The sequence below is a fragment of the Chlorogloeopsis sp. ULAP01 genome, assembly GCF_030381805.1.
In the GTDB taxonomy this organism is placed as follows: Bacteria; Cyanobacteriota; Cyanobacteriia; order Cyanobacteriales; family Nostocaceae; genus Chlorogloeopsis.
This window is the reverse complement of record NZ_JAUDRH010000001.1, coordinates 1-57,671: the sequence shown is the minus strand read 5'-3', so window position 1 is coordinate 57,671 and position 57,671 is coordinate 1. Positions and strand designations below refer to the sequence as shown.

The 57,671-nt window shown below is 40.8% G+C and carries 53 protein-coding genes and 4 pseudogenes (1 of these 57 running past the window's edge); 36 read left to right on the top strand and 21 right to left on the bottom strand.

Annotated elements, in window-relative coordinates; translation table 11 throughout:
* Window positions 1–2: a 2-nt sliver of a cation:proton antiporter gene (locus tag QUB80_RS00285; protein WP_289787505.1), read on the top strand. 1,426 nt of this gene lie to the left of the window's left edge; a 2-nt sliver of its 1,428-nt coding sequence is all that appears in the window; the start codon falls outside the window, past its left edge; the stop codon is cut by the window's left edge — 2 of its three bases fall inside, at window positions 1–2.
* A 236-nt stretch (window positions 3–238) separates the two neighbouring features.
* Here QUB80_RS00285 and typA read toward each other — a convergent pair whose 3' ends face one another.
* Complete coding sequence (gene typA, locus QUB80_RS00280; RefSeq protein ID WP_289787504.1) at window positions 239–2,029, bottom strand: translational GTPase TypA; 1,791 nt, start codon at window positions 2,027–2,029, stop codon at window positions 239–241.
* A 436-nt stretch (window positions 2,030–2,465) separates the two neighbouring features.
* Here typA and QUB80_RS00275 point away from each other — a divergent pair, with 436 nt between their 5' ends.
* From QUB80_RS00275 to QUB80_RS00250, 6 genes and pseudogenes are all read left to right on the top strand, one after another.
* On the top strand, window positions 2,466–3,611 hold the full coding sequence (locus tag QUB80_RS00275) for a serine/threonine protein kinase (protein ID WP_289787503.1): 1,146 nt from the start codon (window positions 2,466–2,468) through the stop codon (window positions 3,609–3,611).
* Between the two features lie 184 nt (window positions 3,612–3,795).
* Window positions 3,796–4,050, top strand: coding sequence for a hypothetical protein (locus tag QUB80_RS00270; RefSeq protein WP_289787502.1), 255 nt, complete (start codon window positions 3,796–3,798; stop codon window positions 4,048–4,050).
* 10 nt (window positions 4,051–4,060) lie between these two features.
* A complete protein-coding gene (locus QUB80_RS00265) occupies window positions 4,061–4,213 on the top strand; it encodes a PIN domain-containing protein (protein WP_289787501.1) in 153 nt (50 codons plus the stop codon).
* 217 nt (window positions 4,214–4,430) lie between these two features.
* Window positions 4,431–4,758: pseudogene (locus QUB80_RS00260) on the top strand (type II toxin-antitoxin system RelE/ParE family toxin).
* 4 nt (window positions 4,759–4,762) lie between these two features.
* Entirely contained in the window at window positions 4,763–5,083 is a 321-nt protein-coding gene (locus QUB80_RS00255; RefSeq protein ID WP_289787500.1) for a helix-turn-helix domain-containing transcriptional regulator, read from the top strand.
* 211 nt (window positions 5,084–5,294) lie between these two features.
* Window positions 5,295–5,867 (top strand): HD domain-containing protein, encoded by a 573-nt coding sequence (locus QUB80_RS00250; RefSeq protein ID WP_289787499.1) that lies wholly within the window; start codon window positions 5,295–5,297, stop codon window positions 5,865–5,867.
* A 106-nt stretch (window positions 5,868–5,973) separates the two neighbouring features.
* On the opposite strand, the gene QUB80_RS00245 is transcribed toward QUB80_RS00250, so the two are convergent.
* Entirely contained in the window at window positions 5,974–6,987 is a 1,014-nt protein-coding gene (locus QUB80_RS00245) for a ribose-phosphate pyrophosphokinase (protein ID WP_289787498.1), read from the bottom strand.
* Window positions 6,988–7,857: 870 nt separating this feature from the next.
* On the opposite strand from QUB80_RS00245, the gene QUB80_RS00240 reads away from it, so the two are divergent.
* From QUB80_RS00240 to QUB80_RS00225, 4 genes are all read left to right on the top strand, one after another.
* Window positions 7,858–9,633 (top strand): protein kinase domain-containing protein, encoded by a 1,776-nt coding sequence (locus QUB80_RS00240; protein WP_289787497.1) that lies wholly within the window; start codon window positions 7,858–7,860, stop codon window positions 9,631–9,633.
* Window positions 9,630–9,767, top strand: coding sequence for a hypothetical protein (locus QUB80_RS00235; RefSeq protein WP_289787496.1), 138 nt, complete (start codon window positions 9,630–9,632; stop codon window positions 9,765–9,767). Before QUB80_RS00240 ends, QUB80_RS00235 begins: the two co-directional genes overlap by 4 nt.
* 356 nt (window positions 9,768–10,123) lie before the next feature.
* Window positions 10,124–10,813: a dethiobiotin synthase gene (gene bioD, locus QUB80_RS00230; protein WP_289787495.1), complete on the top strand. Its 690-nt coding sequence runs from the start codon at window positions 10,124–10,126 to the stop codon at window positions 10,811–10,813.
* Between the two features lie 46 nt (window positions 10,814–10,859).
* Window positions 10,860–12,077 (top strand): M20 family metallopeptidase, encoded by a 1,218-nt coding sequence (locus QUB80_RS00225; RefSeq protein ID WP_289787494.1) that lies wholly within the window; start codon window positions 10,860–10,862, stop codon window positions 12,075–12,077.
* A 158-nt stretch (window positions 12,078–12,235) separates the two neighbouring features.
* Here the strand turns inward: QUB80_RS00225 and QUB80_RS00220 are convergent, their stop codons facing one another.
* Together QUB80_RS00220 and QUB80_RS00215 are read right to left on the bottom strand one after the other, a co-directional pair.
* Entirely contained in the window at window positions 12,236–12,700 is a 465-nt protein-coding gene (locus QUB80_RS00220; RefSeq protein ID WP_289787493.1) for a hypothetical protein, read from the bottom strand.
* Between the two features lie 151 nt (window positions 12,701–12,851).
* Window positions 12,852–13,673, bottom strand: coding sequence for a TIGR04222 domain-containing membrane protein (locus QUB80_RS00215; protein ID WP_289787492.1), 822 nt, complete (start codon window positions 13,671–13,673; stop codon window positions 12,852–12,854).
* Between the two features lie 869 nt (window positions 13,674–14,542).
* Between QUB80_RS00215 and QUB80_RS00210 the strand changes: the two genes are divergently transcribed.
* The 3 genes from QUB80_RS00210 (at window position 14,543) to QUB80_RS00200 (ending at window position 15,603) form a co-directional block, all read left to right on the top strand.
* Complete coding sequence (locus QUB80_RS00210) at window positions 14,543–14,800, top strand: 2TM domain-containing protein (protein ID WP_289787491.1); 258 nt, start codon at window positions 14,543–14,545, stop codon at window positions 14,798–14,800.
* 115 nt (window positions 14,801–14,915) lie between these two features.
* On the top strand, window positions 14,916–15,227 hold the full coding sequence (locus QUB80_RS00205; RefSeq protein WP_289787490.1) for a DUF3181 family protein: 312 nt from the start codon (window positions 14,916–14,918) through the stop codon (window positions 15,225–15,227).
* A 157-nt stretch (window positions 15,228–15,384) separates the two neighbouring features.
* A complete protein-coding gene (locus QUB80_RS00200; RefSeq protein ID WP_289787489.1) occupies window positions 15,385–15,603 on the top strand; it encodes an acetyltransferase in 219 nt (72 codons plus the stop codon).
* Window positions 15,604–15,654: 51 nt separating this feature from the next.
* On the opposite strand, the gene ppk1 is transcribed toward QUB80_RS00200, so the two are convergent.
* The 4 genes from ppk1 to QUB80_RS00180 all read right to left on the bottom strand — a co-directional run bounded on the left by ppk1 (window position 15,655) and on the right by QUB80_RS00180 (window position 20,413).
* Window positions 15,655–17,796, bottom strand: coding sequence for a polyphosphate kinase 1 (gene ppk1, locus QUB80_RS00195; protein ID WP_289787488.1), 2,142 nt, complete (start codon window positions 17,794–17,796; stop codon window positions 15,655–15,657).
* Between the two features lie 427 nt (window positions 17,797–18,223).
* A complete protein-coding gene (gene gifA, locus QUB80_RS00190) occupies window positions 18,224–18,424 on the bottom strand; it encodes a glutamine synthetase inactivation factor IF7A (RefSeq protein ID WP_289787487.1) in 201 nt (66 codons plus the stop codon).
* Window positions 18,425–18,663: 239 nt separating this feature from the next.
* Complete coding sequence (locus QUB80_RS00185) at window positions 18,664–19,293, bottom strand: response regulator (RefSeq protein WP_289787486.1); 630 nt, start codon at window positions 19,291–19,293, stop codon at window positions 18,664–18,666.
* Between the two features lie 7 nt (window positions 19,294–19,300).
* Window positions 19,301–20,413 (bottom strand): ATP-binding response regulator, encoded by a 1,113-nt coding sequence (locus QUB80_RS00180; protein ID WP_289787485.1) that lies wholly within the window; start codon window positions 20,411–20,413, stop codon window positions 19,301–19,303.
* A 929-nt stretch (window positions 20,414–21,342) separates the two neighbouring features.
* On the opposite strand from QUB80_RS00180, the gene QUB80_RS00175 reads away from it, so the two are divergent.
* From QUB80_RS00175 to QUB80_RS00140, 8 genes are all read left to right on the top strand, one after another.
* Complete coding sequence (locus QUB80_RS00175; protein ID WP_289787484.1) at window positions 21,343–21,837, top strand: hypothetical protein; 495 nt, start codon at window positions 21,343–21,345, stop codon at window positions 21,835–21,837.
* A 210-nt stretch (window positions 21,838–22,047) separates the two neighbouring features.
* Window positions 22,048–22,407 carry a glycine zipper family protein gene (locus QUB80_RS00170; protein WP_289787483.1) on the top strand — a complete coding sequence of 120 codons (360 nt, stop codon included), beginning with the start codon at window positions 22,048–22,050 and terminating at the stop codon, window positions 22,405–22,407.
* A gap of 43 nt (window positions 22,408–22,450) precedes the next feature.
* Entirely contained in the window at window positions 22,451–22,861 is a 411-nt protein-coding gene (locus QUB80_RS00165) for an acyl-CoA synthetase (protein WP_289787482.1), read from the top strand.
* Window positions 22,862–22,905: 44 nt separating this feature from the next.
* On the top strand, window positions 22,906–26,559 hold the full coding sequence (locus tag QUB80_RS00160) for a Yip1 family protein (RefSeq protein ID WP_289787481.1): 3,654 nt from the start codon (window positions 22,906–22,908) through the stop codon (window positions 26,557–26,559).
* A gap of 448 nt (window positions 26,560–27,007) precedes the next feature.
* Window positions 27,008–27,373, top strand: a complete 366-nt coding sequence (locus tag QUB80_RS00155; protein ID WP_289787480.1) for a phage holin family protein — start codon at window positions 27,008–27,010, stop codon at window positions 27,371–27,373.
* 750 nt (window positions 27,374–28,123) lie between these two features.
* Entirely contained in the window at window positions 28,124–28,660 is a 537-nt protein-coding gene (locus QUB80_RS00150) for a hypothetical protein (RefSeq protein WP_289787479.1), read from the top strand.
* A gap of 232 nt (window positions 28,661–28,892) precedes the next feature.
* Window positions 28,893–31,610: an MGH1-like glycoside hydrolase domain-containing protein gene (locus QUB80_RS00145; protein WP_289787478.1), complete on the top strand. Its 2,718-nt coding sequence runs from the start codon at window positions 28,893–28,895 to the stop codon at window positions 31,608–31,610.
* 296 nt (window positions 31,611–31,906) lie between these two features.
* Window positions 31,907–33,253: an ABC transporter ATP-binding protein gene (locus QUB80_RS00140; protein WP_289787477.1), complete on the top strand. Its 1,347-nt coding sequence runs from the start codon at window positions 31,907–31,909 to the stop codon at window positions 33,251–33,253.
* 132 nt (window positions 33,254–33,385) lie between these two features.
* Here QUB80_RS00140 and QUB80_RS00135 read toward each other — a convergent pair whose 3' ends face one another.
* Window positions 33,386–33,574 carry a hypothetical protein gene (locus tag QUB80_RS00135; protein ID WP_289787476.1) on the bottom strand — a complete coding sequence of 63 codons (189 nt, stop codon included), beginning with the start codon at window positions 33,572–33,574 and terminating at the stop codon, window positions 33,386–33,388.
* Here QUB80_RS00135 and QUB80_RS00130 point away from each other — a divergent pair.
* The 4 genes from QUB80_RS00130 (at window position 33,566) to QUB80_RS00115 (ending at window position 35,960) form a co-directional block, all read left to right on the top strand.
* Complete coding sequence (locus QUB80_RS00130) at window positions 33,566–34,747, top strand: n-acyl-d-glucosamine 2-epimerase (protein WP_289787475.1); 1,182 nt, start codon at window positions 33,566–33,568, stop codon at window positions 34,745–34,747. The two genes, QUB80_RS00135 and QUB80_RS00130, sit on opposite strands and share 9 nt — an antisense overlap.
* A gap of 31 nt (window positions 34,748–34,778) precedes the next feature.
* On the top strand, window positions 34,779–35,360 hold the full coding sequence (locus QUB80_RS00125; protein WP_289787474.1) for a Uma2 family endonuclease: 582 nt from the start codon (window positions 34,779–34,781) through the stop codon (window positions 35,358–35,360).
* A 122-nt stretch (window positions 35,361–35,482) separates the two neighbouring features.
* A complete protein-coding gene (locus QUB80_RS00120) occupies window positions 35,483–35,755 on the top strand; it encodes a BrnT family toxin (protein ID WP_289787473.1) in 273 nt (90 codons plus the stop codon).
* Window positions 35,742–35,960, top strand: coding sequence for a hypothetical protein (locus QUB80_RS00115; protein ID WP_289787472.1), 219 nt, complete (start codon window positions 35,742–35,744; stop codon window positions 35,958–35,960). Before QUB80_RS00120 ends, QUB80_RS00115 begins: the two co-directional genes overlap by 14 nt.
* Before the next feature lie 142 nt (window positions 35,961–36,102).
* Here the strand turns inward: QUB80_RS00115 and QUB80_RS00110 are convergent, their stop codons facing one another.
* Window positions 36,103–37,665, bottom strand: coding sequence for a phytoene desaturase family protein (locus QUB80_RS00110; RefSeq protein ID WP_289787471.1), 1,563 nt, complete (start codon window positions 37,663–37,665; stop codon window positions 36,103–36,105).
* A gap of 187 nt (window positions 37,666–37,852) precedes the next feature.
* On the opposite strand from QUB80_RS00110, the gene QUB80_RS00105 reads away from it, so the two are divergent.
* From QUB80_RS00105 to QUB80_RS00095, 3 genes are all read left to right on the top strand, one after another.
* Window positions 37,853–38,875, top strand: coding sequence for an NAD-dependent epimerase/dehydratase family protein (locus QUB80_RS00105; RefSeq protein ID WP_289787470.1), 1,023 nt, complete (start codon window positions 37,853–37,855; stop codon window positions 38,873–38,875).
* On the top strand, window positions 38,872–39,696 hold the full coding sequence (locus QUB80_RS00100; protein ID WP_289787469.1) for an ATP-grasp domain-containing protein: 825 nt from the start codon (window positions 38,872–38,874) through the stop codon (window positions 39,694–39,696). The genes QUB80_RS00105 and QUB80_RS00100 overlap by 4 nt, the downstream gene beginning before the upstream one ends.
* A gap of 147 nt (window positions 39,697–39,843) precedes the next feature.
* The gene (locus tag QUB80_RS00095) at window positions 39,844–41,163 is read left to right on the top strand and encodes an ABC transporter substrate-binding protein (protein WP_289787468.1); all 1,320 of its coding nucleotides are present in this window, start codon (window positions 39,844–39,846) and stop codon (window positions 41,161–41,163) included.
* Between the two features lie 44 nt (window positions 41,164–41,207).
* Here QUB80_RS00095 and QUB80_RS00090 read toward each other — a convergent pair whose 3' ends face one another.
* From QUB80_RS00090 to psbQ, 8 genes and pseudogenes are all read right to left on the bottom strand, one after another.
* Window positions 41,208–43,361, bottom strand: a complete 2,154-nt coding sequence (locus tag QUB80_RS00090; RefSeq protein WP_289787467.1) for a PAS domain S-box protein — start codon at window positions 43,359–43,361, stop codon at window positions 41,208–41,210.
* 417 nt (window positions 43,362–43,778) lie between these two features.
* Complete coding sequence (locus tag QUB80_RS00085; protein WP_289787466.1) at window positions 43,779–44,261, bottom strand: hypothetical protein; 483 nt, start codon at window positions 44,259–44,261, stop codon at window positions 43,779–43,781.
* A 69-nt stretch (window positions 44,262–44,330) separates the two neighbouring features.
* A complete protein-coding gene (gene hemJ, locus QUB80_RS00080; protein WP_289787465.1) occupies window positions 44,331–44,915 on the bottom strand; it encodes a protoporphyrinogen oxidase HemJ in 585 nt (194 codons plus the stop codon).
* A 317-nt stretch (window positions 44,916–45,232) separates the two neighbouring features.
* Window positions 45,233–45,592, bottom strand: a pseudogene (locus QUB80_RS00075) (type II toxin-antitoxin system PemK/MazF family toxin).
* The gene (gene mazE / locus QUB80_RS00070; RefSeq protein ID WP_289787464.1) at window positions 45,579–45,809 is read right to left on the bottom strand and encodes a type II toxin-antitoxin system MazE family antitoxin; all 231 of its coding nucleotides are present in this window, start codon (window positions 45,807–45,809) and stop codon (window positions 45,579–45,581) included. Before mazE ends, QUB80_RS00075 begins: the two are co-directional and overlap by 14 nt.
* 194 nt (window positions 45,810–46,003) lie before the next feature.
* A complete protein-coding gene (locus tag QUB80_RS00065; RefSeq protein WP_289787463.1) occupies window positions 46,004–46,855 on the bottom strand; it encodes an alpha/beta fold hydrolase in 852 nt (283 codons plus the stop codon).
* Between the two features lie 115 nt (window positions 46,856–46,970).
* Window positions 46,971–48,128, bottom strand: coding sequence for an NAD(P)/FAD-dependent oxidoreductase (locus QUB80_RS00060; protein WP_289787462.1), 1,158 nt, complete (start codon window positions 48,126–48,128; stop codon window positions 46,971–46,973).
* 177 nt (window positions 48,129–48,305) lie between these two features.
* On the bottom strand, window positions 48,306–48,773 hold the full coding sequence (gene psbQ / locus QUB80_RS00055; RefSeq protein ID WP_289787461.1) for a photosystem II protein PsbQ: 468 nt from the start codon (window positions 48,771–48,773) through the stop codon (window positions 48,306–48,308).
* Window positions 48,774–49,123: 350 nt separating this feature from the next.
* Between psbQ and QUB80_RS00050 the strand changes: the two genes are divergently transcribed.
* Window positions 49,124–49,552, top strand: a complete 429-nt coding sequence (locus tag QUB80_RS00050; protein WP_289787460.1) for a Tery_1686 family protein — start codon at window positions 49,124–49,126, stop codon at window positions 49,550–49,552.
* Window positions 49,553–49,680: 128 nt separating this feature from the next.
* On the opposite strand, the gene QUB80_RS00045 is transcribed toward QUB80_RS00050, so the two are convergent.
* Window positions 49,681–50,085: a thiol-disulfide oxidoreductase DCC family protein gene (locus QUB80_RS00045; protein WP_289788104.1), complete on the bottom strand. Its 405-nt coding sequence runs from the start codon at window positions 50,083–50,085 to the stop codon at window positions 49,681–49,683.
* A 149-nt stretch (window positions 50,086–50,234) separates the two neighbouring features.
* Between QUB80_RS00045 and QUB80_RS00040 the strand changes: the two genes are divergently transcribed.
* Window positions 50,235–51,140: a helix-turn-helix domain-containing protein gene (locus tag QUB80_RS00040; protein WP_289787459.1), complete on the top strand. Its 906-nt coding sequence runs from the start codon at window positions 50,235–50,237 to the stop codon at window positions 51,138–51,140.
* A gap of 124 nt (window positions 51,141–51,264) precedes the next feature.
* On the opposite strand, the gene QUB80_RS00035 is transcribed toward QUB80_RS00040, so the two are convergent.
* Window positions 51,265–52,206 (bottom strand): HEAT repeat domain-containing protein, encoded by a 942-nt coding sequence (locus QUB80_RS00035; protein WP_289787458.1) that lies wholly within the window; start codon window positions 52,204–52,206, stop codon window positions 51,265–51,267.
* A 365-nt stretch (window positions 52,207–52,571) separates the two neighbouring features.
* Here QUB80_RS00035 and QUB80_RS00030 point away from each other — a divergent pair, with 365 nt between their 5' ends.
* On the top strand, window positions 52,572–53,324 hold the full coding sequence (locus tag QUB80_RS00030) for an AraC family transcriptional regulator (protein WP_289787457.1): 753 nt from the start codon (window positions 52,572–52,574) through the stop codon (window positions 53,322–53,324).
* A 15-nt stretch (window positions 53,325–53,339) separates the two neighbouring features.
* Window positions 53,340–53,564: pseudogene (locus QUB80_RS00025) on the top strand (helix-turn-helix transcriptional regulator); the annotation flags it as partial.
* A 5-nt stretch (window positions 53,565–53,569) separates the two neighbouring features.
* On the opposite strand, the gene QUB80_RS00020 reads toward QUB80_RS00025, so the two are convergent.
* Window positions 53,570–54,547: a DUF4351 domain-containing protein gene (locus QUB80_RS00020; protein WP_289788103.1), complete on the bottom strand. Its 978-nt coding sequence runs from the start codon at window positions 54,545–54,547 to the stop codon at window positions 53,570–53,572.
* Between the two features lie 241 nt (window positions 54,548–54,788).
* Between QUB80_RS00020 and QUB80_RS00015 the strand changes: the two genes are divergently transcribed.
* The 3 genes and pseudogenes from QUB80_RS00015 to QUB80_RS00005 form a co-directional block, all read left to right on the top strand.
* Window positions 54,789–55,019 carry a hypothetical protein gene (locus QUB80_RS00015; RefSeq protein WP_289787456.1) on the top strand — a complete coding sequence of 77 codons (231 nt, stop codon included), beginning with the start codon at window positions 54,789–54,791 and terminating at the stop codon, window positions 55,017–55,019.
* A complete protein-coding gene (locus tag QUB80_RS00010) occupies window positions 55,016–57,388 on the top strand; it encodes a TonB-dependent siderophore receptor (protein ID WP_289787455.1) in 2,373 nt (790 codons plus the stop codon). The genes QUB80_RS00015 and QUB80_RS00010 overlap by 4 nt, the downstream gene beginning before the upstream one ends.
* Before the next feature lie 17 nt (window positions 57,389–57,405).
* A pseudogene (locus tag QUB80_RS00005) lies at window positions 57,406–57,671 on the top strand (iron-siderophore ABC transporter substrate-binding protein); the annotation flags it as partial.

Here is a 57,671-nt window from a genome sequence, read left to right as displayed (position 1 = left end):
GATTGTGTTCTAAATCTGCCACGGAATAATGCGATCAGCTATATGGCGTGGAACTAGCGAAGACACTATCAGCAAATTCGTAAAATATCGAATTTACTCGCAAGAATTCTAGCCTGCCTTCGCAGGCTTTGTTCTTTTAGCCACAAGCTTCCAGCCTGTGGGGTTTTGATGTAACTCAAAAATCAAAAAGCCCACATTTGCGAGCTTTCTGAGTCAATTATTTGCTATTTCGCCTTACTTACCGTTTTGCTAACTTCTTCGCCATCTTCCGCAGACGAATAGACTGGGGAGTTACTTCCACCAATTCATCAGGGCCGATGTATTCCAAAGCACGCTCTAAGCTCATTTCTACTGGTGCTTGTAACTGTACTAATTCGTCACCACTAGCTGCACGGTGATTGGTAAGCTGCTTGGTTTTGCAGACATTTAATTCCAAGTCTTGGGGGCGATTGTGTTCGCCGACAATCATGCCTTTGTAGACCTTAGTACCTGGAGTGATAAAGAATACACCTCTATCTTCGGCATTCTTCATGGCGTAGAAGGTGGAAACACCCTCTTCAAAGGCGATTAAAACGCCTTTATTACGAGCCTCAATGTCACCTGTGATTGGACGGTAATCTAGGAAGCTGTGGTTCATGATACCTTCGCCACGTGTCATCCGCATGAATTCACCTCGGAAACCAATTAATCCACGGGCGGGGATAACAAATTCTAACTGGGTACGTCCGTTACCACCGACTTGCATATCTTGCATTTCGCCGCGACGTTGTCCCAAGCGTTCGATACAACTGCCAACGGCTTCTTCGGGTATGTCTAACACTAGAAGTTCATAAGGTTCGCAGGGTTGTCCGTTAACTTCTCGGTAAATCACTTGAGGCTGGGATACTTGGAATTCGTAGCCCTCCCGGCGCATAGTTTCGATTAAAATACCTAAGTGTAGTTCGCCACGACCGGAAACTAGGAATTTGTCTGGGGAGTCGGTTTCTTCTACACGCAAAGCTACGTTGGTTTCTAGCTCGCGCAAGAGGCGATCGCGCACTTGTCTGGATGTTACCAATTTACCTTCTTGACCGGCAAAGGGCGAATCATTCACCCAAAAGGTCATTTGCAATGTTGGTTCATCCACTTTAATTAGTGGTAAAGCTTGAGGTTCATTTGGATCGGTAATTGTTTCACCAATATTTGCATCAGCGAAACCAGCTACAGCTACAATATAACCGGCAGAAGCTTCTTCCATATCCACGCGCTTCAAGCCTTCAAAGCCCATTAACTTGGTAATTTTGGCTTTGACAATGTCACCTTTTTCTGTCACTAAAGCCGCTTGTTGTCCCATGCGGATGATGCCATTGTGAATTCTGCCAATCACAATCCGCCCCAGATATTCAGAATAGTCTAGGGTTGTAACTTGCAATTGCAGTGGTTTATTAGGATCGCCCACTGGTGGCGGTACATGACGCAAAATCGCATCAAATAATGGCTGCATATCCTTGGGTTCATCATCCAAGTCTACTTTGGCATAGCCTGACAACCCGGAGGCGAACAAATAGGGGAAATCACATTGATCTTCATCAGCGCCGAGTTCGAGGAATAAGTCTAATACTTTGTCTATTGCACCGTAGGGATCTGCTTGCGGGCGATCGATTTTGTTGACTACAACAATAGGGCGCAATCCTTTTTCCAGTGCCTTTTTTAACACGAACCGAGTTTGGGGCATAGGACCTTCATTGGCATCAACAATGAGGATGCAACCATCTACCATGCCAAGTACCCGTTCTACTTCGCCGCCAAAGTCAGCGTGTCCAGGAGTATCGACTATATTGATCAGCGTCTCTTTATATTTAACTGCTGTATTTTTAGAAAGAATAGTAATTCCCCGCTCCCGTTCAAGGGCGTTGGAGTCCATAACGCAATCCGGAACGTCTTCCCCTTCACGGAAAATGCCGGATTGTTTGAGGAGAGCATCAACGAGGGTTGTTTTGCCGTGATCTACGTGGGCGATAATAGCGACGTTACGGATTGGGAGCGTCATAATAAGCGCGTTCCAGTACTCTAGTGGGGATTTTATATATAGTGGTGAACTGCTCTAACAGAATTTGGGGGGAACTGCAAATTCTGTAAATAAGCCTTAACAATTCTATCTTAATGTAAATTGACTTAGGAAAACTTCAAAACGCCGGAAATATCCACGCAGGGGCTTCCATTCAAGTAAACGTCAAGAGTTTAGTAAGTCCGGAATGAATGTTGGGCTGAGAGAGATTCATTCCGCAATAACTCTAGCATTTTTTGGTAAAGAGTCAATTTAATTACATTTATATAGATTTAGATAAAAACAGTTTGTCAGAACATAACTCTTGATTGTGAATGGGCTTTTGTCTATGTCCGCTATTATTGCATCAGTACATACCCTAGTTTTAATTTATATATCTTGTGCCAAAATTAACGCAAAAAATATTGATTAATGAGCAATGACTTGGGCAGCTGGACATAAGTTACAGGATAGCAAGTACATAATTGAAAAAGAACTAGGCGAAGGTGGCTTTGGTATTACCTATCGCGCTAGAGATAATAATGGACGCTATGTTGTTATTAAAACTCTAAATGACAATTTGCAATGTCGTCCTGACTTTGCTAAATTTCAGCAAGATTTTTTGAATGAAGCGATAAAATTAGCTAAATGCACTCACCCTCATATTGTCCAAATTCATGAACTAATTCAAGAGAGGGAACTATGGTGCATGGTAATGGAATATATCGATGGAGAAGATTTATACAATCTGGTTGAAAATCAAGGCGTTTTATCTGAAGCAAAAGCATTAAATTATATTCAACAAATTGGAGAAGCACTAACTATAGTTCACAATAACGGCTTACTGCATAGGGATATTAAGCCACACAATATTATGGTGCGTTCTGGTAAGTTGGAAGCTGTATTAATTGATTTTGGCATTGCACGTGAGTTCAGCCAAAATTTAACTCAGACGCATACACAAATTTTAACTGATGGTTATGCACCCATTGAGCAGTATGACAGAAGGGGAAGAAGGGGTGCTTATACTGATATTTATGCTTTAGCAGCAACGCTGTACTTTCTATTAACTAGAGAATTACCAATAACGGCTCCACTCAGAGCAATTGCTACACCAATGATACAAGCAAAGGATATTAATTCTAATATTACTGAGCGAGTTAATCAAGCAATTCTTAAAGGGATGGAAATAAAGCCAGAAAATCGCCCCCAGTCCATAAAGGAGTGGTTGAGATTACTTCAATATAATCATGATTTTTGTTCTTGTATCCCACAAATAGTGGGAACTTGGCATGGTGAGTTTGGTAGTGGCAAAGCTACTCTCTCTATCACTCACCAGTCTGAGAATTCGTTTGATGGAATTTTAATCCATGAACATTGGTGGAATGGTACAGCAAAAGTTGCTATTAACGGCACTATTAACTACAAAAACAATGCAGTAAAAATACAAGAAATTAGGATAATTTCTGGTTACTGGCGGTTGGGAGAAAATCAAGGGAAATTATCATCGGATTGTAGGCAATTATATGGAACAGGAAAAGATAAAAAAGGCTCTTACTCCTGGTCTCTTAAAAGAGTAGATTAGAACAGAGTAGTATTCTGACAGAATATAAAATCCTATCAACTCATATACAAATACTCAGTTCTAAAGAGAAAGTGTGAGCAATGGCTATCAATCAATGAGAATTATACATCTATAATCAAGTCATGCAGGCACAAACAAGAGTAATTAAAAGTTACGTTAAAATGACATAAAAAGGTGAGATAGCGTGCGAAAAATAGAAGTTCAACTTGACACCCAAACCCTTGAGCTTGCTGAACAGTTGGCAAAGTCTCGCCGATGTACATTACCAGAACTTATTACAGAAGTAATCAAACTTTTAGCAGCGACAAAAATGACACAAGATCCTTGGGTAGGACTATTTGCAGATGAGCCTGAGTTAGTAGATGAGATCATTGAAGAAGCTATAAAAAATCGGGCTTCCTACTCATTCAATCAAAAAATTGAACAAGGCATTACTTGACACAGACATTTTGTCTAAAATTTTCAAAGGTATAAATCAACAAGTTATAGTTAAAGCTACTGCTTATCGCGCAGTTTTTGGCTGCTATACAACTTCGGTAATCACAGTTATGGAAGTTGTCCAAGGTTGGCACAAGCGTCAACGAGAAGATAAAGTTCAATGATTGCTGCTATAGCTTTACAACGTAATTTAACCTTGGTAGCTGGTAATTTGGCTTACTATAGTCGTATACAAGCATTGGGTTACCCTTTAAGACTGGATAACTGGCGAACCTAAATGACTGGACAATATTGTTTGAGGCTACCATAGCCAAGACAAAACTATTGTTGAGCTAGCGATCGCACTCATCCCCAAATGCGATCGCTTTTACAAGCAAAATCATGGAAGCACAACCAAGAGAAATTCAACGCTACATCACATCTGATTGGCAAAGTTCCTTTCGCGGAATGGTTTGATTCACTTCGGGATTCTAAAGCTCAAGCTAAGATTGAGGCAAGACTGGAGAGAGTTAAACTAGGCAATCTTGGAGATTATCGCTCAGTGGGAGAAGGAGTCTGTGAATTAAGAATCAAATATGGTTCTGGTTACCGGGTGTATTTTGGACAAATAGGTTCAACTATTGTGCTTCTATTATGTGGTGGAGATAAAAGTACTCAAAATCAAGATATTCGTACAGCTATACAATACTGGCAAGATTATAGGAGTTAAGAAAATGGCAACAAGTGATAGCTACCATCCCTACTTAATTTCACATCTCAAAGATCCCAGTCATGCTGCTTTATATATTGAGGCTATTTTAGAAGAAGAAGATCCTGAGCCGGAATTACTCCAAATGGCACTAAATAATGTAGCTGAGGCTCTCACTGAAGGCAGGATGACACCAGAGCAGGCTAAATATCATCAAGAAAAACTCAAAGAAATTTTATCTCAGCGCGGGAGTGAAGCAATTTATTATCTGGGAACCTGGCTCAATGCTTTGGGATTGAAACTGACTGTTATTATCTGGGAACCTGGCTCAATGCTTTGGGATTGAAACTGACTGTGGCTGTTGCAGAAAAAGTAAATGAAAGCAGTATAGATCTTGCCGATGAATCAGAAATTACTGTTTAGTAATGACGAATCGCTGGTAAAATTTTTTTGTCAACAAAGAAAAAAATAAAGGAGCACATTGGAAAAGGGAGCTTCCAAGGCTGCAATCAAAATACCCAATCACCAGCGTGTACAGTCATAACTTAATCTCAAAAATGCTCTCACAACGCTTTACCGAAGCCCTTACCTACGCCACGCAACTCCACGCGAACCAAGTTCGCAAAGGTTCGGGAGTTCCCTACATCGCTCACTTGTTAGGTGTTGCCAGTATCGCTCTAGAATACGGAGCGAATGAAGATGAAGCCATAGCAGCACTTTTGCATGATGCCATAGAAGATCAGGGCGGCGCTACCACACGGGAAGAAATTCGCCGTCGCTTTGGAGATAATGTCACTGCAATTGTAGATGGCTGTACTGATGCTGATTCTATGCCCAAACCGCCTTGGCGAGAGCGCAAAGAAAAATATATTGCCCACCTTGCTAGCGCTTCACCTTCGGTACTAATCGTGAGTGCAGCAGATAAACTCTATAATGCCCAATCTATTCTTCGAGATTACCGCGTTTTAGGCGAATCGGTTTGGCAGCGCTTTCAAGGAGGCAAAGAAGGTACACTTTGGTATTATCGAGCTTTAGTAATTGCCTTCCAAAAAATAGGATCTAATCCGCTTTTTGACGAATTAGAACAGGTAGTAGCAGAACTAGAAGTGTTGACTTCTTTGTATTCTTAAATTTGGTTAGACAGGTGCATCTGCAAATAAATAATTTGGTTGCGCAGGCAAAAATAGCCTGCGACATTGTGCATAAAAGTAGTGGTGATGACAGTATTTTTTGGGTTTAGCGGAACATACTACTTACAGAGCTATCTTCATGAATCCGCCAGATTGTTTCCCCTAAAAGGTTAGCCACCGAAAGCACCTGTAATTGCGGGAAGCGATCGCTTTCTTTGAGCGGAATTGTATTAGTGACAATTACTTCCTCAAATAAGCCGCTTGATAACCGCTCCACGGCAGGAGGAGAGAATACTGCATGGGTAGCGCAGGCATATACCTGACGCGCTCCTTCTTCACGCAACAATCTTGCTCCTTCAGAAATTGTGCCTCCAGTGTCAATCATGTCATCTACTAGCACCGCAGTTTTACCTTTGACATCACCGATGACATTCAAGACTTCAGCGACGTTGTGAGCCTGACGGCGTTTATCAATAATCGCTAAGGGAGCATCATTAAGTTTTTTCGCAAATGCTCTGGCTCGTGCTACACCGCCAACATCTGGCGAGACAACCACAATGTCAGACAATTGCTTACTTACTAAATAATCTAGTATTACTGGCGAACCATATACATGATCTAGGGGTATATCGAAATATCCTTGTATTTGCGCTGAATGCAAATCCATTGCCAGAATTCTGTTGGCACCTGCTTGGGTAATGAGGTTAGCAACTAGTTTGGCAGTTATTGATTCCCTTCCTGCCGTTTTGCGATCAGCACGAGCATAACCATAATAAGGAATTACTGCTGTTACCTGTCGGGCTGACGCTCGACGACAGGCATCAATCATAATTAGTAACTCCATTAAATGATCGTTCACGGGTTGACAGCAAGGCTGGATTAAATAGACATCACAACCTCGAATGGATTCCTGGATTTGAATATAAAGTTCCCCATCCGCAAATCGCTTGCGGATCATTGGCCCCAAGTCCATGCCCAGGTAACGAGCTACTTCTTGAGACAGCGATAAATTGGCAGAGCCGGAGAAAAGCCGCAAGCGGTTATTTTCAGTTACTCCTGTTGCAGCTGGCAGTTTGAAAGTTGCAGTACTGAGCACAGCAGTTCCTCGATGTGCATTCATGGCAATCTTATCATCAGATATTTAGATATTTAAGAGAAATGGCCCTAAATAAGCTTTGTGAGTTTTGTTGAAGCTTTCATAAAAACTTTAAACATACCTCCATGAAACTACAACTTCCTTATTTTCTTGTTTCTGTAGCAAATACACTCGTAATAGTTTAACTGGGATTGAAATCGTTAACTACACTTATAGTTGATATTTTTGCGTTCAGACAAAATACCTATACTGAGTGGGTTGCTTGATTACTTGCCTATGGGCAAGTAATTTATAACAGGAAACAGACAATTTTGATTTTTCAGTGATATTCAAGTTGACAACTCGTGAAAGTAAAAACCAATGAAGCAATTAATCAGCAGTAGCTGAATATTTGATAATACTAGTGACAGAATAATACTTTAGCAGACTTGCTTTCTATTTTTCCATCAGACAAGAAGGCAGAGGGCAGAAGGTAAAAGATTGGTTTCGCCTGCTGTCTAGAAGATGACACTTTACATTTAATTATGTCCACCTACTTAATCAGCTTTGCTTGAGGTGAGAGTACGAAACGGTAGCGATCTATTTCCTTGGCTAGCAAAGAAGCAGATTTTTGTTGGAACCTGGATATATAAGTTGCCGTCAAAAAGCTGATGCTACTTTGAGTCTGGTATGTCTATGGTAATTAGTTGAGAATGTGTATAATTCTCAAACAAGTTGATATTTCATGTTTTTTTACTTCTCGGTACCGAGGAAAGAGTGTGAAAATAGAATGGTCTAAGTCTGTAAAGACTGCTCTTACTATCCACTAGTATGGCAATTGACCATATGCTGCTAGAAGTATTGTTTGTGGGTGAATTCCTCCGAGTAATGCTATTACACTCAATTAATTAAAAGATGCAACCACCAATTTCAGTTGGCACTGTTCTGCAAAATCGTTATCGGCTAATTCAAATTCTCGGTCAAGGGGGGTTTGGTAGAACTTATCTGGCAGAAGATCAAAGGCGTTTTAATGAACTTTGTGCCATCAAAGAATTGATTCCTAACACTACAGATCCTGTGGCTTGGCAGAAGGCACAAGAACTTTTCCTACGAGAGGCGACAACTTTATATCAAATACAACATCCACAAGTACCGCAATTCCGAGAAAGGTTTGAACAAGAGCAGCGCTTATTTTTAGTGCAAGACTATGTTGCCGGGAAAACTTATCGCGATTTGTTAGAAGAACGCAAAATCTCCACAGGTGCATTCACAGAACAAGAAGTCTGGCAATTGTTGTGCTCGCTATTACCAGTATTAGATTATATTCACCATCAAGGCATTATTCACCGAGATATCTCACCAGATAATATTATTTTGCGAGAGCTTGACAATAAGCCTGTTTTGATTGACTTTGGGGTAGTTAAAGAACTAGCAACGCGATTCCAATCTCCTAATTCGTCGTCGGCAACTTATGTAGGAAAATTAGGTTACTCTCCCAGCGAACAAATGCAAACGGGGCAAGCATATCCCAGTAGTGATTTGTATGCACTGGCAGTTACAGCGATAGTTTTGCTGACTGGTAAGGAACCCCAGGAATTATTTGATGAAAATCAACTGACTTGGAATTGGCAACAATGGGTGAGAGTAAATCCGCGATTTACCCAAATTTTAAATCGGATGTTGAGTTACAGGCCGGGCGATCGCTTTCAAAGTGCAACAGAAGTATTACAAGCTTTAGAATCCCCAGAGCAAGCAACACTACCAGTCCAACTTCCACTATTATCTAACGTCCAAACAGTTCCTATCAGTCGCCGTCCCGATCTAGTATCATCACCAACACCCAATAAATCTGCTCGCGTAATTCCAGAGCCTAATACTAGATCGGTTTTAGATAATCCGTTAGCGATCGCAGCAATTGGCATCGCTGTAATTATTCTGGCAGGTTTCGGCTCTTGGGCATTAGTACGTTCTCTGCGTAGTCAATCACCAGCACCAGAGGCACCACCACAAACTTTCCCTTCACCAGTTGTGACTGGTGGCGCAACAGAATCACCCACACCCACAGAAACACCCACAGAAACACCCACAGAACTTCCTACTACTGCACCACCTGCAACACCTATCATCAAAATCAAACGCCTCAACTTTGATGCATCTAACACATTCAAGGTTGACGATACAATTAAAGCTAATGAGATTGTCCGATATACTTTTAGGGGTCAAAAGGATCAGCTACTAACTGTCCTGTTAGCACAAGAAAGCGGTGTTTTGCTTACAGTCTCAAGTTCAAATGGGGAGCCACTTGACAACAGTGCTAAAGCAGTCACTTTTTATCAAGGAAGATTACCACTTACTGATACTTACACTATTGAATTAAATTTAAGCGAAGGAATTGCCGAGAGCGATTATAGCCTCAATGCCAAATTAGAAAACCCAATCGAACCAACACCTATACAAACTCCCACAGAAGTTCCTACCCAAATTCCTTCTCCAATTCCCACAGAAACTCCTACACAAGTTCCGACAGAAGTTCCTACACAAAACCCTATAGAAACTCCAATTCAAATCCCCACAGATCTTCCCACAACGACGCCAATATTTCCTGAGCCAAATCAAAACAACCCTTCTGATAATGACACAAGCTCCACGGGCAACCTAAACCCTGCTAACTTCGGACACAATCAAGTATGAAAAAGGGCGTTGGATGTCAGTCATCAATTCTTTGGATAAGGCAGATGGCAGAGGAGCGTAAGCGCCCTAGCGGGTTAAGCGCGTCGAGTGCGACTGGCGTGGCAGAAGGGAAAGCAAAAGTTTTTATCAGTTGACAGTTTCCCTTATCTGTTCACTGTCACCTGTCACCTGTCCCCTATTTTCAGGTGATTTGTGTGCAAACGATGTATTACATTGGTTAGTAGTTAATTGCTAATTGTTAATTATTCATTGCTATTAGCCATCAACCTAATAACTACTGTAAGGGCGGGTTTAGAAGATAAATTATCTGTTTCAACCCAAAGATAATCAGCAAAACCCGCACGGCAGTCGCTACAACCGGGGGAACCCGACGCCAGGTGCTACAACGCGCTTAACCCGCTAGGGCGCACTGGCTCCGCAAGGGCGCACTGGCTCCGCAACGCGCTGCCTCTCCTACTAACCACTAACCATTAACCATTAACTACTACTATTGAACGCATTACTAATTACCGGAACAGATACAGAAGCTGGCAAAACTGTTTTGACAACAGCATTAGCAGCTTACTGGCAAAAATATTGCTCTGCCCGCAGCTTAGGAATCATGAAACCACTGCAATCGGGAATTGGCGATCGCGAATGGTACCAAAAGCTTTTTTCTCTGGAACAATCTCCGGAAGAAATTACGCCTTTATACTTTCAAGCACCCTTAGCACCTCCCATTGCCGCAGCCAAAGAGAATCGTCAAATAGATTTAGCCGTTGTTTGGCAAGCTTTGACTACTTTGCGCCAACACCGAGATTTTGTTCTCGTAGAAGCGCTGGGAGGATTAGGTTCACCTGTAACAGATGAATTGACAGTAGCGGATTTAGCAGGTGAATGGCGCTTACTCACAGTCTTGGTAGTACCAGTCAGATTGGGTGCGATCGCTCAAGCCGTGGCAAATGTGGCATTAGCGAGATTAACACGAGTGCAACTAGTGGGAATTGTTCTTAACTGCGTACAACCACGTACTGATACTGAAATCACTGACTGGGCATCAGCAGATTTAATTCAATCTTTAACAAATATTCCTGTTTTAGGCTGCTTACCTTATTTAGAAAATCCCACAGATTTAAATAAACTTGCAGAATTAGCATCAAATTTGGATCTAGAACGCTTGTTACCTTTTACTAAAGTTTGACGAGTCACAATGAAAATACCCAAACAGTAATTTAAAAATGTGAGCAATGGTTTCGACATTTCCCAACTCAACTAGTGTTGATTTATCTCGCGTGCGACTCTCGATTCGCTCATTGCAACCGTTACTTGTGGAGTGGCGACGACGATTTCACCAAAAACCGGAACTGAGTTTTCAAGAAAACCTGACTGCTGAGTTTGTCTCCCAAAAATTGCAAGAATGGGGCATTGAGCATCAGACTGGTATTGCCAAAACTGGTATTGTTGCCACAATCAAAGGGAGAGAGCCTGGCTTAGAGAGAGTTCTAGCAATTCGGGCAGACATGGATGCTTTACCAATTCAAGAACTCAACGAAGTACCGTATCGTTCCCAGCATGATGGAGTAATGCACGCTTGTGGACATGATGGGCATACAGCGATCGCTCTTGGTACAGCTTATTATCTCCAACAACATCGTGAAGATTTTCCTGGCACTGTAAAAATTATCTTCCAACCAGCCGAAGAAGGGCCGGGAGGCGCAAAGCCAATGATTGAAGCTGGCGCACTCAAAAACCCCGATGTTGATGCGATTATTGGTTTGCATCTGTGGAATAATCTGCCTTTGGGAACGGTAGGTGTGCGTGCGGGTGCATTAATGGCAGCTGTAGAGTTATTCGATTGCACAATTTTTGGTAAAGGTGGACATGGAGCAATACCTCATCAAACTGTAGATTCTGTTGTAGTTGCTGCCCAAATAGTTGCTGCTTTACAAACTATTGTTGCTCGTAATGTCAACCCGATTGATTCGGCAGTGGTAACTGTTGGCGCACTCCATGCTGGTACCACACATAATGTGATTGCTGATACAGCAGTCATGAAAGGTACTGTTCGGTATTTTAATCCTTCTTTGGAAGGCTTTTTCCGGCAGAGAGTCGAGCAGATTATTGCTGGTATTTGTCAAAGTTATGGTGCAAATTATGACTTTAAATACTGTGAACTTTACCCAGCTACAATTAATGACGCGGGTATGGCAGAATTGGTGCGATCAATAGCCCAAGAAGTAGTAGAAACTCCCGTGGGTATTGTGCCAGAGTGTCAAACGATGGGTGGGGAAGATATGTCCTACTTCTTGCAAGAGGTACCTGGTTGCTATTTCTTTCTTGGTTCTGCTAACCCAGCGAAAAACTTGGCGTATCCCCATCATCATCCCCGCTTTGATTTTGATGAGACTGTTTTGGCGATGGGTGTAGAAATGTTTGTTCGATGTGTAGAGAAGTTTTTGAGTTGAAAAAAGACAGAACTGGCGCACTTTCTGTAAGGAGTGTGTTAAACACTATCTTTTTGAGCTTCTAAATTGAAATTTACCTCACCCTTTCCTACTAAATACTTCTCTCATGAACAGTAAAAGAGGAAAGAGGTGAAGTTTTTTAATACTTGGTGTGAGTTCTAATTATTCTCAGCCATTTTTCGATTCAGCTCCAAACATTTAGCCTCAGCTTCTTGATAAGCTTTTAAGTAATCTTTACCACCTAACATCACATCACCGTAATATTCATATGGTGCTTCACCATATACTGGCAGAGGATCATCTTCTGGATAATCTTCCTTAGATTCTTCAATAATCGCTTTCAGTTGCTTTACCGTTAAGTGTTGTGCCGGAAAATACCAAATTTCCTCTGTATTTTTGCGAAGGTGCGGTAGTGTTGGATCGACAATGCGATCGCCTACTTCAATCCAACTATGTTCAACAGGTTGGTATGGTACACCTTTGCTAGCCAAAAACCCTTGGACGTAAATAGCTCCCTCCGTCGCTAATGCTGCTTTATAAGCATTGTCAAACGGTTTTTTAGCTTTACTTTTTATACGAGCGGCAATGTCAATAGAAAGGGCTTCATCCAATGATTTATTCATTAACAGCAAGGACTACAGCAGCTACTAGAAGATCCTAACATTTGTATTTACCGTAAAGAGCATTGACTGAGTATCTATCAGTTTTGTTTAACTACACACTAAAAATTACTCATATCAGTTTCAGTTATTTAAGACTGTTGACTCTAGCATCTCAAAATAAAGCAGCAGCATAACTCAAACATTGCAGCAAATATGGTCTGTTATCAAAACTAAAACGAGACACTAATACTTGTCGCAAATCATTTAGAGGACTATTGGCTAAAACTCCTGCACCAAAAAGGGCAAATGCCATCAATTGAGAATCATCTTCTGTGTTGGTAAAAGAGTTAGTAGTACGAAGGTTTTTGAGAATGCGATCGCCTTCTAAACTTCGATGTATGGGTATAGATAGAAAGCTAAAACCAATGGTAATAGCAATCATACACAGCAACACCAACAAACTAACTGGTCTTCCTTGATAAAGATCTAAAATAATCATACCCATGCCCACAATTATCAGGACAAATATTGGTAGCACAGACAAAAACTGTAAGCTTTTTGCTTGCTCTATAGATATCAATAGACCAAGGTTAATCAAGCGTTTATAGATTGGAAATGTAGCATGGGTAACGGATGTTGTAATTTGACTGATGCTACCATTGAATCTAACCAGATGTGATATCTCTGTTTCTAGGGCAAAGCAATCTTTAGGTAAAGTAGCTTTCAGTTTTAAGGCTCGTGTTTCTGGATACGCTTGTAAATACCCATGCTGTACTAAGCCTACGATTGCAGTATCTATTGCTCGCTGTTGACCACCGGCTAGATAAGCAATTTCGTAGGCACTAAGAGAAGGGAATTCATGCTCGGAACTATTATGAGTTTTTCGCAGATGAGTACGCAAAATGTAAGCAATTATATTTGCAGCAGCGGCTAACAAAATAAAAATATATAAATTTAAATAATTAAATGTTAACATCAGTGAGTTAGAAACCATAACTATACTGTTGGCAAGAAACAAGATAAGAAGTCGTAGTATTTCAATACAATCTTGCCTTAGCAAGACTTTCTAAGACTTTACTGAGTATTTAAATCTACAAAATGTATATTAAATAGACACAAGATATCTGCATTTGATCAAAGAACTGACCTTGCTTGTGATTCATTAGTGCTACTCCTGATTACGATTATCCAGTTGTAGAATTTATATTCCTTGTCATTGCATTAATGTATAAATTTTTATTCAGGTAGATAAGTTGGACTGTTCTGGTACTTTTAATCGTATAAGTGGAATTAGGAAATGGATATATTGATTACAAATTTTAGCCTCTTGGTATTGATTATCCGTTACTGGCGGCTAAAGATACTTACCAAAGGGTAGAAATGATTTGTCTTCATGAAAAATTTAAAACCAATACTAAACTTGTTCATAAATTTATAAAAATAGATACAAAAATGTATTAATAAGATAGTGGAATCGAGTTTTTATTTGTACTAAAATTAATCTACAGTAATTTTTGAATCAAAAAACTTTTCCCTATTAATTTTTTTTATTTGCCTTTTCTTCCGACATTAAAATATCAGTCTGGAATAGTACAAAGTTCAAAACTAGTGTTTTTTACAAAGCTACCTAAATACTAATTATTAATAATAATTTTCACAGCCTTAGAGATGTCTCCCCATCTCACCTGTTTCTGTCCTCTTCTATACGCCGCTCGGCAACGCCTACTTTATACTTACCCCAGAGCGGTTATTTTTATGCAATTTATCCAAGCTTCTGTTTTTTGTCAGTCAGAATACGACAATACACAAAAAACCTTAAAATAAGTCAGAAAGTAAATTGATGAAATTCTGTAACAAATATATATGCCTCCTCGTTGGCCCCGTCAACCCGATCGCAATGATCCCGCTTACCGTAAACTAGATGACCGAATGAATTTTGCTGTCCATGTGGCAATATTTGCGGCATCGAACTCTGGCTTATGGTTTTTTCATAACTTCCTCAAAGCCACTTGGGAGTGGCTACCTTGGCTGACAACAGTCTGGTTGGTAATACTGTTGGCACATCTAATTTACATTGCTGCGATCGCTAACTACTCACAGACACCACCGAAATCCACCTGAAGACTGAGCAATCGAATTTAAAAGATTGTAACTTGCGACGGTAGAGTCAACTCAATTACTTAAGCGATAATTCTCATCAGAATAGAAACTGATTCCAGTTAATCAGGGTATTACTATGGCCAAAACTAACACCTCAGAACTACTGGAAAACTTAGCAGCCGAAATAGGCGAAAACATTTATATAGACATTGCCAAATGGCATCTTTATTTATCGGATGCCAAGATGCATACAGTTGTTGCAGAACAAATGTACGCCTTAATTACTGGTAGTAAGCCAATAGATGAAGAAGATGTTATCCAAGTACTAGAATCTATTCCAGTCAAGCTAGGCGGTGGTAGGAAAGAACTTCCTCTGATTGATTTATTACCTCTGCAATGTCAGGTTAATTTAGTAGACATATTAGAGAAGTATCAGCGCGAAATATAATTTTCCCTGAAGTTAGCTATCTTTATTCCACTCCTTCTTTGGAGCATGAGAACAGCATCTCATTGTCATTCTCACAGTCGTTGAGAATGACAGTTAAAGATGGCTGATTTTTATTTTTTTATTTTGACACGTCTGTAAAATTATGGAGATAAGCTAGATGTTACTGCAAATCAAAGACAGTGGCGAATTAGTGAAAATTGTCAATGTTCAGGAATTAATTGATCCCACTGTAGAAAGTATTCAAGCCCAAGAACAAAGAGGGCAAGAAGAACAATCTCCAGAATCTTATCAAAAAGAAAGCCTTGTTTTTCCTTCTGGTGAAAATCTACCCCGTTGTTGGGTAGATGCAAACTACAGAAACGCGAAAGCCTCTTAGAAATTTGACTAGATACTAGCGATTAGTTTTCTTGCCTGGAGTAAATGCTAGTTATTGCTGTGTCATTTTCATAAACAAAGCCTGAGCAGAGCGTTCAGGCTCATCTTTATTGGGACGACGTTGGATATAGGAACTATCAGATTGAAGTTCCCAAGCATGGCGATTATCTTCAAGCAAGAGGTGTAAAATATTTTGTAAATCTTGAACAATCTCAGGCTCTTCAACTGGAGTAACAGCTTCAACTCTTCGATCTAAATTGCGAGGCATCCAATCGGCACTACCAATGAACACTTCATTTTTGCCATGATTGTGGAAGTAAAAAATCCGGGAATGTTCTAAGAAACGACCAACAATACTAATTACTTTAATATTTTCACTAACTTGTGGTACCTGAGGACGCAAACAACAGATACCCCTCACAATCAAGTCAATTTCTACCCCAGCTTGAGATGCTTGGTAAAGAGTAGCAATAATTTGAGGGTCAACCAAAGAATTCATCTTGGCAATAATATGTCCCTTATGACCATTTTTACAGTGTTCGATTTCTCTTTCAATCAGGGCAATAATGCGATCGCGCATATTGACAGGAGAAACTAGCAGCTTGCGATAAGAACTTTGACAAGAATAGCCCGTCAAATAATTGAATAAATCAGTTAAATCTGCACCTAACTCTTCTCGACAACTCAACAGCCCTAAGTCTGTGTATAATTTTGCTGTTTTAGAATTGTAGTTACCAGTACCAATGTGGACATAACGACGAATATTCTCTCCTTGTCTACGCACTACTAGCGCAGTCTTAGTGTGAGTCTTTAGTCCTACCAAACCATAGATCACATGAATACCAGATTTTTCGAGCTTCTGCGCCCAAGTAATATTATTTTCTTCATCAAAACGGGCTTTTAACTCTACAAGTACAGCTACTTGCTTACCACTTTCGGCTGCGGCAATCAGAGAATGAACAATTTCAGAATCGCCAGAAGTGCGGTATAGTGTCATTTTGATTGCCAGTACATCTGGATCGCGGGCGGCTTGAGCAATAAATTCTTCTACAGAGGCGCTAAAGGATTCGTAAGGATGATGTACCAGCAAATCTTTTTGCTCAATCACTGAGAATATGCTTTTTTCTTCGTCATCTAAATTGGCAATTTTGCTTGGTTGATGAAAGTGACGCAGACGGAGTGGTATAACTGGTGAGAAAGGTGGATCTTTCAACTCAGGTAATAGCAGCGCCATTAATGACATCAAATCTTTTAAATTCAAAAGTCCTTCAATTTCATATACATCAAACTCGCTCAATTCCATTTCTGCCATTAGCATCTGTCGCACTGATTGTGGCATTGATGGTTGAATTTCTAAGCGCACGACTGAACCGCCAAAGTGGCGTTTGCGCAACTCTTGCTGAATTGCTAAGAGTAAGTCATCCGCTTCTTGTTCTGCCACTTCTAGATCTGCATCACGGGTGAGTCGAAACAGGTGATATTCCTTGATGATCATCCCTGGAAATAAGGCTTCTAAGTTATGAGCGATCGCCTGTTCTATTGGTACGCCACTCCAGTGGTTTGGTTTGTTGTTGTCTGTTGGTGATTTATGGGGTAGGGATATAAATCGAGGTAAAATATTAGGTACTTTGACTCTGGCAAATTTTTCTTCTTTGGTATTTGGCTGTTGGACTACGACTGCTAAATTCAGACTCAGATTTGCCATGAGAGGAAATGGATGGCTCGGATCTACTGCTAGGGGAGTCAGAACTGGAAAAATTTTTTGTTGAAATATTTGTTTGAGATAACTACGTTCTTGAGTGGTGATATCGCTGTAATTGAGAATGTGGATGCCATTTGCTGCCAACTCCGGGCATAGCACTTGCTGAAAGTGGCGATGCTGTTCAATTACCATCGGGCGGAGTTGTTGAGCGATCGCTTCTAGTTGTTGTTGTGGTGTACGCCCATCTGGGCTGCGCTGACTCAGTTGTGCATTAACTTGTTCTTTGAGCAGTGCCACCCTCACCATAAAAAATTCATCTAGATTGGAACTAAATATGGCACTAAATTTTAGTCTTTCTAGTAATGGTGTGCGCACATCTAGTGCTTCGTGCAATACTCGTCGATTAAATTCTAGCCAGCTCAGTTCTCTATTCAAGTAATATTGAGAGTCACTGAGATTGATTACTTTGTTAATATCTTTGGTCTTTGTCATAAAATTTGTGAATTAATTACTATTAAACAAAAATTGAGGCAGTAGTTAACTAAATTAGATTCATTTCAAGCTTTTAATAATAAATATTGTTAATCTGGTAGAATTTATAAATAGCTAAACAGTAACTAGTAATTAAAGAAATTACAACAACTTTTTTCATCTTATTTTTATAAAGATAAATTACTGAAGTAAGTTCGTTATAAATTTTTGTTTTGGCAACTATCCTGATAGGCGGATTATAAGCAGCACATTTAAATAAAATAACGATTCTTTTTTACTATCTCTCCAATATCATTATTTTGTAATTAAAGAATATTAAACATTAGGTTAACAGTAGTTTAAATAATTTGAATCTCATTAAAATACCCACCTAGAAGTTCTCTAGATGGGAGTTTCAGGTATTGAGTCTCTAAACTCATCAAATATTTTAGCTAAAGGTCACATGATTGCGATCATAAAGCACCCTTGCCATAGGACTTAGCTTTCCTTGAATAGGATTCCAGTAGTTAGCTATTTCAGCAGGCATACCAAGTTCTTGTCCTGTACGTCCAAGCATTGATTGTTGACGATGCTTGACCTGTTGATAATGACGCTGCATTAAGGCACGAGCCTTCTGTTGAGTAGACATACTAAATTTTTCCTATATTTAAGTTCTACGTTGTCTGATTTTCCAAGTCCAATTACAAAGATATCCAAAAAATCTGTATTCAAAGTTACGAAATGGTTAAGATAAAGCTGATTTTTATAAAATTTTCTTTCCTTCTGACTTGAGAGAGGGTGTAGGAGAAAAAACCTTCTGCCTCTGCGCAGTCGCCTTAACGGAGGGAAACCCCCGCACGGCGCTTCTCTCCGCCTTCCTGCCTTCTGCTACAGACTGACTATTCCCCGCTTGAATGCCACAATGACTGCTTGTGTGCGATCGCTAACTCCTAACTTGCCCAAAATATTGTTGACATGAAATTTAACTGTACCTTCTGCTATGGACAAAGTAATACCAATTTCTTGATTGCTCTTGCCATTTGCCATTAGCTGGAGCACTTGCAACTCTCGTTGACTTAATTGTGGCGCACCCATCCGCTCTAGCAGCTTTGCTCCCACTGTAGGCGGAATATACTTTTGACCGTTGTACACAACTCGGATTGCTTCCAAAAGTTCATCTGGTTCAGCATCTTTGAGTAGATAGCCTTTTGCACCAGCTTGTAATCCACGATAGATGTCTTCATCACCGTCGTAGGAGGTAAGAATAATGATCCGCGCATTTTCAAACTCTGTTTTGATCGCAAAAATTGCTTCAACTCCTCCAATTTCTGGCATCCGCAAATCCATTAGCGTTACATCAGGCTGAAGTTGGCGAAAAGCTTCTAGCACTTCACGTCCATTATGAGCTTGACCGATAATGTTCATGTCCTGCTCAGACTCAATAATTGCCATTAATCCTTGCCGTACAACAGGATGATCGTCCGCAATCAGGATGCGAATGAGATTTGACTGATTCATGATGAAGTCAATGTCGTTTTACCGCAACCATTACTTGTGTTCCCCTTCCGGGCAAACTCTGAATTTTCAGTTTTGCTCCAATTTGCTTGGCACGCTCCTTCATTCCTAAAATGCCAAAGCCTTGCCCAAAAGACATATTGTTTATTTCAAATCCCTGACCATTATCTTTAATGCGCAAGACAAACAATGCTTTTTTATACATTACATCAATCTGAATTGTGTCAGCGTTAGCGTGCTTAATAGCATTAGTCAGTGCTTCTTGGGCGATTCGTAACAAGTTACTTTCTACATCTGACGGCAGAGGATATGCCATACCCTTGATTTTACAAACAGCAGGCTGATCGAGATCTGAAAACATCTGCTTTGTAATGTGTTTGAGTGCGCTGCATAAATCGCTCTGTGCTAGCAATTGTGGGCGTAGTGCCTCCACCGAACGGCGAGTTTCAACAAGTCCAGAACGAGCTAAATCCCGTACTTGAACAATATGCACTTGTGCTGTTTGTGAATTATGCATCATTAATCGGGAGGCTGCTCCTGAATGTACTAGAATACCTGTGAAGGTTTGGGCTAGGGTATCGTGAATTTCCCTTGCCATACGAGTACGTTCTTCTAAAACAACATTTTGCAAGAGTTCTTTGTGCTGGTGTAGTATCTCTTCTACTCGCTTGCGTTCTTCAATCTCCTTTAAAAGCTGTTTATTTTGCTCTCGTATCTGATTAGAAAGCCTACTAAGACGTAATTGATTCTCAACGCGAGCTAATAGCTCTGACGGCTCAAAGGGTTTAGTAATATAATCTACTCCACCTACAGAAAAGGCTTTTGCTTTATCGAAAACTTCGTTTAAGTCGCTAATAAAAACAACTGGAATTTCTTTAGTTTGTTCAGTGGCTTTTAGCTGTTGACAGACTTGATAGCCATCCATTTCTGGCATCATGATGTCTAGCAAAATTAAGTCAGGTAGATTTGACTGAATAGATTTAAACACCATTTTCCCGCTTAAGGCAGGTAAGACTCCATATCCATTTTCAGACAATAAATAAACTAAAAGATTTAAATTTTCCAGTTTATCATCAACAATCAAGATATTCCCTTTACTGAGATGTGTTTGCTCTATATTCATGATTCCTCGGTAGATAATTGTGTCAAATTAAAAAGCGAGTCACCTATTCAGCACAATTTCACCAGAAATCGCTTATTATCAAGCTAATATTGACTATAATTTACCTTGACAAATAGTCATGGTTTCTTGTTGAGTGATCGCTTTTCACCATTCACTTTCAAGGCATAGCATAATGTCACTCATTCTCTGCTAGCTGCATCAGACAGCATACAACTCTGTGTCTTGACGTTTTGAATTATCTCTAATTTAAGCTTACAACTAAATCAATTGGCATAGAGCGATCGCCTTAATTAGCTTGGCTTGCAATTCAACTATTAGTGTGCCATTTATCCGAAAAATTTTATCTATATCCATAACTGCTATCGAAGAAAGTTCATACAGACAACAAAAAGCCAAAACTTGTGTATTATGAAACCACAAGCGGCTCTGTTTTTTGTAAATTGACTTTTAGTAGAGCAAATACTGACAAAGCTAAAGTCTGCAATTCTACCATAATATCAATTAATTGAAGCTATCACAAAAATATAAGAAACTAATAAGGCATCAAAAAGAAATTTTTTATTACTGAATTACTCGTAGAGACAGGTGACAGGGAACAGGGGATGGAGAATAAAGAATAAAGGTGTACTGAAGTTTTTTCAAAAATCAAATAGGAGTTTTATACAAATACTTGATAAAATTATCATTAATTTACAATTGCTTATATAATTTCACAGTTTGATACAGATATTTTTCTCAAAATAAAACTGAAATAAAAAATCTTCCTTTTGGAATAAATCTTCCTCTATCTATTGGCATAACTATAGTTTTTATTTTCAAGGTATTTTACTTTCAGCTAATAACTAAATAGTCTCACTCTATTTGTGAAAAGTACTATTTAGTTAGCTTGTTTGATGATTGTTTCTAATTTTGGTGAGAGAAAGTAAGGTATGCCGCAACTAACTCAGATTCAAATGTGGCTGGTAGGAGGAGTGACTTTGGCAGTAAGTGTAACCGTACCAGTCTTAGCTCAAAAGCCACCCACTCCCAAGCTACCCACTCAACAAAACCTACCTACTCAAAATCCACCCGCACGCACTTACAATCCTGGCTACTGGCAACCGATCGCACGGGTGAATCCAAAACAAGCAGTAACCGTTGTCCTCATTAATGAAACTAATTCAGCTTTGAAATACAATTTCCTAGACGGGCGTGCAGATAATGATTTACCTGTAGGGGGCAATGCAAAACTTAACAATATTACTCTACCTGTCAATATTGCTATTTACGATCCCTCACAAGAAGCTGCTGCTGGAAAAGCTGGTGGTTTAAGGTATGAAACTTCTGCTAAAGATAATACGATTGAGGTCAAGGTTAGACCTGTAAATGCTGCTGGTTACCGTGTACTAAATATTTCTAAAGCGGGTGGAGTTTACGCTTATTAGCATGATAAATTACATAAACCAAATTGGTATTTGAGCAGTTGAGCAACTTGGTACCATTGTTAATATTTTCTGTATAGATAATAAAAACATCACCCCACTACATATAATGGGTTGCTACCAACTTGTGGTGGGGATTTTATTTCTTACAATTTTCCAAAAACCTACTTAAATTCACTTGTGACAGTAACTCTTAGATAAAGGAGGTAGACTGTGAAGCAGTGGAAACGATATGCAACCGCTATAGGAGTAAGTCTGATAGCTTTATGCATGGCTAGTACTCCCAGCCGAGCAGACAGAAAAACAACAGGGGCGCTGATCGGCGGTGCAGCAGGAGCCATTTTTGGTGATGGATTAGGTGATGCACTTGAAGGGGCTGCCATTGGAGCCGATACTGCTGCGGTAACTGAGGGAGGAAAACGTGGCGAACGAGCACGTGAAACTGCCGCAACAGGTGCAGCTGTAGGAGCTGGGGTTGGACTGCTCACGGACGGATTGAATGGAGCCATCAGAGGCGGAATCTATGGTGGTGCGGCTGGGGGAATTGTTGGTGGTAGCCGTGGCAATAAATGACTAAATATCTGAACAGATTGTAGAAAAATAAGGAAATCTAAAGATGAAGTCAATTACTAATCGCATAGTGATAGTATGCGCTCTTATTGCTGTACCAAGTGCAGGAATCTTCTCAACAAGTTTGCAAACACAAGCAAATTCATCTCAGCAACTAGTCCAAAATCGGACTACTCAACAGAATCAGCAGAAGTGGAATAACAACGAACTCACCACCATAACGGTAAAAGAAGCCTGGCAAAAGAGCGGCAAGAACTACGACTCCTTTGTGCGTATGGTTCAGCAACTTGTAGCGTTATCAGTAGAAAAGCGAGGATATCAACTGCGCCCCTCCAAAGAAGCGGGTAAAGAAATTGGGCAGATGATCAGAAAACAGGCAGAAAACGACCCGGATCAGCTTCTTTACGCCATTGTGGACTCATCAGTTCGCGAGTATGCGAAAAAATACAAGCTGTAAGGTAATTAGCATAAGATTTACAAAACAGACATGAGAATATAACCATGTCCACAACTGCTGTCAATCAACTTTGGGAATTCTTGGCAGGAGTATTCAGCTTTAATGCAGATGTCTTCCAGCAAATAAGCATCCTACCCAATGGATTTACCCTAGCGCTTTTGATTGTCCTTATCTCTGGTTTATCTCAGGCGATCGCCGAGAGCATCATTCTTTTTATCAATCGTGTTCAGCCTGTACGCTTCATTTTTAGCCTGTTAATAAACGCAGTTTTATATACGTTTGGGTATCTCTTTCTAGTATTTAGTTCTTGGCTGATTTGTCTGATATCTTCGTCCATCAATTTTCCCTTCAATACCTTAGCACGGGTGCTAGGGCTAAGTTATGCGCCCCTGCTGTTCAGCTTTTTGGGAGCACTGCCTTACCTGGGAGTTCCGATTTTATGGCTATTATCAGTTTGGCACTTACTGGCAATGGTTGTTGGCTTTGGAGCAGTTGCTCAAGTATCGGCAGGAGCTGCTTTTTGGTATGTTGCGTTTGGGTGGGCGATGCTGCAAATATTACAGCAAACTATTGGTCAACCGATCGCTAACTTGGGGCGTTGGTTAACAAATAAGGTGGCTGGAGTTGAGTTAGTAACCCATCGGCAGGAAGTGACAGAACTAGTTGGCACTGGCTTCAGGCAAACTCCTTCATCAACAACAGCTCCAGATGTTCAACGGTTAATCGCCTCAGCAAGACCAAGGGTAGAGGAGGAAAATTTAACACCGCGAGTTAGTGATTATACAAAAAGTAATACTAGGGTTAAAGCTTCTACTGTCGTTAATAATACATTCAATCAACAGCAGTTAATACTATTTCTCCGTCTACTGGGCATGGTAGTTATTGCCTTTGTGGTAGCAATTCTGCTCAGACCTGTCCGTGAAGGATTGTTTGGATGGTATAACCGACTGCCAGGAATGTTTCGATTTGCTTTTGATCTAGTGTGGATTGGCATTGTCGGACTCATCTTTGCAGGGCTTCTGGCTCCCCTAGAAACTTTAGGGTGGTGGGCAGGATGGTATAACGATGAAGTGAATACAACCATTAACACGGGAACCTTGGCAGAGCCTGTTGCAGACTCCCGAAACATTTCTCGCTATATCATTTATCTAGACGGCATTTGTCAATCTAGTTCTGAATATCTTCCCGACATTGAAGATTTTCTAGATGCCTTGGTTCCTGCTCTACCTAATGATATAGCACTTATTCGCGGGTTAATGGTCTACTCCGTCTTTAACAAACCTCTGGTTGAAGACCGTCCCCTTGGCTTTCTCTGGCGACTTGCTGATAGACTGCGCTTTGCTAACCCTACTAACTTGCTGGGTTACTTGGTTAATCTTCGCAACGTTTTAATCGTCTGCGTTTCTGCTGATCGGCGTTATGGTCCCCTCTACAACCAAGGCATAGCTCAGGTCATGTATAATGCACTGATTAACAACGGCTACCAGCCTGGTAGTGGCGTTCCCATCACTTTGATTGGCTATAGCGGTGGAGGGCAAATGTCTGCTGCATCTGCACGTTTCCTAAGACGAGCAGCTGGTGCTCCTATTGATGTAATTTCCTTAGGTGGAGTTATCAGTGGCAACTGTAATATTCTCAAGCTTGAACACCTTTATCATTTAGTAGGTGAAAAAGACACAGTCGAACAGTTGGGGCCAATTCTTTTTCCCGGACGCTGGAAACTTTTTCCGCTTTCCTACTGGAATCGAGGTAAACGACTAGGTAAAATTAGCTTTATTTCTCTTGGGCCTGTCGGTCATCAGGTTCCTGGTGGAATGTTAGATCCAAAAGTATATCTGCCTGATGGACGCAGTCATTTAGAACAGACTGTTGAATATATCATCCAAATTCTGCGGGGTAAACTCTTAGTTGCTGAACAACACATCACCAGAAAACCAAGTAATTACGGGCTTTACCAACAAGCTGCCTTTAATCGCCCCGATTACTATCCACTTAATCAAACCGTTGATCTCAATTGGTATCGTCCGATAGGACGCTGGATGGGTCGTTTAATTTTGCCACAGAAACAAGAACGACACACCGTTCGAGGATGTCTGTTTGAAGTCCATCATGCCGATGCGGGTTATGAAGATTTAGTCGGACAGGTTGTAAACTTGCGTTGGGTGGATGACCAAAATGTACAGAACTGGGTGCGGGCAGTGACACACGATGTTCACTTCAGCGCTGATGCAGATTACACCAGTAAATATGAGGGACTAATTCATCCGGTTCGCTTAAATCATTGGCGACAAGTTGAGCCGCTAGAATCTCTTGCAGGTTCACGCCCAAATGATGATATGGTCGTGATGCTAACCGATGAGATTGTTGTCGAAGCAGCAGCAAACATTACACTTTGCATCCGTACTCAACCAGTACAAATCACCGGGCGCTACTACGGTTTAATTCGGTTTTTACAGCAAATTAAAGGAACTGATCAGTTTCGAGTTGTCCATTTCAACCCTAGCTCTCGACAATTTGATGGAGTAGAGGAAATTGTCTACCTACCGCCACCAGTTGCCGATCGCCATGGTTGTTTTGCTTCCACCAGCCACCAAATAGAACAATCTCTACTGAATGAAACAGGTTGGTATATCTATGGAGCTAAAGATGCATCAGGATATTTTGTGGTGCAGTCCCTTGCTCCACGCGCCTTGATGCGACTCCAACCAGATCGAGTGATTTTTGGTCGCAAGCCAGCGTATAAATACATTCGCAAACAAGCTTGGGCTGATGTTCTGACTCAGAAAGGCAAAATCAGTTCAGTGTTGCTGAGTTGCCAACATCAATCGATTCAAGATGCGATCGCCGAGTGGCAGGAAGGTGAGCGAGCCTTGTTATTGCATACCTATGGCGGCATCGGCGGCAACAAGAAAGAACCTGCTGCTGCTAGCCCTATATTTTTTGGTCACTTTGCCTATGGATTAGCCCAAGTTGTGCGTGAACCACTCGCAGATGAACTCCAGTTTGATATAAAGTACTACCAGATTTATACCCATAACACAGATGGATTAATCGCGGGAACCTTGCATTGGTCACGTTATATGGGCGATCGTCAGTTTGGTTGGGCAGGTGTTCGTCCTGTGTGCGATATTCTGGTGAAGCTCGATGCGTTCACCGGAGACTTTGAGTTCAATGGTATGAAACGCTCTGTTCTAGACATCATGCTCACCCAACTTCAAGCCATGACGGCTCGTTATCGAATTGGTGATGGTACTGGTGGAACCTATGTTGGGCCAGCATACAACTGCGCCCAAGACTCCAACAAGGCATTGTTTGCCAGTCTTCGTAGCCTACAGCGAGCAATTCAATCAAATGCCTCTTTATTGGAAAACTGGTTATTGCATAACCCTGAGCAAGCCAAACAATATCAACAGTTATTGGAACTAGAGAAAGCTTTAAAACGTGAACTTCAGCCATTAGGCACAGTGCGTTCCGACTGGGAAAAAAATGAATACAATTTAGGCAGTACCTTAGAAGATGAACCTTTGCAAAACCTGCTAACTGGACTGGCAAGCTGGAAAACTCTCCTACCTCGCCTAGCAAGCGATACGATTGTCCACGTTTTTCTCAAACACAATGCTTCTGTGTGGGTACTCCGTACAAATCAAGTTGGTGGCAATGATCCTGACATTGAACCAATTGCACCGATGACACTCTAAAATCTATGCAGATGTCTGAATCATACCAATTGCTTATCTTTTAGTCTAGTAGGGTGCGTTATGGACGATAGTCCTAACGCGCCGAAAATCTAGGATGATACAGCGCTCGGTGACAACACACCCTACAAAATTTCTGTTGTAATCGTAAGTAATACCAATTTGAAAAAAGAATGCGACAAATAGACATTGTAGAGACGTGCCATGGCACGTCTCTACATCAGGATGTGTTGCAAACATTTTTTGAATCAGTATAATTAGCAAAACTTAAATATTAATCATAATAATTGTTTATCTTTTCGTTCAAATCTTTGTAAATCTGGTAACGTTAATTAAAGTTCTCAACAATTTTCCCAAATCAGAAAACTAAGGCAGGCATTGGAACACAAGGCTAAGTGATTGCAAATATCAAGTTACCTTTGTCCATTTTTCATATTTGAGGCATGAAAAGATGATTGGATTTCTCATTTCTATCATAGTCATAGCCATCAGTTTATTAATCATATCTAAGCTACCTATAGGTGTTGAAGTTGATAATCCTTGGATCGCTCTTATCGCTGGAGCAATCATTGGTGCCTTCAATGGATTTTGGAGTTTATTTCCGGGGTGGTTTAGAACAACAAGTGCAGTTGTCAGTTTAGGATTGATTCCCTTAATTGGGAGTATCATTGTGTTTGGTTTAGCTGCTTGGCTGGTTGAAGGATTTCGATTGCGATGGGGAATTGGCAGTGCAATTATTGGAGCAATTGCACTCAGTATCGTGAACTCTATTCTCTTGTTTATCTTGAGGCAAATTGGATTAGTTCCAGTCTATTAATCACAGTAAAGGTAAACAATGCCTTTTTATTGTAGATGTCATCATTTACTGACATTTCTGTAGAGTATTTTAACTGAGTTTATCAATATTTTTCTTACCAGCGCTTCTAAGAGTAACTTAGTTATTCAAAGTATGCGGTGGTTTTTTACTTATATTTATATAGGAATCCGGTTTGATGATTGAAAAAATTAAGTATTTGTAGGGAAGGTAGTTTGCGGTGTAGATTTTCTGACCGCAAAACACCAGTTGTGTTATGACTTTAGTCTAACGCACCCAACCCTTGAAAACGGTGCGTTACGCTTCGCGACAACACACCCTAGGTGTTTTTCATCAAATATGAGTCCTATATGTGGCTGTTTATAGCAACAACCTTAGGGTAGGCATTGCTTAGATTTGATGTTACGGGCAATGCCCACCTTACAAAAATCATTATCAAACAACTGGTGCAAGATGTGAACCTATCGATATGGCTATCGATATCTGCGTTTTATTTATTATCTGTTAATTTTTCTTAATCTAAACTTATTTTAATTTAAAATATTCTTATTTGTTTCTTACTTATTTCTTATTTACTCTTTAGATTTTAAAATTATGCTAGTTCAAATAACTCTATTAAAGTAAGATAAAAATCAGAAAATTTATGATTTTTTTATTTAGAAGTGATTATAAAGAAGGTCTTTATTAATATAAAATAATCCACAGTTAGTATGTTGTTACTTTACGCTTATTTCAACTGTGGGGTAGTAAATAATGGTGCATTACCACTTGTCGGACAGTGAATTGTCCATCCTCATACAGGCTCCTTTACAAGCCATCATGGCACTAACCCTATCTGACAAGATTGATCCGGTTTCTTTTTTTAAAGAAGTACAAGCTGGAATTCAAATTATTGCAGCAGAACAACAGCGCCAAGACATATCAAATGACTTGGTAGAATTTTTAGTTGCTTCTTTCGATGCAGTTGGCGATAAGAAACATATTAAAGATGAAAAGTTAGTATACAAAAAGGAGATTGAGTTACTGAGATTAATACAAAACCTTGATAATCCGGCACAGGGGCGTCAACAAGCGATCGCTCATTTTGAGAAAGTTGCCTCGATTATGGCAAATAAGCTTACTGCTGCACAGGCATCTGAGTTTAAGACTTGGCTAATGTCAATCGTACGTAAAGTTGCACAAACTATTGAGGAGAAAGAAGGTATTCTCTGTGTTGGTAGTGAGCGAGTTCATTATGTAGAAGCATTCATGATCAAAAAATTAGAGCATACTTTGACATTGTCAGCATAGTGATTTTTCGATTTTGCACTTAAACAAGTGAATTTTTGCTAACCGTTAAATTGCATCTGACAACGAAGGAGAAAAGTAATGGCTGACTTAATTGGGATCGCTCATTAAATTTTTATCTTCAAGTGAGTTTGAGCGTATTGATAAGACATAACTATATCTTTAGCAAATATTAGCTTTCAAGAGTGTTATGTCATCTATTTTTGTATAGATTTAGAGGAGTACAAAATCTACAATGGAAGCTGCAAAGCGCAACGTAGAAAAGCTGAGACTGCAAGAGGCTCGTGAACAAAATATACTTTGGAGAAAGTGGGGGCCTTATCTAAGCGAACGGCAGTGGGGAACGGTACGTGAAGATTATAGTCAATCGGGAAACGCTTGGGATTACTTTAGCCACGATCAGTCTCGTTCTCGTGCATACCGTTGGGGTGAAGATGGGTTGGCAGGTATTTGTGATGATCGCCAACAACTATGTTTTGCCCTAGCTCTGTGGAATGGCGTTGATCCCATCTTAAAAGAACGATTATTTGGACTGACTAACAGTGAAGGAAATCATGGCGAAGATGTTAAAGAGTATTACTTCTATCTTGACAGTACGCCTACCCATTCCTACATGAAGTATCTGTACAAGTATCCTCAGCTAGCCTATCCTTACGCAGATCTAGTAAATACGAATCGGCGAAGAAATCGCTTGGAATGGGAATACGAATTACTTGATACAGGCATCTTTGACGATGATCGCTACTTTGATGTGTTTGTAGAATATGCCAAAGCGTCCCCAGAAGAGATTTTAATTAAAATCAGCATCTGGAATCGAGGCCCACAAACAGCATCGCTTCATATTCTACCAACCTTATGGTTTCGCAATACCTGGTCATGGTTTGGTGAACAATCACCCAAGCCTTTTATCAAACAACTAAATGATCAAACTATAGCTGCCTCCCATTCCGAACTTGGTGAACGGTATTTGTTGTATTGCGATCGCACGATTCCATTTTTGTTCACAGAAAATGAAACGAATCGGGAACGGATATTTAACCTTCCGAATAAATCTCCTTATGTCAAAGACGGAATTAACAATTACGTTGTGCATGGTAAGCATGAAGCTGTCAACCCTGAAAAAATCGGTACAAAAGTCGCTGCCCATTATGTGCTAGAAATTCCTGCCAATGGTGTAGAAGAAATTCAGCTATGTCTGAGTAATCGCTTATTAGATGCTGCTTCCTTTGGTGATAAGTTTGAGGCAGTACTGCAAACTCGTTGCTTAGAAGCAGATGAATTTTACAATGCCATTATTCCTGTGAATGTTTCAGAAGATGAGCGCAATGTTATGCGACAGGCATTTGCTGGGATGTTGTGGACAAAACAGTTTTATTACTATCCAGTCTATGATTGGCTCAAAGATGAGATCTTGCCACCAGATTGCCCAAAGCGCCACCTAAGTCGAAACAGAGAATGGTTTCATCTTGAGAGTGCCGATATCCTCTCGATGCCAGATAAGTGGGAATATCCTTGGTTTGCTGCTTGGGATTTAGCATTTCACTGCGGTGTTTTGGCACTCGTAGATATAGACTTTGCTAAAGAGCAATTGAGATTGATGACTAATCAAGTCTATCTCCATCCCAATGGGCAAATTCCCGCCTACGAGTGGAACTTTAGCGATGTTAATCCCCCCGTTCATTGCACGGCGACTTGGCAAGTTTATCTGGTAGACAAAGCGATGCGGGGTGGAGTTGGCGATCGCCTGTTTCTCGAAAGTATGTTCCACAAGCTGCTGATGAATTTTACCTGGTGGGTAAATCGTAAAGATGCACACGGTAATAATGTATTTGAAGGCGGCTTTTTGGGCTTAGATAATATCGGTGTTTTTGATCGCAGTGCGCCCTTACCAACTGGTGGAACACTCGAACAAGCAGATGGTACGAGCTGGATGGCGATGTTCTGTTTGGATATGTTGGCGATCGCCCTGGAGTTAGCACTCTTAAATCCTGCTTACGAAGAACTAGCCTGCAAATTCTATGAACACTTTATGTATATTGCCGCAGCGATGGATCGCATTGGCGAGAATGAAGATGAATTGTGGGATGAGGAAGATGGCTTTTTCTACGACGTGCTGCGCTTTCCCGACGGCTCGTCTCGACGCATCAAAGTGCGATCAATGGTAGGACTGATTCCGCTATTTGCCTCTGCTGTCTTCGACGCGGATGTGTTAGATAAATTACCTACTTTTAGAAAACGAATTACTTATTTCACGCAAAAGTTTGTGCCATACTTGCAGAATATCAGTAATCCGGCACAACCTGGCGTTGCTGGCAGGCGTTTACTATCGCCTGTGAACCAAGATAAATTACGCCGGATCTTAGAAAAGATGCTGGATGAATCGGAGTTTTTGAGTGATTACGGCATCCGCGCTCTCTCTGGTTATCACAAAGACAATCCTTACATTTTTGCAGTAGGTAGCAATATTTACCGTGTTGATTATGAACCTGCAGAATCGTCTACAGGACTATTTGGTGGTAATTCTAACTGGCGCGGGCCGATTTGGATGCCAGTAAATGCCTTGCTGATTCAATCTTTGAGGAAAATGTATTCCTACTACGGTGATGAGTTCAAAGTTGAATGTCCAACTGGATCTGGCAATCAAATGACATTGTGGGAAGTTGCCAACGAAATTAGTAACCGCTTAACCAAAATATTTCTCCGTAATGAGCAAAGTCGCCGTGCTGTTTATGGAAATACTGAGAAATTTCAGAACGATTTTCACTGGAAAGATTTAATACTATTTTACGAGTATTTTCATGGCGATAATGGTGCAGGGATTGGTGCTAGCCATCAAACAGGATGGACAGGTATAGTGGCACGGTTGATTCAGGCTAATGCAACTTTGAATCCACAAGATGTCCTAGAAAAAGGATATCTATCTGTTTCCTCCTCAAGTTTTGTGCGATCGTAAAGCACGAAATTGTTAAAATTAGAAAAAAGTTAAGTTCTAACACCTTCCTCCAGTGGCAGGAAATACTGACATGAAAGAGAATTACGATAGTTTCTTTCTCTGAAGTGAAAGATATTTTCCTCAGATACTAGGGTTAATTTCTAGACCTTGTTGATAAAGCTAGGTCAAGTCATGAGAGAGTGACACTTTCAAATTGCTGGAGGAAATGCCTCAAAGGCAAAGCAGTAGCCTGAACAAACTATCCTGCAATGTTGAGATGAATCTCTCAAGTAATTGCCACAATTGGTGAGGAAAAAGTGAAAAGAACAAAAAATGTGCTATTTTATCTAGTACTTATTGTAGTATCTAGCTATTTAATAGCCTGTAATCGGGTTCGCAATAGTAGTAGTGGTAATATTGCTGCTGATACTAGTGATGCTGCTAACAATTCTGCAACCACTCCTAATACTACAATTACACCCAATACTGCAAGGACACCTGGCAAATTTGATACTATTCCAGATACCGTAAATATCCCAAGTGGATATCCTATAGATCCACCAGTTGACTTAGAATTTCCTAATATGCCGCCGATCGCTCCTGGTAATCAAAATATTCCAGGAGTATCTCCCAATATTAGCGATAGAGCGATCGTGCCTGGTAGGGCAGTTCCTAACCAAACTTCCATTCTTCCTAGAATGCCAACTACGCCGAGCCAGGCTTACACTACTCCCAACAATCAAATTATCCCGCGCCTACCTTCCAGTAACATTAATCGGGCAAGTGTACCTAGTAGGGCTATAATTCCTAGTCAGCCATCACCTCCTGTGTCGCCAGGCACACCCAGCCAGTCTTCCACTAATGTTGCTAGAACACCTATATCTAGTGCGACTACAGTTCCTCCAAGAACTTCAATTCCTCCCGTTATACCAACTACACCTAGCAGAGCTTTCACCCCACCCAGTAGAACTATTCCATCAAGACAGGCTTATACTACCCCCAAAACACCTGCTGCTAGGGTGCAACCAAAACGTGCTTCAACTACTGCTAAATCAACTTCAAGCCAAGAAGTTCAGTACTCGCAACAGTCGATTAGTGATGCTAATGCTGTTGTTCGTGGATTAGTGGTAGCAAGGCGTGAAGGTAAAATCAAGCCCTACACTAGAACGTGGAGACAAACTCAAGATGCAATTATTTTGTTGCGTCGAGGCAAAACCAGACAAGAAGCTGCCACCAAAGCTAAAGTTCCTATGTCTTTACTCACGCAATTAATTGAGCAGGGCAATAATCAACCAACCATTGCCTCTAGCTTACTTGCTTCTGAAGTTAAACCTCCAGAAGACACCTCAATTGTCACGAAATCATCGCCAATCCAAGAAGTTAATTACTCACAACAGTCGATTAGTGATGCTAATGCTGTTGTTCGTGGATTAGTGGTAGCAAGGCGTGAAGGTAAAATCAAGCCCTACACTAGAACGTGGAGACAAACTCAAGATGCAATTATTTTGTTGCGTCGAGGCAAAACCAGACAAGAAGCTGCCACCAAAGCTAAAGTTCCTATGTCTTTACTCACGCAGTTAATTGAGTGGGGACAGAATCAACCAAACATCGGCAGTGTCATGAATTTACAAAATTCTCAGCCCTTAAGTGAACAAGTGAGATAACCAAGTACAAGGCAGATGGCAGTAGACACGTTCGCCGTAAGGCGTTGCGTTAGTTAGTGGCGTATCCTTTGGTAGGGCAGGAGGACACGGGGAATATTTTTGATAAATTCTCCGCGTCGCCCCCTCTTTGCGTCACTGTGTTTCCATGTCCTCTTCACCTATTCCCTGTAACCTATCACTGTCCCCTTTTTCCAGGTGAGCGATCGCACAACAGATCCAAAGAATACTTGTAGTCGAGCCACTGCAAAGCGATAATTGACGAGAATAAAACGGCTTTAGCTGTTGTTTTTGGGACAAAAGGGGAGAAAACTTATGGAGCATAACTTTAAAGAACTCGCTGAACTTTACAAAAATGCGCTCCTCAACAACGTACTAATCTTTTGGGAAAAACACTCGCTCGACTGGCAGCAAGGCGGCTATTTTACCTGTCTTGATCGCCAAGGCAAAGTTTATGACACAGACAAATTTATCTGGTTGCAAAACCGCCAGGTGTGGACTTTTTCCATGCTTTGCAACCAGTTAGAAAAACGCGAAAATTGGCTGAAAATTGCGAGCAATGGTGCTAATTTTCTCGCCCAACATGGCAGAGATCTTGACGGTAACTGGTACTTTGCCATCACCCGTGAAGGCAAGCCATTAGTTCAGCCCTACAATATCTTTTCGGATTGCTTTGCAGCAATGGCATTTAGCCAGTACGCCCTTGCTTGTGGCGAAGAATGGGCAAAGGACGTGGCAATGCAAGCTTATAATAACGTTTTGCGCCGTAAGGACAACCCCAAGGGCAAATATAACAAAACTTATTCCGGTACGCGCCCGATGAAATCCTTGGCAGTGCCGATGATTCTAGCCAATTTAACTTTAGAAATGGAATGGTTGCTGCCGGGCGAAACTCTTGAGCAAGTTTTAGCTGCAACAGTTCAGGAAGTAATGAGCGATTTTCTCGATTCAAAACGGGGACTGATGTACGAAAACGTTGCCCCCGACGGTGCTCATATAGATTGTTTTGACGGGCGGCTAATTAACCCTGGACACGGCATCGAAGCAATGTGGTTTATTATGGACATTGCCCGCCGCAAAAACGATACCAAAACAATTAACCAAGCCGTTGAAGTGGTACTAAATATTCTCAATTTTTCTTGGGATAGTGAATATGGCGGATTGTATTACTTTATGGATGCAGACGGACATCCCCCCCAGCAACTGGAATGGGATCAAAAGTTATGGTGGGTACACTTAGAATCTTTAGTTGCATTAGCAATGGGCTATCACTTGACGGGGCGGGAAGCGTGTTGGGAATGGTATAAAAAGATGCACGATTATGCTTGGCCGCACTTTGCCGATCCAGAATACGGCGAGTGGTTTGGCTACCTCAATCGCCGTGGGGAAGTATTGTTAAATCTCAAAGGTGGCAAATGGAAAGGCTGCTTTCACGTGCCACGGGCGTTGTATCTTTGTTGGCAGCAGTTTGAGGCGTTGAGTGTAAAGTCAAGATAATCTCTGCTAGCGTACAAGTAAAAAGTGTCTCATGAATGTTATCACCCCGAAGCGATTCACAATTGACGAATATCATAGGCTGATTGAACTCGGATTTTTGACGGAAGGCGATCGCATTGAATTAATTCGAGGAGAACTGATTCAGATGACTGCAAAGGTAACGCCTCATACCGTCTGCGGTTCTATTTTGTGCCGTCAACTGGATCGGCTTTTAGGGGATAGCGTAGTCATCCGTGGGCAAGATCCGATTACTCTTCCCAATCACAGCGAGCCTGAGCCGGATGTCGTGATTGCACGTGGGAGGGATGAAGATTATCTCGCTCATCATCCTTATCCCGAAGATATTTTGTTGGTAATCGAAATTTCGGACACTACTGTAGATTACGACCAAACCACAAAACTAGAATTGTACGCAGAAGCTGGAATTTCCGATTATTGGATTGTGAATTTAAATTCTCGCCAACTAGAGCATTACAGTCAGCCGTATCAAAATGCTCAAGGTGAGTTTAACTATCTGGGCAAACAAATTTCTCTCCCTCATCAATCAGTGGTTATTCCTGGGTTTGAAGATGTTTCATTGCACTTGAATCGGATTTTTCTAACAAGTGAGTAAGTTGTGCGATCGCTGTGGACAGTTTTGTTAAATGCTTGCAGGTGTTGTGGTTTATATCCTTGCTGGTAACAGTTTGAGATGTTGATAAGCTGATTAGAACAACAACTAATGCAACTTTGCACATGGAATTTGAATGGAATCCTGATAAAGCAGACAGAAATTTGAAAAAACACGGTGTTTCATTCAAGGAAGCCGCTACAGTCTTCGGTGATACTTTATCATTAACCTTTCCAGATCCTGACCACTCGATAGGAGAGAACCGATACGTTACCATCGGATTATCCAGGTATGGTCGTTTGCTGGTAGTATCTCATACTGACCGAGATGAACGTATCCGGATCATAAGTACACGAGAAGCAACACGCCAAGAACGGAGGTTCTATGAAGGAGAATGAAAACGAGTTTGAGAATGAGCTACGTCCTGAATACGACTTTTCCAAAATGACAGGTGGTGTGAGGGGAAAGTATGCAGAACGCTACAAAGCCGGAACTAATCTCGTGTTGCTCGATCCTGACGTTGCACAGGCATTTCCAACTGATGAGTCTGTCAACGAAGCATTACGGCTATTAATACAAATCGCTCAACGCCAACGCACCTAGAAATCAATATGGCTTGAGATGTTGTGCGATCGCTAATCTTGTCAGGCTAGTTAAACTGCTAGAGTTAGAAGATTTACAAATGGGGCGCTCGCGATTCGGGATCGCAAGCACGCCAATTTTAGCTCTACCTTCGGATAAAATACTAACTTCTCACCAATTGTTCATGTTCAGGCTTGGCTCGACTCCAAACAGATTGCCCTGTAATTAGTTCAGCAACATCCATCCCATTGCCAATCACGCCCGGTACGCTAGGATAACCTGCACTAGCTCCGACAAAAAACAAGTTTGGTAGTTCGGTTGTGTAGCCCAAGCGATTTAAACCAACCTGACGCGGCACCAATTTAGCACCATAAATATTACCTTGCGGCTGCCCTAAATAAAATTCGCTTGTAGTTGGCGTTCCGTAAACCTTCATGCGGGCATAAGTATCCACATCCGGAATTAAATCCCGCACGCTAGCCATAAGTGCCTGATAAACCTCTCGCTTTTTAGCTTTGTAAGCTTTGGGATCGGTTTCATGCAATTGTTTAAACGGCTCGTAGGGGCAGACAGTGGCAATTTCCAACACGTGATGCCCTTCTGGAGCCATTCCCGGTTCGCGGGATTTCATCGTTGGGCAAGACAAAAAGATCCAGGGATTTTGGAAGTTACCTTGTAGTTGTTGCTGATATTCGTGATTGAGATCGCCTGTCGGATAATACCAGATATTCCAGTTGCCAATGCCATAGCGTTGTGGCTCGAAGCGGCTGTCTAATCCCAGATAAATGTTAAAGGCGCTAGCTGAGTATTCGTAACCAGTGAGGCGATCGCGTTCTTTTGCACTTAAGGCGTTGGCATTATGCATCAACTGGACTGTTAATTTTGGATCTAGATCGCTGATATAAGCCTTTTTCGCTGCATAGGATGTTCCCGAAGCAGTGACAAATTGCACGGTGTGATCGCGCACTTCAATGTGTTCTACTGGGGTTGAGAACTGAACCACACCCCCACCAGCAGTAATAGCTTCGACAATTGTGTCTACAAAATGCTTGAAGTGATGCCTGGGATAGTAAGCACCTTCGGAATAATCCCAAACTAGAGAAGTGTGGGTAAGCAAGGCAATTTCATTTGGAGGTAGGGCATAATCGCCGCTTTGCCCCGCCAGAAGTGCCTGTAATTTCAGCGATAAGCCAACGCGATCGTAAAGATCTTGCAACGTCCAGTTGCGCCTCAAGAATAGATGCCAATACTTTGGTAATTTTAACCAATCACTCCATTTTTGATCGTACCAGCGCACCTCTCGTACCAAATCATGAATCTGCTGATGTAAAAGTTTGATTTCGTCGCAATATAAATTAATGGCTTCTGCCTGATCTGGAAAACTTGCCAAGAGGCGATCACGCAAAGCTTCCCATCCTAAAGGAATGCGAAAATCAACTTCGGGTGTAACGATGCGATCAATGCAATCAGGATCGAGAGAGTTAAAGGGAACATTCCGTTCTATGTAATTGAGAAATTGCCCAATAGTTTCCCCAGAACCGCATTGAGAAATATAGTGAACATCCGCACAAAAGCGATAGTCACCATAGTCAAAGGTGTGGCAACATCCACCTGGTAAATAATGTTTTTCTAAAACCGCAACTCGATAGCCCTGGCGTGTTAGACAAGCTGCTGCCGCAAGCCCACCTAATCCTGCCCCTAAAATCACATAATCAAAGCTTTCCATATGCAGTCTCCTTCAAGACAAACAGCTAAGAGACTTGTATGGCAGGCACTGCTTGGAATTGATTATTAATGATACAGTCGATACTGGTAGAAAATGCCTACCCTACAATCTAATCGTAATTAGATGTATGCAGTTGTGCCTTACACCTTATGCATAGTTTTCTTTATTTTATTTGCTGAATGGAAAGATGAATATTTTGATTTTAGGTGGCACTCAATTTCTCGGACGACATTTTGTTGAAATCGCTCTTAATAATGGGTGTCAGATCACACTTTTGAATCGAGGACAAACTAACAATAGTCTTTACCCAAATGTGGAGAAGTTGGTAGGCGATCGCCTCAAAGGTAATCTTGCTGCTTTGCGGGGAAGAAAATGGGATATTGTGATTGATACTGCTGGCTACTTCCCAAATTTAGAGCAACTCGTTCGAGATATGGCAGAGTTATTAAAAGATTCAGTAGAATTTTACATTTTTATCTCCACAATCAGTGTTTACGCTGAACTACAAACTAATGGTGGCGAAACACTACCCCGCTATGGGATTGATCAAAATCCGTCTGAAAAGACAGACGCAGAGATATACGGTACTCATAAAGCTCTTGCAGAATCAGTGGTTCAAGAAATTTATGGTGAGCGAGGGCTAATTGTTCGACCTGGATTGATTGTTGGCCCCTATGATAATCTTGGACGCCTTCCATACTGGGTGCGGCGTGTTTCTCAAGGTGGAGAAGTTTTGACTCCAGAGTCCCCTCACTTACCAGTTCAATTCATTGATGCACGAGATTTAGTGGAATGGATTTATCGAATGGCATTAGCCCGCAAAGGAGGGGTGTATAATGCTGTTGGGCCGGATTATTCCCTTAACTTAGGTCAGGTATTAGAAACCTGTCGGCAGGTGAGTGGAAGTAACGCAAAATTTATTTGGGTTCCGGGAAAATTTTTAGAGTCACAAGGTATAAAACACTGGCAAGAGTTACCTTTATGGTTGCCATTATCACTACAAAATACCTTTCCCTGTTTGAACAACAGGAAAGCGATCGCAGATGGTTTGAGTTTCCGTCCCTTAGCCCAAACTATTCATGATATTTGGCAATGGGATCAACTTGAACAACCAGAATACCCGAGTGGATTGTCACCAGAAAAAGAAAAGAATGTTCTGCAAGCATGGCGTAGAGTAGATGAAGAAGGCATACATCATCACTCATTATGACAAAAGTCAATTGGTTAATTGAAAAAAATATTTATGATGCCGAAGAACAGTTTTTAGAAGAATTGAAAAAACAAGGATACATTTACAAACAGACAAAATATCTTCACTTTCGTCCCCAAGAGGCAAATAAATATTTCCCAGAGCATGATTGTGTTTTATTCAGAGGAACTCTAAATTTAGGACGAGATATCTTAAAAACTTCTTGGATTCCCGGAGCTTATATGGATGAGAGGAATCTTCGCTGTTCTACTTATTACACATATTTTGGTCAATATCTACTCAATAACAAATATTTTCTTCTCTCTTTGGGTGAATTAATTAGAAGAAGAAAAGAAATTCTTAAATATTTCCAATCTGAAGGCGAACTATTTATTAGACCTGACAGTAACATGAAATCGTTTCGGGCTGGAGTTTTTAATCTGAATATTTTAAATACAATACAGTCTTTGAGAAACGAATTGAAAAGAGATGAAACAACTTTAGTGCTAGTAAGTGGTAAGCGAATAATTACTAGAGAGTGGAGATTTTTTGTGTACAAAAATGAAATTCTCACTGGTTCACTCTACCTAGTGGGAGAAGAAAGAGTAGATGAAACAATTAAGGGAGGTTATCTAGAGAACTACCTGAGTGAAGTGTTAAAGCAAGTTAATTGGTATCCAGAATCTCTCTATACAATAGACATTTGTGAGTCAGAAGGAGAACTTTACGTACTAGAGCTTGGTTCTTTTAGTTGTGCTGGGGAGTATGGTTGCAACTTGAGTTTGATTGTAGAAGCTGGTGCCAAAGCAGCTTGGGAAGATTATGAAGCTGTCAATTGTTAGCCATCACCTAATTATTCTGAGTGTCTTTATTCCAAAGTTGTAGCAGTCCCAATGTAATTGTGAGAAAATACATTTTCAGGATTTACTTGCATCTTAGAATGTTCAAATAGTTCTTATATAAAAACTAAGTTTGGATATTTATTTAGCATGAAATTAACTATTTGGTTATTTCAAATAAAACAAAAAGTCTGCACACTCATCGATTCTAAACTGCGGATTTCACTGCTAGGATTTTTTTTAAGTGTTTGTTTACTCTTGTCTGGTTGTCAAACAACTACACCTAAGGAAAGTGGAGTAATTCATCTAACATTATGGCAGGGAATCAATCCTCCCGCAAATCGTGATGTATTTCAAAAATTGGTAGACCGATTTAATCAAACTCATCCTGATATTGAGATTGAATCGATTTATGCTGGACAACTCGAACAACAAATACCGAAAGTATTAACTGCGGTTGTTGGCAACGTTCCACCAGATATCTTGTTCTTTAACCCACAACTTACAGGGCAACTTGTAGAGCTTGGGGCAATTTTACCACTAGAAAATTGGTTGGACAAATCGCCACTAAAATCAGAAATTATTCCAAATTGTTTTGGCGAGATGCAATTAGGGGGCCATATTTGGTCAGTACCTTTGTGGACTGGTAATATTGGTATATTTTACAGGCCAGATTTATTTAAAGGTGCGGGAATTACTGAATTACCAAAAACTTGGGATGAGTTGCGGCAAGTTGCGAAAAAACTGACGATAGATCGTAATGGCGATCGCCGCCCCGATCAGTATGGGATGTTAATGCCTCTCGGAAAAGGAGAATGGACTGTCTTTACTTGGTTTCCTTTTTTATTAAGTAGTGACGGGACAGTGGTTAAAAATAATCGTCCCGATCTAGTTAATCCTGGTGCGATCGCTGCTTTGCAGTTTTGGCAAGACTTGATTAAAGACGGCTCTACTAAATTCTCTGCACCGGAAAGGGGATTTGAAGAAGATGATTTCCTTGCCGGACGTGTTGCTATGCAGCTAACAGGGCCTTGGACATTTATCATGAAAAGTAAAGTTGATTATGATGTACTTCCTATTCCTGCCAATGTTCACTCAGCAAGTGTAATTGCCGGTGGCAATCTGTTTGTGATGAAAACTACACCAGAAAAAAAACAGGCAGCGCTGAAATTTTTAGAATACGTGATCAGTGAAGAATTTCAAACCGAATGGAGTATTGGCTCAGGTTTTTTGCCCATCAATATCAAATCTGCCCAAAGCCAAGTTTATCAAGAATTTATCAACCAAAAGCCTGTGATGAAACTTTTTCTTGATCAGATGTCTGTATCAGGAACTCGACCGATTATTCCTGGCTATAATCGCCTATCCGATAGTCTTGGGCGAGCAATTGAAGCAACAATGTTGGGAGAATCTCCCCAAAAAGCCCTGCAAATAGCACAAAGGCGTTTGGATCTGATTTGGGATAATTAGGGGCTAGGGGCTCAATCAGTTAACAGTTGTCAGACATATTGGTGTTAACTGATAACTGATAACTGGTAACTGACAACAGGTAATGTAAACCAAAAAGTTGCCCCTGCTTCCGAATTATTTTTCACGCCTATTTCTCCACCGTGGGCGTTAACTATTCGTTTACACAAATACAATCCCAATCCCAAGCTCACAGAATTGCGGTTGTTAGTACCCCGGAAATAAAGCTCAAACAGCTTTTCACTGTGTTGTGGATTCAAGCCCACACCATTGTCAGAAACAGTGCAGCATATTTTCTCACCTTCAATTTTAGCATTAATAATAATGCTCAATCCCGGTGGATTATGTTTGACAGCATTGACAATTAAGTTAGAGAACACTCGCCATAGTTGCGTCGGATCGGCATTAACTAACGGTAAATCTGCTGTGACTAAATTTGTTAAATGAGCTTGATTTTCTGTAAGTATGGGTTGTAAGTCTGCGATCGCATCTTCTACTACTGTGTGCAGTTCCACTGGTTGAAGTTGTAAGCCAATGCCCTGTACTTCGCTGATATGAGCTTCCATTAGCGAATTAATTAAATTTAGTTGGCGTTCGCTACTTTGCACCATTCGCTCTAAAATGGAGCGGGCAATAGTGACTTTCTCTTCTGAGCGTGAAAGTAAATTCTTTAGCACCATTAATGTACCCAGTACCGGATTACGTAAATCATGGGAAACCGCATGGAAAAAGACTCGCAGAGCTTCTTCCGTGCGCTTGCGATCGCTAATGTCCAAAATTACTCCAACCAAGCCACCAAGAGAACCATCTGCTTTTGAAAATATTGCCTTATAAAAAATCACATCATGCTTCTTGCTATCTTTGTAGACTAAGGAACCTTCATAACTCTGAACGCCATGCTGCTCAAACAGTGCAATATCTGCTTGATGGTATTGCTCGGCAAGTTCCTCAGGTGCTAAATCATATACAGTCTTACCCAGAATCTGTTCTTTTCTCAAACCCAATGCTTCCTCAAAAGCTTGGTTACAGCCGATATACAAACCTTGAGTATTTTTATAGAAAACTGGAGCAGGAATAGTATCAATTAAAACTTGTAAAAAATCTAACTGTTCTTGTAAAGCTGCTTCTGCTTGCTTGCGTTTGGTAATATCTTCAATCAGTCCCTCATAGTACAGCAGTTTTCCTTTTTCGTCACGCACTGCATAAGCTTTCTCCGAAATCCAAACAATGCTACCGTCTCGCCGATAAATCTGAGACTCGAATTCTGACACACTACCGTACTGTTCGATTAAGCGTACAAACTCTGCACGTCTGTAGGGATCTACATATAGTTGATGTTCAATATCAGTAAAATTCTCTGTTACCTCTTCCGGTAAAGAGTATCCATAAATACGTGCTAATGCAGGATTGGCGGTAATGTAACGTCCATCGGGAGAGCTTTGGAAAATACCCTCCACAGCATTCTCAAATATACTGCGATATTTGACCTCTGCTACTCTAAGTTTCTGATATGCAAACTCTAATTCTTTGCGAGCGTAAAACTCAGAACGCTGCAAGCGATCATATAAGAAAACACTAATGTCACATATAGCGCATAACCAGAACAAGTATAAAATCAAGGTAACATTGTATAATTCTGGGTGTTCTGGAACTGGTAATTGTAACCCAAGTGCTGTATTAACACCAAAATAATAAAGTAGCAAACCTAGCTGAGACAGAAAATGAAGAATCCAGCATACTGGCATAAATGTAGCTTGGCTGAGAAATAAAAGTGACCAAGCTAAGGTATCGGGTAGTGCAAAACCTTTGAGAGTAGTAAAAATCTGCGGTACTATACCGATCGCCCAGGATGATCCCAAAAATAATATTCCTGGATAGGAACGACCAAACTTAGTTTTGCGTAAAGCCAAGCAGATCGCAAGACTCAGCAGCATGGCAAAATCCATGACAAGAACTTGAGTTCTTATTGCCTCTGGTAGGTTTTGAAATTCCTTCAATGGGAAGAAGAAGTTGTAAATATCACGCAATATAAACGTAAAAACACATATCAGCGCCAGCCATAACCATAAGTGCAGTCTCTGCCACAAAAAGCCATTACGCCAATTTTTGTATTCATTGGCGATGTCATTTGTTGTCAGATTTGTATCACCGTAAACAGCTTTTCTGAGCCAATTCTTTGCTATTTTAAACACGGTCTTCATTAGCTTCTGACCAAATCTTCCCATAATAGAGAAGGTGTTTGTCTGTTGACGATCACAAATACACTCTTAAGTTTAATTGTGGATTCTCAATGATACAAATAGTGCTCTTCCTAAAGGAGGAGGAGAATGTTGATTTTTATTGCTGAAAAGGTAGTAGAAGGAAAATAAAGATTCATTACAGGCGATCGCCGATTACGGTAGACTCTTGTTTTCGGTATGTGCCTAGAAAAGACTTTGCAGTTAGTAGCTGCTGCTGAGTCTTGATTTTACAGCCTTGTACTCAACTTTGGTGAGTTGAATAGCTAAGTGATTGCAAGTGACTAGGTACTTAAATGTATGTCAAGTAACCAAATGCGATCGCGCTGCTGTTGATTGTTTTGTTTTTGTTGGCTGAGTTGACTATAACTGAAAGCCAAGTCACACATTTACAGAAAGCAATGGAATACTTTCAGCCAGAGCATCATGAATACTAGTACCTTGTTTTTTTGCCCAATATTGGCTTAGAAAGTGAATTTGCCTCAACCCAACAATTAAATTTAAACCTGGTACAAAAAGCCACCAAACTACAAGTGGTTCTTTCATACCTGCTTGCAAATACAATTCGTTTACTGTTTTATATAGCCTAAACTGGACAATATAAATCCAAACTATTCCCAACAAAGAAAACCAGCCAAACCAGCCCGGAACATCTGGATCAAACAGCCGCAATGCCTGGGGAACTGCCACACCTAAAACAAAAGGTGCTAAACACATTATTCCTGTCCAACCATAACCATTGTAGCGGCGTAGTTCCTCTTGAATAATATATTTGTACCAGCCGTAGTACAGCATCCCTGTCGCCACAGATAAAAGAATTACTCGCCACAAAGGGCGGGGTTTACCCAGAGATTTATCGGACATATTTATGCCTGAGATGTCAAAGATATTTTATTTACATTTCTTAATCTAAGCCATCTCAGACAAAATTACCTAGACTTGTTCTTGAGGAACTTGTGTGATTTGTGCCAGTTGCTTCTCTTTATCAAGTCTGCGCTTTCTGGCATACAGTTGAATAGTCACAGCCATAAAAATAATCAAGCCAAAAATTACCCAGACTGTTAGATCTGTAGGCAAATTATTCTTGAACACCGCTAGCATGACTATTACTACTAGCAGCACAGTAGGAGCTTCATTCATGGCACGCATTTGTTTGCTAGTCCATTTACATCTATCTTCTGCCAACTGTTTCATTAAACGAGCGCAGTAATGATGATAAACAAGTAAAAGCGCTACAAATCCGAGTTTGAAGTGTAACCAACCCTGCTTTAAATAGTCTGGTACAGCTACCAGCAAGCCAATAGCGCACGCCACTGTCACTAACATTCCCGGAGTGGTGATGATGTTGTAGAGGCGTTTTTCCATGATTTGATACTGATTCTTGAGTATCGTCTTGGCTGGTTCAGGTTCTTGATTAGCTTCTATGTGATAGATAAAAAGACGTACTAGATAAAATAATCCGGCAAACCAAACAACAACGCCGATGATATGAAATGCTTTAAACCAGGAATAAGCCATGTAATGATACCTGCCTTTGTTAACTTATGCTAAAGCAGCGATCGCCTCTGTCGCTACCAATCCCCTCAAATAACAGGTTACGGCAAAACCTTGTGTGGCAAGTACTAGCTAGGCGGTGCAATGATAAAGAAGTGTGAAGCCTACTGATAAGGCACTCGTTTGTCGTCTGCCTTAAAGCTGGAGTACTGTTCCCTTTTAAGGTTACGTCCAGCATTCAGAGCAAGGTTAAAACCTTACAAACGGTATTTGTCAACTTTGTTGTACTTCTTGAAGTTCCCAATAATGTGTCTAATATAGTAGTCCTATTTTCTAAATTCTTAAATAGCGAATCCCAGAACTACATTTACCGCTATACGAATTTCTTCCCAGTATTCTTCTTCTAAAACACCCACTAAACCCAAAATACGGCTTTGATCCACAGCACGAATTTGTCCGACATCAATAAAACGGTCTTGGTTTAATCCATTAGTAGGTGTTGGTTTTACATTTACAATGTATGGTGCTGACTTACTTCCAGGTTGAAATGGCATCACGATTGTCAGTAATCCATACTGGTTCATAATATCATTTTACACAATTAAACAAGGGCGAGTTTTTTGTGTCTCTGCTCCCATAGTTGGATCAAGGTTTACCCAACGGATTTCTCCTCGCCGATAAGTTAAATTACCCCTCGGCATTAATTCCATCCCCAACTACACCATCCCAAGCAGCTATTTCTGCTTGATATTCAGGATCTTGGGCGTCTTCCTTGAGTGCTTGTATCATTTGTTCTTCTAAAATCCGACGGCGATGTTCTGCTAGGAGTGCATTAATATACCCACTACGGTTACCTTGCGCCTGCCGATCTATAAACTGGAGAACGCCTTCTTCTAAAGTAATGGTTACTTTAATCACTAACCGTACCTAAAAATATGGCTAAATTATCATACCAAGATTATATTACCGTCACATGGTGAGGGGCTAGAAGTAATCGCCTTTCCCTAAACAGCTTTACAGAAAAGTTTTTGTTGATGATTTCTACTTAATTGCGCACATCTGTGATTTCTCATCAACTACCTAACTAAGTAATTTTCTATACCTGCAAACTGTTAACGAGACTCCGCACAACGCACAAAAGGCAACAAGTCTAACAAAATAGTCTCGTGATGATGTTCTTGAGGATAATGTCCAACGTCATTAAGTTTAATTAATTCTCCATCTGGTACAGTAGTGGCAAATTTTTCTGCCATATCTAAACTCAGCCAAGGATCGTTTTTTCCCCATTGAATCAGAAGAGGCTTTTGCCACTGTTGAAAACCAGATTCTATTTCTTCCATTGCTTTTAACAATTGTAAATTGCGAATGCTTGCCAGCAAAGCGCGTCCGGCAGATGAACTTTTCAAATAAGGTTTACGATAAACATCCAAATCGGCATCAGAAATAACATAACGACTACCACCTTCTAAAGTTCTATCTACCAACAGGGGATCTTGAGTCATCATTTCACCTGCTAAAGGTAAACCCATTTGTTGAATTTTCCAAGGTAACTTTGCAGTCGTAGAAATTGGTGTGTTGAGAATAGCGATATTAGCAATTTGTTCTGGATGACGTAAGGCGTATTGTAGTCCTACAGAACCTAAAAATCCTTGGACAACTAGTGAAAAACGTTCTAATTCTAAGGCTTTAACAAATCCTTCTAAAGCAGTAATAAAAGCCTCTGGAGTGTAAGCAAAATCTCTTTTTTCTGGTTTGGAGGAAAAGCCAAAACCAATCCAATCTGGTGCGATCGCTCTTGTGCCTTGCTGTGCTAAAGCAGGCATGATTTTACGCCAGCTGTAACTTTGCGACACTAAACCATGTAAAAAAACGACGGGTAGCAAGTCTGTTCTACCGAGTGGTTCGGCTATTCGATAAAACCACTCTAGGGAATTTACTGTTATCTTATGTTCTGATAGTGACATTTTTATTTTAAAATTTGTACAAAAATGCTAGAAAACCAATTAGCCGGGTGAGCTCTGCTTGTGTAACAGGAATTTTTATCACCCGGTTAAGTAGACATTAAAAATCTAAGTTTGATTAAGAAACAATCATCTCACGAATTGCGTAAGCTGTAGCGGGTGCAAGTAAAACCCCATTGCGATAGTGTCCAGTCGCAAGGAGAATATTGCTAAACCCCGGCAGTTTACCAATAATTGGTGCTGTACGTCCTTCGGGGCGAGGGCGTAACCCATGCCAAGTACGAATGGTAGTGGCTTTTGCTAACTCTGGGCAAAAAGCGATCGCTTGCTGTTTTAAAGACTTCAAAAGTTCTTTATCCGCCAGTATCTTTTCACCACCTTCTTTAGCAAACTCAACTGTTGCACCCACCCAATAGTCTCCACCACCAATAGGAACAATATGGACATCATTACCAGTAATCACCGGCTGAAATTGTGGATCGCCTAAAGGATGCTCTAATCGCAGATGCCATGCTTGCCCTAGTACAGGACGAATCGTAACCAACTGGTTCAATTGTGCTGAGAGTGGTGACGAACCCAGCCCTGCTGCGAGAATAAACCAATCACTTGCGATTGTGCCTTCTGTTGTTTCCAGTTGGTGGCAAAAATTGGCAGTAGTATCTTTCGCCCTTCCGTTTAAGGAGAGGGGATAGGGAAATGAAGACATCCCTAAAACTTTTACTCCAAATTTAAAAGTGACACCATTCTGACTTGCTGCCTCAACCAAAGCCAACGTTAGTGCTGTCGGATCGAGTTGACGATCTTGAGGAGAATAAATAGCACCTATTAATTGTTTATCTTCTATCTGGGGACAGAATTTTTTTAGTTTCATCATGTCCCAAATTTCCAACTCATAACCTTGAGAGTGGCGAATGTTTACCAGCTTTTCCCAACTCTTGAGTTCATCATTTTCTTGAGCTTCTGTATTGGAAGTTTCTAAACTCTCAGGCAACAGCATGAGAATTCCCTGCCGATTAAAGGGAATTTTACGATTAGTTATTTCCTCTAATTCTGGAATTAAGGTTTCATAGCGCTGCATACTAGTTTGGCGCAGCTGCCAAGCTTTGCCCTTAGTTTTGCGGCTAATCACACCCATTAAGACACCTAAAGCTGCTCCTGTAGAAGCTTGTGCAGGTAGTTGTTTATCTAGGACAGTGATTTTTAAGTTTTTGAGTTGGCTGAGTTCATAAGCGATTGCTGCACCAACAACACCACAACCGATAATGACTACGTTCATAGCTTTTGAGAAGAGACTAGGAGCTAGGGCTAAGAGCCAGGGAAGAGGGGAAGAGTGGGGGAGTGGAGGAGGAACAGATGGGGAAGATGGGGAAGAATTTACTCTTATTACTTCCTCATCTCCCTCAGTTCCCTCAACTCCCTGTCACCTGTACCCTATCCCCTGTCCCCAGTCTTCCTAACTAGCCTTTGCTTGAGTACTATTTTCAGGAAGTAAGTTGAGGAAATTGTCAATATCTGCAAATGCAGCTTTGGCATTACTCAAGGCTTTAAGAGTATTGCCAGAGTCAGCAGCTTGATCGATTTTAATTAAATGGTCAAACAATTCCCGCGCCACTTGACGTGCTTTGGGTTGATCACTAGGCAGGAGGTTGGGAACTACGTAGTTCATATGCAACCTTGCTTCTGCCATAGGGCCGTGTATAAAATTACCAACATTAATCCAATCATTTTTTTGGATCAAATCTTGTAATTCCTGTGAGCGATCGCGCACAATCTCTATTTCAGGTAAGTATCCCTGAATTTTTTGAACCTGTGCGTAGGTATAAGTTGGAGGTGCTGTGGCGACGGAAGGACTACCACAACTAATCAGAAATGTTGCTAAAAGAACAAGGAGTAATGATAAAAAAGAGCGTTGACGCGCCATAAACCAAGCTTATGTGTTGCCGATTAACAGTGTCATTTTAGATCGGAGTGTGTAACTTCTTGTTCTGAATAACAGGGTATTTTGTTGAAATTCTTCAATCGTCACTCGGTATCTGTCAATATAGACAGAGATTACCTATTTTTTCTTGACATTTTGAGTATATTTACTTAAAATTTTCTTTTCAAAGCTAAATATTCATTAACTCTCATAATTGTCAGAAAAGCCTGATTTAAAGTTGCTAAATTCAAAAGATATTGATAGGGTAAAAGTCCAATACTAAGTGCCTTCTGGCGGTTTTTATGTAATCCCATCATTTATTAAGTAGACACCACTTGAGGGGAGTATTTTTCGTGAACGCAGCTGAGATGGCAACAAATCTGGAATTCGCCAGCAAGATTGCAGCAGTGGTGAATTTATTCAAATTCGAGTTTCCCGACGCTAGATCGGATCTTAAACCCTGGACAAATGATCCACAAACCAGAGAGTTAGTCGATCCAGATTCCATAGATATCGGCTTTCACTTTCCTGGAATCAGTAAATCTTGGCACAGTCGCAGTATTTTGATTCAAATCCGTTTTTATCAAGATCCTATTAACGGTTTACGTCGAGCAATTGGCGTCGAAGTAGCAGGATTTACTCATCTTGGCGAACAGTGGCGACTGTCTACGGTCGAAAATTGGAATTTTGTCGGTACGACTCAACCTTCAGAAGAAGTAAGAGAAAAGCTCAAGAATTTTTGTCGGCAGATTTTGGAGTTGTTTAATAAACCGAGTGAATAGGGGATAGGTGGCAAGGTACAGCCTTGGTAGGGTGCGTTAGAACTACCGTTCATAACGCACCGAAAATTCAGGTTTGTGCGTTGCGCTTGGCGATAACATACCCTACCAAACTCAGAAAGAGCATAAATTCACACTTTGCACCCACCTTCTTCACAGTACACAGATTTATAGGTGTTGGAACGCTTGCCAAACAGAGTGTAACGATTGTCGCGAATTTGCTCGTAGACGCGATCACCTACCCATTTCATACCGGGTAAAGCACGATAAGCATCCACAAATATACTGCCCAAAGGTAATAAACGTCCAATTTCTTCAGCAGCTGCACTACCTTGCCAGCGTTTTTCTGGCGCATTGGCATCGATTAAAATCATACCTAACTCACAATCTTGGGGTGTAATTTCCCACTGTTGCAGCCTCTGGGAGTCTTGCATGGGAATGTAGCGAAATAGCTTCCCTTGATCTAAAGTTTCTAGTAGTTGCACTAAAGTAACGCAGAGATTGCAATTGCCATCGTAGACGACGTAGTATTGTATGCTCACAACAGATACAGGATAAAAAATTAGTGTATATTATTACTATTTGTAAATCTAGTTATCTATATTTTGCCAAATATCATCAGTGGTGTTTAATCGAGTCAGCATGGGCTAATACCTAGAACCCAATTTTTTCTGAGGCTAGAACAATGGCAGAAGAGAAAATATTTAGTGTTGATTTTGCACAAGAAAATCCTTATACAAACATTCTGCCGCGATCGCCTGTGATCTCTAGCTATAATGCCAAATGGAATGGCATACGCCTAGACTTTCATCGACAGCCTGGCAGTGAAACTCCAGAACATAGTCCTACACAGCACGCGCTTAGTATTAGTCTTGCAAATAGACCGATTAAAGCTGAACGAGTGTTGGGTGGACGTATTCAAACTGAGAACATCAAGTATGGTGACATAGTTGTCGTCCCAGCTAATATCAATCATAAATTATGTTGGGAATCAGAAGCAGAATTTATAGTCATCAGCTTAGATGCCGAACTTTTTGATCGTGTTAGTTACGACACTATCGATTTACAACGCTACGAAATTATTCCTCATTTTGCTTCCCCTGATCCTTTGATTCAACATATTGGATTGGCACTCAAGTCGGAACTTGAATCAGTTAATACGGGAAGTATTTTATACATAGACTCTTTAGCTGTAACCTTATGCCTTCATCTGCTTAAAAAGTATTCTAAATTCTTGGCAGCAATTCCCACATATTCTGAAGGACTCTCTCAGATAAGGTTGCGAAAAGCAATTGAATATATTGATGAAAATCTTGATCAAGATTTATCACTCGTAGAAATTGCTGATGTAGTGCAAATGAGTATGTATCATTTTTCGCGACTTTTTAAACAGTCAACAGGGTTGTCACCTCATCAGTACGTCACAAATTGTAGAATTGAGAAGGCAAAAAGATTATTAGCACGAACCGAGGAAGCTATAAATCAAATTAGCCAGCAAGTTGGATTTCAAAATCAGAGCCACTTCACTAACGTTTTTCGCAAGCATATCGGTATAACACCAAAAGCCTACAGAGAACAAGTCAAAATTTAGGTAATTTTGTGATGAGGTTGTTAGAAAGTGTGATTGAGCTAATCAAAGTAAAAAGCGATCGCCCTCATGCATACACTTGAAATCAGGCGAGCGCTTAAGCTGTCTTGATTGACGCTATTGGTTTTCAAGGGCTTTGTATTTGTTGTTGAGGAGGAATTTGTCCTTGTGGTTGAATTGGTGTTTGTTGTTGGGGGGGAACTTGTTGTTGAATTGGTGTTTTTTGTTGTGGATTAAGTAAAGTTTGTGGAAGCTTTAGTAATGGATCGGTGACTAAATTCAACACAGAGCCAAAGTTAGATAGTAACGGACTTGATTCCTCAGATGATAACTGCCTAGCTGTATGCTGGAAACCTGCACCAATGGCATCCAAAGCCAAGGCAGCAACTAAACGCACAGACTTATCTGGATCTTGCAAACTACCTAATAAGTTAGGAACCGCAGATGTGGCTCCTTCTCCGATACAGGCAAGAGCAGAAGCAGCAAAGAAGCGAACAATTTCGTCTTGATTGCTTAATCCTTGAATTAGCCCAGGTACAATAGACACTGGATTTGTTACTACACAGTTACCTGCTACTTTTGTCCTTGGTTTAGGTTGTGATTGAGGTTGCACTTGAACTTGTGGCTGAACTTGTGGTTGAACTTGTGGCTGAACTTGTGGTTTATCAGCCTGCAACGCTTTAATGATACCGGGAACAGCAGAAATAGCTTGCGATCGCACATCTGGATTACCGCCCTGTAACCCCTGAATTAACACAGGTATCGCAGAAGTAGCGTCAAAGCCCGCCTGCGGTTGTTTGCCTTGCAACACCTGAAGTAAAACTGGTATTGCAGGAGAAACTTTATCAGGAGCAACACTAATAGAAGGCTGAGAATTATTACCCTGTAGAGGTACAGATATTTTAACGTCAGGAGAATTTGTGAGTGGTACTTCCGATGCCTGCTGCGCCCAACTAGCGCTCGTTACAACGAAAGGCGATGAAAAGAATAATAAACCCACTGCTATTCGAGAAGCAATTGCACTCAAACGAGATTTAGTCGGGAATTTTTGGTTCGTAAATTGAGTCATAAATATATGGGTGAATAAATTTATCTTTAAGATGAATACACAACTCACCATCTCAATTACGAACGTTATCTAAACAATTTAACTAAAAAGTTTTAACCAAAAATTTTTTATTTCTTATTACCATGCAGAGCATGGTAATACAAACTGTGAGGCTCTGCCTTATGAACAAGAGGCGGAGACTCAATTAATGCTTTTCTAGGCTGGTGCCTAGAAACGAGAAAATGGTGATGAGAACTGTGATGTCAGAGCGATCGCGCAGATTATATTTACCTGATTGAAAGTCAGGGGAAAATCTTGTATACTTATTGAAAATAATTATTATTTGTCTTGCAAAACTTTCGTTACCTGTGTTTTGCCACTTTTCTATGCCAAACACCATTTTACAGCCAGATAATACAAATCCATTTCCCCCAGTGGCAGAAAGTTCAATTCTCAATGCAGGTAATTATTTTTCAGAAAACCTTATAGACTATCCCCATGATTTAGGTCATGGCTATATTAAAAATATTAAACTACATCAGGGATTTCTTCTCACAATTAGAGATTATCAAAGTCACGAGTATGTAACCGAAATTTTCCCAGAAAACCCAGAGCATCCTTTACAGTTTTATTTTCAGATAGCAGGTGATTGTGTTAGTAATTTTGAATATGCCTCGCAAAAGGCTGGTGAAACGGCTTTATGCGGTTGTGGAATGTCTCCAAGGATGTCATATACTTCTTCATCACAAAAAAAACAAGAAATTGATATTCACATTCAACCAGAATTATTTAAAACATTATTTGGTATTAACAATGACGTGATTCCACCTCTGTTGAAGCATCTATTTCGCCAACCAGATGAGGAATATTCTGTACGTACTGGTACAATTACTACTCAAATGCAGGTGAGTTTACAGCAAATTTGGCAATGTCCCTTTCAAGGTTTGGTTAAACAGATTTATTTAGAATCTAAAGTGCTGGAACTAATCGCCTTACGATTACAACAGGACATAACGGGAGAAGCTATCCAATCTCACCCACACAAACCAAAGCGGACTGTAATTGAGAGAATTTATCAAGCCAAAGAGCTTTTAGAAAGCCGGATGGAAAATCCTCCATCTATGATGGAAATAGCATAAACAGTTGGACTCAGCCCTTATCAGTTAAAACAGGGTTTTCAGAAAGTTTTTGGGAAAAGTGCTTTTCAATATTTACATCAATACCGCATGGAACAAGCACGACTTTTGCTGTATGAAGGTAATATGCGCGTAGCTGATGTGGCAAACTGTGTAGGATATTCCCACTTGGGGCAATTTTCGGCAGCATTTAAACGGATGTTTGGGATTAGTCCCCGTGATTGTCTCCAGGGTAAGGTGTGAGCAGTCTAAACTGTGTGATTTGTTTGTAGCCAGTTGAGTAAGTCAGCGTTCGTCCTAAAATCTAATAAAGCCTCACCCAGAGCTTCCAACTGTTCTAGCGAAAGACTGTGAATCTGTTGTTGAACTTCTTGGGGTAAATCTCCCACCCGTTTTTGCAGTAACCGTAGGACAAGTGCTTGCTCACCTTCGAGTTTGCCTTCGAGTTTACCTTCTTCCTTACCCCGCTCGTAGCCAATGCGCTCACCTGTTGTTATGTAACTCATACGAAGCTCCTGCTCAAATTGTTTAAACTCTTGCCAAAACTCTGCTTCTAACTGTTTTGGTAAAATCATAACCCAATCAATAAATCGATAGAGATTACGAATCTCCCTTTCTTGCAATCCTTGTTCATACAATCGTCGAATTAAGCTAAACTTCCAAACCTTACGTTCTAGGAGCTGTTTGGTAGTTTGCTGTGTCTTCAGATGCGCCATTACCACTGTGGCAAACGGATTATCACTATCTTGTAATTCACTCCATCGATTTTGATAATCCAGCAGTTTGACTGTTCCAAATCGAAAGTGCAGTCCACAATCAGGGTAATTATAACTGTATTGATTTGGTCGCCATTTCGAGTCTGCATCGCACAAAATTGCAAGGCTAATGGCTGGTTTGGCAAATTTATCAAAAATTCGCAGGTTGTAGGAAAACATCCTTTGTGCAAAATTATCTTCTGGTGTGGCTTGGATTTCGACATGAATTAACAGCCAAATCTCCTCTCCTTGAAGTTGCCAAACTTTGACTAACTTATCTGCGTATCTTCTACCGAGTTCGGCTTCGCGGGCAATTTGTTGAAATTCCTTATCGAGAAACTCGTAAGGACGTTCCCAATTAATCAGTACAGCTGTTTGGGGAAAGAAAAACTGCATGGCTTGGGGAAAGTAGGCTTCTAGGATTTCTTTCCACGGCGAATCATTATCGGCTCTTTGGAGTTCCTCGGTCATGAGTTGATTGGTAGATTCATTCATAGGGAATGGTGCGCCGCCCATCGCCCAATGTCAAAAAAATTATAGCCAAATGTCACTAAACATAGATTTTGGGATGAAAACTACTTTTTTGGGATAATTGACCGCCATTTTTAGATAGACTCGCAGCCTGAAAAAATTCTAAACTCACCGTAATTTATATTTGAGAAGTTTTCTCTATAACAGCATTCTTCATAAAATACAGGTGTGAGAGTCATCAATGAAGTTACAAAAGTTACTATCAATATTATTTGTATCTGGATCGGCTTGGGTGATAGCTATAAATGTCGCGATCGCTGAAAATGCCCAAATATCTAGCAGTAAGATTCCATATCTCAATCAAGTAGAATTTTTTAGTAGCAGCGCGTATCAGCTAGTACAAACTCCAAGTCAAGAGACTGTAACCATTACCGCTGTAAAAGCAAATTCCACAGATATAGGTGTGAGGTGATTTTAGAAACAGCACAAGGGGAGAAACTGCAAGTTACAAATCGCAGTGAAGGTAATAATTTTATTGCAGATATATCTAATGCTCAGTTGCGTTTACCATCGGGAGAAGCCTTCACATTCCGCTCCCAAAAGCCAAGTTCGGGAATTACAGAGATAACAGTTATAAATGTTGATATAAATACTGTGCGAGTGACGGTGGTAGGTGAGAATGCTTTACCAAACGTTGAGTTATTTGATGATGATGCAGGGTTGGTTTTTGGTATAACTGCTGCTGCAACAGCACAAAACCCCACCCCTCCCCTTCCCCTCCCCTTACCAAGGGGAGGGGAAGGGGAGGGGTCAGAACAACCGACAGTACAGCAGGATGAGCCGATTGAATTGGTAGTGACGGGGGAGCAAGACAGTTATCGCGTACCAGATACCTCAGTGGGAACGAGAATCGATACGCCATTGCGGGATATTCCCCAATCTATTCAAGTTGTGCCGCAACAGGTACTGCGAGACCGTCAAGCCAGAAGCATCACAGATGGATTAGAAAACGTCAGTGGTATAACGCCAATTAGTCCTGGTTCTGCTGGAAGCAGAGACAATTTTTCCATTCGAGGTTTTGAAAATTATGGCAACAGTCTTGTAAACGGGATACCTGATGACATACTTAGCGATAGTGGTTTTGTGAATGTAGAACGGCTAGAAGTATTGAAGGGCCCAGCCTCTGTTTTGTACGGAGAAGGTGCTCTTGCTGGAACGATTAACTTTGTGACCAAACAACCACTACGCGATCCGTTTTACGAAATCAGCGCGACGATTGGTAGTTTTAATGATTATCAAGGGACAATCGATCTCACTGGGCCGTTGAATGATTCTAAAACGGCTCTCTATAGATTCATTGCTGGTTATCGGAGTGCTGAAACTTTCGTTGACTTTAACGAATTTACAAAGCTCTCCATTGCTCCGAGTTTGAGCTTGAGCCTGGGTCAAAATACAGACTTGGTGCTAGAGGGCGATGTCAATAGAATGGAAAGAAATAACCAGCAACCTAACGGATTACCAGCCGTAGGTACTGTGCTACCAAATCCGAATGGAGAAGTACGCCGTAGTTTTAATTCAGTAGGACCAGTAGAAGATAAAGTAACCGTCGTTGGCAGAGTTGGCTATCGCTTTGAGCATCGATTCAATGAAAACTTGAGGCTGCGAAATGCCTTCCGTTATAGGTTTTATGACTCTGATGAGCGCGGTGTGACTATCATTCCCACTAGTCTAGCGGCTGATAATCGCACGCTAAATCGAAGGGCTATAATTGGCAGTCAATTTTATGACAACTACTATCTAGATACCAACTTACTGGGCGAGTTCAGCACTGGCTCAATTGGGCATCAACTTCTATTTGGCTTTAGTTTGAGTCGAAATACAAGTGATTTAAGCTTTGAAAATAACATTTTTTCTGTTGCCCCAGTAGACATCTTCGATCCAGTCTATGACAACACCGTTGTCCCTACTGGTATTCCTAACTTTTCTAGCTTTACAACTAGAGATACGCTTGGTATCTACCTCCAAGATCAAATTACTCTTGCTGAAAACTTGAAACTTCTGCTCGGCGGACGGGTGGATTTCTTTGAGGAGCGTACAACGAACCGACTTGTAGGCGAAGAAACGAGCCAATCGGACACCGCATTCAGCCCACGAGTGGGGATTGTTTACCAACCGATCCAGCCCATTTCTTTGTATGCTAGTTTCGCGCGATCGTTTACTCCTACAATCGGTATATCAGCCACCGGAGAAGCATTCCAGCCGGAACGAGGAACGCAGTATGAAATAGGTATCAAAGCCGATATCACCGATCGACTTTTCGCTAACCTTGCCTTTTATGATTTGACGCGCTCGAATGTCACTACTACCGATCCTGATAATCCTAACTTTTCGGTTCAAACTGGAGAACAAAACAGTCAAGGAATTGAGTTAGATATCAATGGCGAAATTTTACCGGGATGGAACATTATTGGCGGTTATGCCTACAACGATGCCAGAGTCACGAAAGATAATACAATTCCAGAGGGCAATCGATTGTTTTCTGCACCCGAACACTCATTCAATTTATGGACAACTTACAGAATCCAAAAAGGTGATTTGCAAGGACTGGGGTTTGGTTTAGGCTTCTATTATGTTGGAGAAAGAGCAGCCGATTTGGCGAATACTCTAGAGCTACCCAGTTACTTCCGCACCGATGCAGCAATTTTCTACGAACGTGAGCAATTCCGTGCTGCCCTAAATTTCCGTAATCTCTTTGATGTAGAGTATTATACTAGTCGATTTGGGTCTGGAACACTTGTTGCTCCAGGTGAACCTTTCACCGTTCAAGGCACTATTTCATGACAGTTTTAGGGTGTTAGATGTTCACGAGTCTTTCTTTGCGCCGCCTCACCCATCTGATACTTTTGAGTATCTTAACAGTCATACTGGTTTCGACTTGCAACGCAACTAACGATACCAGTATTAATGGCTATAAACAGCCTGTTGAGGATTGCCGAATCGTGCAACACGTCATGGGTAGCACTTGCATTCCTCGCAACCCTCAACGAGTCGTGACTCTTAGATCAGATACTTTAGCCAATAGTTTGGCACTAGGTATTCGACCTATTGCCGCAGCATATGTTCC

Excerpts from the sequence above, each read along its gene's own strand:
- QUB80_RS00150 (WP_289787479.1), top strand. The coding sequence starts at position 28,124 with ATGGTGCATTACCACTTGTCGGACAGTGAATTGTCCATCCTCATACAG.
- QUB80_RS00180 (WP_289787485.1), bottom strand. The coding sequence starts at position 20,413 with ATGAATATAGAGCAAACACATCTCAGTAAAGGGAATATCTTGATTGTT.
- QUB80_RS00085 (WP_289787466.1), bottom strand. The coding sequence starts at position 44,261 with ATGTCCGATAAATCTCTGGGTAAACCCCGCCCTTTGTGGCGAGTAATT.
- QUB80_RS00095 (WP_289787468.1), top strand. The coding sequence starts at position 39,844 with ATGAAATTAACTATTTGGTTATTTCAAATAAAACAAAAAGTCTGCACA.
- QUB80_RS00065 (WP_289787463.1), bottom strand. The coding sequence starts at position 46,855 with ATGTCACTATCAGAACATAAGATAACAGTAAATTCCCTAGAGTGGTTT.
- QUB80_RS00105 (WP_289787470.1), top strand. The coding sequence starts at position 37,853 with ATGAATATTTTGATTTTAGGTGGCACTCAATTTCTCGGACGACATTTT.
- gifA (WP_289787487.1), bottom strand. The coding sequence starts at position 18,424 with ATGTCTACTCAACAGAAGGCTCGTGCCTTAATGCAGCGTCATTATCAA.
- QUB80_RS00255 (WP_289787500.1), top strand. The coding sequence starts at position 4,763 with ATGGCAACAAGTGATAGCTACCATCCCTACTTAATTTCACATCTCAAA.
- QUB80_RS00200 (WP_289787489.1), top strand. The coding sequence starts at position 15,385 with ATGTTACTGCAAATCAAAGACAGTGGCGAATTAGTGAAAATTGTCAAT.
- QUB80_RS00145 (WP_289787478.1), top strand. The coding sequence starts at position 28,893 with ATGGAAGCTGCAAAGCGCAACGTAGAAAAGCTGAGACTGCAAGAGGCT.
- QUB80_RS00035 (WP_289787458.1), bottom strand. The coding sequence starts at position 52,206 with ATGACTCAATTTACGAACCAAAAATTCCCGACTAAATCTCGTTTGAGT.
- QUB80_RS00130 (WP_289787475.1), top strand. The coding sequence starts at position 33,566 with ATGGAGCATAACTTTAAAGAACTCGCTGAACTTTACAAAAATGCGCTC.
- QUB80_RS00120 (WP_289787473.1), top strand. The coding sequence starts at position 35,483 with ATGGAATTTGAATGGAATCCTGATAAAGCAGACAGAAATTTGAAAAAA.
- QUB80_RS00030 (WP_289787457.1), top strand. The coding sequence starts at position 52,572 with ATGCCAAACACCATTTTACAGCCAGATAATACAAATCCATTTCCCCCA.
- QUB80_RS00205 (WP_289787490.1), top strand. The coding sequence starts at position 14,916 with ATGGCCAAAACTAACACCTCAGAACTACTGGAAAACTTAGCAGCCGAA.
- QUB80_RS00160 (WP_289787481.1), top strand. The coding sequence starts at position 22,906 with ATGTCCACAACTGCTGTCAATCAACTTTGGGAATTCTTGGCAGGAGTA.
- QUB80_RS00090 (WP_289787467.1), bottom strand. The coding sequence starts at position 43,361 with ATGAAGACCGTGTTTAAAATAGCAAAGAATTGGCTCAGAAAAGCTGTT.
- QUB80_RS00245 (WP_289787498.1), bottom strand. The coding sequence starts at position 6,987 with ATGAATGCACATCGAGGAACTGCTGTGCTCAGTACTGCAACTTTCAAA.
- QUB80_RS00235 (WP_289787496.1), top strand. The coding sequence starts at position 9,630 with ATGAAAAAGGGCGTTGGATGTCAGTCATCAATTCTTTGGATAAGGCAG.
- QUB80_RS00225 (WP_289787494.1), top strand. The coding sequence starts at position 10,860 with ATGGTTTCGACATTTCCCAACTCAACTAGTGTTGATTTATCTCGCGTG.
- QUB80_RS00125 (WP_289787474.1), top strand. The coding sequence starts at position 34,779 with ATGAATGTTATCACCCCGAAGCGATTCACAATTGACGAATATCATAGG.
- QUB80_RS00115 (WP_289787472.1), top strand. The coding sequence starts at position 35,742 with ATGAAGGAGAATGAAAACGAGTTTGAGAATGAGCTACGTCCTGAATAC.
- QUB80_RS00185 (WP_289787486.1), bottom strand. The coding sequence starts at position 19,293 with ATGAATCAGTCAAATCTCATTCGCATCCTGATTGCGGACGATCATCCT.
- QUB80_RS00175 (WP_289787484.1), top strand. The coding sequence starts at position 21,343 with ATGCCGCAACTAACTCAGATTCAAATGTGGCTGGTAGGAGGAGTGACT.
- QUB80_RS00110 (WP_289787471.1), bottom strand. The coding sequence starts at position 37,665 with ATGGAAAGCTTTGATTATGTGATTTTAGGGGCAGGATTAGGTGGGCTT.
- QUB80_RS00240 (WP_289787497.1), top strand. The coding sequence starts at position 7,858 with ATGCAACCACCAATTTCAGTTGGCACTGTTCTGCAAAATCGTTATCGG.
- QUB80_RS00020 (WP_289788103.1), bottom strand. The coding sequence starts at position 54,547 with ATGACCGAGGAACTCCAAAGAGCCGATAATGATTCGCCGTGGAAAGAA.
- QUB80_RS00015 (WP_289787456.1), top strand. The coding sequence starts at position 54,789 with ATGAAGTTACAAAAGTTACTATCAATATTATTTGTATCTGGATCGGCT.
- QUB80_RS00135 (WP_289787476.1), bottom strand. The coding sequence starts at position 33,574 with ATGCTCCATAAGTTTTCTCCCCTTTTGTCCCAAAAACAACAGCTAAAG.
- QUB80_RS00100 (WP_289787469.1), top strand. The coding sequence starts at position 38,872 with ATGACAAAAGTCAATTGGTTAATTGAAAAAAATATTTATGATGCCGAA.
- QUB80_RS00155 (WP_289787480.1), top strand. The coding sequence starts at position 27,008 with ATGATTGGATTTCTCATTTCTATCATAGTCATAGCCATCAGTTTATTA.
- QUB80_RS00040 (WP_289787459.1), top strand. The coding sequence starts at position 50,235 with ATGGCAGAAGAGAAAATATTTAGTGTTGATTTTGCACAAGAAAATCCT.
- psbQ (WP_289787461.1), bottom strand. The coding sequence starts at position 48,773 with ATGGCGCGTCAACGCTCTTTTTTATCATTACTCCTTGTTCTTTTAGCA.
- QUB80_RS00250 (WP_289787499.1), top strand. The coding sequence starts at position 5,295 with ATGCTCTCACAACGCTTTACCGAAGCCCTTACCTACGCCACGCAACTC.
- ppk1 (WP_289787488.1), bottom strand. The coding sequence starts at position 17,796 with ATGACAAAGACCAAAGATATTAACAAAGTAATCAATCTCAGTGACTCT.
- QUB80_RS00165 (WP_289787482.1), top strand. The coding sequence starts at position 22,451 with ATGAAGTCAATTACTAATCGCATAGTGATAGTATGCGCTCTTATTGCT.
- QUB80_RS00060 (WP_289787462.1), bottom strand. The coding sequence starts at position 48,128 with ATGAACGTAGTCATTATCGGTTGTGGTGTTGTTGGTGCAGCAATCGCT.
- QUB80_RS00210 (WP_289787491.1), top strand. The coding sequence starts at position 14,543 with ATGCCTCCTCGTTGGCCCCGTCAACCCGATCGCAATGATCCCGCTTAC.
- QUB80_RS00215 (WP_289787492.1), bottom strand. The coding sequence starts at position 13,673 with ATGGTTTCTAACTCACTGATGTTAACATTTAATTATTTAAATTTATAT.
- QUB80_RS00220 (WP_289787493.1), bottom strand. The coding sequence starts at position 12,700 with ATGAATAAATCATTGGATGAAGCCCTTTCTATTGACATTGCCGCTCGT.
- QUB80_RS00275 (WP_289787503.1), top strand. The coding sequence starts at position 2,466 with ATGACTTGGGCAGCTGGACATAAGTTACAGGATAGCAAGTACATAATT.
- typA (WP_289787504.1), bottom strand. The coding sequence starts at position 2,029 with ATGACGCTCCCAATCCGTAACGTCGCTATTATCGCCCACGTAGATCAC.
- hemJ (WP_289787465.1), bottom strand. The coding sequence starts at position 44,915 with ATGGCTTATTCCTGGTTTAAAGCATTTCATATCATCGGCGTTGTTGTT.